The following is a 55,027-nucleotide window of genomic DNA, read 5'->3' as shown; positions in this document are numbered from 1 at the left end:
GAAAAGTCGATCCGCCGCAGCAGGTCGGAAATCTCGTGGAAGATCGGCGAGTTCGGAAACAGCAGTTCGAAACCGACCAGCACCAGCGACGCCGCCAGCGCCATGATCAACAGGCCGATTTGGTTGGGCAGGCCGAACAACACGTGGTTGAGCCAGGCGAACGCCGCCGTCAGCGCCAGCAAGACCGCGACGATTTCGAACAGAGATAGCATCGCAGCTCCAATTGCGCCTTGTGCCCCTGTGTAACGCCATCGCCAGGATTTGCGACGACAAATTCGTAGTCTGGACCGCGTTCCCGAATTCGAGGTCCCCGGATGGGAACAAGCCGTGGCCTGCGTCGTCATCCCGGCGCACCGGCGATGCCGACGGCGAGAGGGAAGGACAGCGGCATGTCGCACGCGTCGTCGAAGAAGGTGATCTACGCTGCGCTCGGCGGCAATCTGGCGATCGCGGTCACCAAGATGGCCGCGGCGGCCTGGACCGGCAGCTCCGCCATGCTCAGCGAGGGCGTGCACTCGCTGGTGGATACCGGCAACGAAGTGTTGTTGCTGTACGGATTGCGCCGGGCGGAGAAGCCGGCCGACGCCGCTCACCCGCTCGGTCACGGGCGCGAGCTGTATTTCTGGAGCTTCATCGTGGCGCTGCTGATCTTTTCGATCGGCGCCGGCGTGTCGTTCTACGAGGGCGTGATTCACGTTCTCAATCCGACGCCGATCACCGACGTTCGGATCAGCTATATCGTACTCGGTCTTGCCTTCGTTTTCGAACTCGGCTCCTGGTACGTGGCTTGGAAGGGATTCCGCGCGGTCGCTCCGGCGCTCGGTTACGTCCCGGATGCCGGCTACATCGAGGCGGCGACCCGCAGCAAGGATCCGACCTCGTTCATGGTGCTGTTCGAGGACAGCGCCGCGCTGATCGGCATCGTAATCGCGCTGGTCGGCACCGCCGCCGCCGACTGGCTGCAGATGCCGGTGCTCGACGGCGTCGCCTCGATCGCGATCGGGCTGCTGCTCGGGCTGACCGGCGCGTTTCTGGCGCGCGAGAGCAAGGGGCTGCTGATGGGCGAGGCCGCCGATCCGGCGCTGCGGGACCGCATCCTGCAGATCGCCCGCAGCCACGGCCGCATCGTCGGCGCAGAACCGCTGTTCACGGTGCATCTCGCGCCGTGGCAGGTGGTCGTGGCGCTGACGTTGGATTTCCCGGACGACAGCCGCGCGGCCGACATCGAGCGCAGCTTCGCCTCGCTGGAGGCCGAGATCAAACGCAGCTGTCCGCAAGTGGTCGGCGTATTCATCCGACCGCAATTGCAGCGCTAGCTGGAAGCGATCAGTCCACGGCGTCGTCGTCGAGGCTGCGACGGCCGGTTCTGAAATACACCACTGCCGCGATCATCACCGCGAAAGTCGCGGTCCAGACGATCCGCGAGCCGTAGCGGTCGTGCGGACCGGAGATGATGCCGCAGACCAGCGCGTTGCCGAACAGCGCCAGCGCCACGGTGCCGGCGAGCAGCGTCACGTCGTCGAGGCGGCGCTGCCACGCCGCACGGCCGAGGATCGCCAGCAGCAGCAGCATCGATCCCAGCGCCACCGGGACGTGCACCAGATTGACCGCGTCGAAATTGATATCCCAATGCTGCTGCTTGGCGGCGCGCATCGCCTTGCTCTGCTCGGGCAGGTAACGCTCGATGATGCCGTAGGTGTGCGGCAGCCAGCCGTTGGTGCCTTCACCGGTGGCGACGTGCACGAGCTGGTCCCAGGTCGCCTTGGCGGCAGCCCTGGCCTGCATCCAGGGATAGGCGGTTAACGCCTGGCGCGAGATGAACTCCATCTCGTTGCTCATGCCCTCGAAGCGGCCGAGCTTGTCGAACATATTGTTGCCGCCCCACAGGAAGTCGTCACCGGTCGGCGGCAGCTCGTCCTTGTAGGGGCACAGTTTGAGCTGTTGCCGCGGGCAGTGATCGTCGAGGTAGCGCTTGACGATGCCATCCTGAAGCATCCGGCCGAACGCCACTCCGGAGCCGCCCGGGGTCCAGGTCAGCTTGCCGGACAGCGCGTAATTGCAGGCGAATACCAGCAACGCACTGACCACCAGCGCCGCGCTGGCCTGAGCGAGGCCGGCGGCGCTGACGCGGCCGCGCAGCCAGGGCAGCAGCAGCCAGCCGGCGCCGCAGACCCCGCCGAGTACCGCGAGGGTGGCGCTGTGGGTCGAGGCCGCGAACGCCGTGAAGGCGAACAGCAGGACCTTCTCCAGCGTGGTGGTCCGGTCGCGGTGAGCGATCAGCAGGAACAGCGACAGCAGCGACAGGCCGGCGAAGATATCGGTGAGCAGCATGCTGGTGATCCACGGCAGCGCCGTGGTGGCGATCAGGCCGACGCCGATCGCCGCAAGCCGAAACGGTCCGGTAATACCGAAAACCCGCAGCGTCAGTTGCATGATCCACAGCGTGGCGATCGCCTGGAAGGCCAGGTTGAGCCAGAACTGGGTCTGCTCGCCGAAATGCAGGTAGATGCCGTAGGAGGTCGCCCGGTTGATGACCAGATAGCCCTCGTACCAGCGGGCGAGGTAGCCGCCGGTGTCGTATTGCAGCAGCGGATAGCCGTTCCAGATCGCCGGCGCCAGCAGCAGCAGCGGCAGCACGAACAGCGCCAGCCGCGCCGCATTGCTCCGGCGCGCCTGCGCCGTGAGGACCTTACCGGGAATAGACGTTTCCATCTCGACCGCTCTTGTCAGCGCTGTGGACCGTGAGGCGTGGAGGGGCCGTCAATCCGGCATCCCACAGCGTCCGCGGCGGCCCGCACCATATTGATTTCCTTAGACTACACAAGCGCTTCGGGGCTTTACGAGACCGTCGGCCGGCGCAGATGAAGTACAAATGAGGTTGCTTTATGTCGGCGGTGCACCTTGCGGCCTCCCTGGTACACCGGCTGCAACCTTAAGGAACTGATGATGAACGAAGCATGACTGACCGAGCGCTCGGAGACCCGGTGGTCGCAGCCTCGCCGGGATGGTTATAATCGGCGGCCCGGCGCGCCCCTCGGCGGCCGGCGGCCGGCAGCCGTCCGCCCGACGCCTCGAAAGGATAGGAATGAAGATCAAGACCAAGCAATTCCGGGTCGAGGAGGGCGCCAGTGTCGACCTCGGCAAATGGCCGACCGAGGTCGAGCCGTTCTACGAATCCAAGGAGCACTATCATGAAATGCTCCGCAACCAGGTCGAGCGGCTGAGCGATCTGCAGCAACTGCTCTACGCCAGCAACCGGCACGCCATCCTGCTGATCTTTCAGGCGATGGACGCCGCCGGCAAGGACGGGGTGATCCGGCACGTGATGTCCGGGGTCAATCCGCAGGGTTGCCAGGTGTTCAGCTTCAAGCACCCGAGCGCGACCGAGCTGCAGCACGACTTCCTGTGGCGCACCACCCGCGACCTGCCCGAGCGCGGTCGGATCGGCATCTTCAACCGCTCGTATTACGAGGAGGTGCTGATCGTCCGGGTCCATCCGAACATCCTGCAGAGCGAGGCAGTGCCAAACGGCGCGAGCTTCGGCAAGACGTTCTGGCACAAGCGCTATCGTTCGATCCGTAACCTCGAACAGCACCTGCACGCCAACGGCACCCGGATCGTGAAGTTCTTCCTGCACCTGTCCAAGGAGGAGCAACGCAAGCGCTTCCTGGCGCGGATCGACGAGCCGGAGAAAAACTGGAAGTTCAGTGCCGCCGACCTCGAGGAGCGCAAATACTGGGATGACTACATGGAGGCCTATGCGAAGTGCCTGAGCGAGACTTCCAGCGAGGATTCGCCGTGGTACGCCGTTCCGGCCGACGACAAGGAGAACGCCCGGCTGATCGTCTCGCAGGTGATCGTGGAAACCATGGAATCGCTCAAAATGAGCTATCCGGAAACCACGCTCGCACGGCGCAAAGAGCTGCTGCGATTGCGGCGGCAACTGCTGAAGTGAGGCGTGCGCGCCGAGCCGCGTCGGCGTTTGGTCGCATCCGCCCGTCATTGTGATGACACGGTGATGAGGGTACGGAGAGCGAATGAACCTGCAGGGTAAGAAAGGCCTGATCGTCGGCATCGCCAACGATCAGAGTATCGCGTTCGGCTGCGCGCGCGCGTTTCGCGACGCCGGCGCCGACCTCGCCGTCACCTATCTCAACGACAAAGCCGCCCCTCACGTCGCTCCGCTCGCCGAGCAGCTCGGCTGTCCGATCGTGGTGCCGTGCGACGTGCGCGAGCCTGGTCAGCTCGAGGCGGTGTTCGAGCGGATCGCCGCGCAATGGGGGCGGCTCGACTTCCTGCTGCACTCGATCGCGTTTGCGCCGAAGGAGGATCTGCATGGCCGCGTGGTCGATTGCTCGCGGGCCGGCTTCGCGATGGCGATGGATGTGTCGTGCCATTCCTTCATCCGGATGGCGAAGCTGGCCGAGCCGCTGATGCCGGACGGCGGCTGCCTGCTCACCGTGTCCTTCTACGGCTCGGAGAAAGTGGTCGAAGACTACAATCTGATGGGGCCGGTGAAGGCGGCGCTGGAAAGCTCGGTGCGCTACATGGCGGCCGAACTGGCGCCGAAACGGATCCGCGTCCACGCGCTGTCGCCGGGGCCGCTGAAGACCCGGGCCGCCTCCGGCATCGCCCGGTTCGACGAACTCCTGGAGCGCACGCGCGCCCGGCTGCCGGCGCATCAGCTCGTCAGCATCGAGGACGTGGGCGCGGTCGCCGCGTTTCTGGTCGGTGACGCCGCGCGGTCGCTCACCGGAAATATCGAATACATCGACGCCGGCTATCATGTGATCGGCTGATCGGCCGCCCCGGCTGGAGAGTGTGATGGAGCAGATTCAGAACCGTACCTTCGACGAGATCGAGGTCGGTGACAGTGCCAGCCTGGTGCGGACGCTGACCTACCGCGACATCGAGCTGTTCGCGGTGATGTCGGGCGACGTCAATCCGATGCATGTCGACGCCGCCTTCGCCAAGAGCGACCACTTCCACCAGGTGGTGGCGCACGGCATGTGGGGCGGATCGCTGATCTCGACGCTGCTCGGCACCCAGTTGCCCGGTCCCGGCACGATCTATCTCGACCAGTCGCTGCGTTTCGTCAAACCGGTGCTGCTCGGTGACACCGTCACCGTCACGGTGAAGGTCAACGAGAAGAACGCGGCGAAGAAGCGGCTGCTGCTCGATTGCCGCGCCACCAATCAGCGCGGCGAGGAGGTGATCACCGGCCTCGCCGAGGTGATCGCGCCGGTCGAGAAGATCTCGCGGCCGCGGGTGCTGCTGCCGGAAATCGACCTCAATCGCACCGCGCAGCGTTATGAACGGCTGATCGAAATGACCCGCGGGCTGGAGCCGATCCGCACCGCGGTGGTGCATCCGGTCGACACCGCCTCGCTGCTGGGTGCGGTCGAGGCGGCGCGCGAGGGGCTGATCGTTCCGGTGCTGGTCGGGCCGGAGGCCAAGATCCGCGCGGCTGCGGCACAGGCCGACATCGATCTGTCGTCGCATCGCATCGTCGCGGTCGAGCACAGCGAGGCGGCCGCGGCCGCCGCGGTGGCGATGGCGCGGTCCGGCGAGGTCGAGGCGCTGATGAAGGGCGCGTTGCACACCGACGAGCTGATGCATGCGGTGGTCGACGGCGCCCGCGGCCTGCGCACCGCGCGGCGGATCAGCCACGTCTACGCGATCGACGCGCCGGACTATCCGCGCGCGCTGCTGGTCACCGACGCCGCGATCAACATCTATCCGACGCTCGCCGACAAGCGCGACATCATCCAGAACGCGATCGATCTGGCGCATGCGCTGGGCATCGCCGAGCCGCGGGTGGCGATCCTGTCGGCGGTCGAGACCGTCACCGAGAGCATCCGCTCGACGCTCGACGCCGCCGCGCTGTGCAAGATGGCCGAGCGCGGCCAGATCAAAGGCGGCATCCTCGACGGGCCGCTGGCGTTCGACAACGCGGTGTCGGAGGAGGCGGCCAAGACCAAGGGCATCGTCTCGCTGGTCGCCGGCCGTGCCGATATTTTCGTGGTGCCGGATCTCGAGGCGGGTAACATGCTGGCCAAGCAGCTCGAATATCTGGCGCACGCCCGCGTCGCGGGGATCGTACTCGGGGCGCGGGTGCCGATCATCCTCACCAGCCGGGCCGACAAGACGCTGGCGCGGCTCGGCTCCTGCGCCATCGCGCTGCTGCTCGCCCGGCACAAGACCGCGGCGCTGCCGAGCCTGTCCGGAGGTGCCGCTTGAGCGATGTCCTGCTGGTCCTGAACGCCGGCTCTTCGAGCATCAAATTCGCGTTGTACGAAGCCCACGCCGAGCCGACCGCCGAGCACCTGATCTGCGAGGGCGGCATCGGCAGCCTCGGCCATCGGCCGCATTTCAAGGTGGTGAACAGCGACGGCCAGACGCGGCACGACGTCTATCTGGCCGAGGGCACCAGCCACGACGACGCCATGACGGCGCTGATCGACTGGGTCGAAACGGCGTTTCCCGATCAGCACCTCGCCGCGGTCGGCCATCGCGTGGTTCACGGCGGATCGCTGTTCGACGGCCCGGTGCACGTCACGCCGGAGGTGATCGCTCAGCTCCGCGGTTTCGACAGGCTGGCGCCGCTGCATCAGCCGCACAACGTCGCAGCGATCGAAGTGCTGGCGCGACTGCATCCGAACCTGGCGCAGGTCGCCTGTTTCGACACCGCCTTCCATCATCACCTGCCGGAGCTCGCCACCGCGTTCGCGCTGCCGCGCTGCCTGACCGAGCAGGGTGTTCGCCGCTACGGCTTTCACGGCCTGTCCTACGAATACATCGCCGGCCGATTGCCGGCGGTCGCCGGGCAGGCGGTTGCCGACGGCCGGGTGGTGGTCGCGCATCTCGGTGCCGGTGCCAGCATGTGCGCGATGCAGCGATGCCGGAGCGTCGCCACCACAATGGGATTCACCGCGCTCGACGGCCTGATGATGGGCAGCCGCTGCGGCGAGCTCGATCCCGGCGTGGTGCTGTATCTGCTCGAAGAGAAAGGCATGGCGGCGCGCGAGATCGAAGACCTGCTGTATCGCAGGTCCGGCCTGCTCGGCGTCTCGGGGATCAGCGACGATATGCGCACGCTACTCGCGAGCGACGATCCCAGGGCGTGCGAGGCGGTCGAACTGTTCGTGTATCGGGTCGCACGCGAGCTCGGTTCGCTGGCGGCGTCGCTCGGTGGGCTCGACGCGCTGGTGTTCACCGGCGGCATCGGCGAGCACGCCGCCGAAATCCGCCGACGGGTGTGCGAGCAGGCGGTCTGGCTCGGAGTCGCGCTCGATGACGAGGCCAACACCCGCCTGTCCGGCGCGGGGCGGATCACCCAGCCGGACAGCAAGGTCTCGGCCTGGGCGATCCCGACCGACGAGGATCTGATGATCGCCCGTCACGTCTGGCGACTCGCCGACGGCGGACGCTGATCAGGCGACGTCGGCGTTGATCGCGCGTATCGGTGCGGCGGGCCCGCCGTGTTCCGAGATCGCGGCGAGCTCCGGCGCCAGCGGCGCGTCGTCGGCGCAGGCCGAGATCTCGCGTACCCGGCTCGGCCGGTTACGCTTCACCGCATACAGCGCCTCGTCGGCCTTGCGCAGTAATTCGTCGAGCGTGACGCCGTCGGTCGGTGCCAGCGCGCTGCCGAAGCTGGCGCCGAGCATCACCGCCTCGCCGGCGATCGCATAGGGCTCCGACAGCGCCGCGACGATCCGGCGTCCGAGGTCGTCGGCTTCCGCCTCATCTGACACGTTGGCCTGCACCACGACGAATTCGTCGCCGCCGATCCGGGCCGCGAGGTCCTCGTCGTCGAGTAGTTCGGTCATGCGTCCGGCAACGATCCGCAAGATCTCGTCGCCTGCGGCATGGCCGAACCGGTCGTTGGCCTCCTTGAAGAAATCGAGATCGAGGCTGATCACGGCGAAGCCTTCGCCGTGGCGGGCCAGCCGCTTGGCGAGCTCGTTGAAATGCTCGACCAGATGCCGCCGGTTCGGCAGATTGGTCAGCGCGTCGGCTCGCGCCAGCCGCGTCGCTTCGGCGCGTAGCGTCAATTGCTCGGCGGTGGTGGCGTGGATGTAGTCGATCAGTTCGAGGCCGCCCAACGCGAAGATCACGAACAGCAGCGCCTGGGCTGTGTGCAGCAGATCGAAATTCCACAGCGCAGCCGCGATCGCCGGTGTCACCGAGACCACCAGCGAAGTCTGCACGATCCACGGCCGGATCGAGAACCGCGTGGTGGTGCCGGCGCAATAGCCGAACACCAGTCCCCCGGCGATCATGTGCGCGGCGAGGTCGGGCAGCAGGAAGCAGCGCGTCGCAAAGGCGCCGACGCAGACCCCGGTCGAGATCACTCCGGCGGCGAGCCGGCGCTCCCACTGTTTCGCTGTTCCGACATCGAGCGGACGCCGCGCCACGGCACGGTCGAACGCGAAGCACAGCGCCAGCCGGGCGAGCGTCACCGCCATGCCGGTGACGCTGATCACCACCATCACCACGTCGCGGGTCTGCCAGGCGACGGCGAGGCCGGTGATCAGCATCGCGCTGCCGACAACCACGATCGGCCAGCGTGCGGTGTACAGCAACCGAACGAATTCGATGTAGACGGCGTTCGCGATCTTGCTGTTCGCGGTCATCGGAGGGTGTCGATCTCGCAGCAGTGTGCCGCATGAGGCGACAAGCCCCGCTGCGACAGCGCGACACCTATTCCCGCAATCCTGAATCCAGGATGAAACCTGTTCCGCTAGGCGAAGCTTGGTGAATCGGCGCTTAATCGCAGAGACGGGGACGACGAATTCTCGAGACGCCGGCGGCGGTTCAGTCCGCTGTGCCGGAGCGCAGCTTGAAGTGGCCGTAGCACGATGCGATCGGCTCGGCCGGATCGCGCTGATACGCCTGCGCTTCGAACGCCACCACGCGGCGGCCCTGTTTGACGATCGAGACCTTGGCGAAGGTGTCGAGCGGCCGGCCGGAGCGCAAGTAGTTCACCGTCAGCCCGATCGGCTTCGGTGCGGTGGCGAGGTCCATCTCGCGCCGCACGCTGACGATCGCCGCGGTCTCGAGGAATGCGCCGATCACGCCGCCGTGCAGCGCGGGGAGGATCGGGTTGCCGACCAGCTTCGGATCGTACGGCATCATCGCCTGCGCGTCGTCGCCGACCCGGATGCCGAGAAAGCGCGGATACGGGCTGATCGCCAGCGGGCCGCCGGCTTCGTCCGGCACCACCAGCGGCGGCAGCGAGTCGAACGTCACCTTCGGCGTCTGTCGCAGCATGTCGGTGCGATTGGCGCCGACCATGAACATCGCGGTCGCGGTGGCGATCGGGACGTCTTCGGCGTCCTGATAGGCGGTGGCGCGCACGAACGCGATCGAGCGGGTGATGTGATAGCAATGCGCGTGCGCCCGCATCACCTGTCCGGGCGTCGCCGGCCGCAGGTAATCGATCCGCAGGTCGAGCGTGGCGATCGCGGCGGTCCCGGGCAGTGCGAGCTGCGCCGCCATGCCGCAGCTCTCGTCGAGCATCGTCGTGACGACCCCGCCGTGGATCACCCCGGTCGAGACGTCGCCGACGAACACCGGGTGATAGGGCAGGCTGCTCCACGCCTCCGCCGGCGCATAGCGGTCGAGCTGCAGGCCGATGATGGCGCCATGAATCGAGCGGCGGCTCTGGATCATCCGCGCCTTGTCGTCGAACGACAGCGCCGGATCGGGGATCGATTGATCTGACATGGGATCGGTATCTAGCAAGCGCCTGCGAAGCCGCAAAGCGCTTCGGCGTCCCGGTCGATGGGGGGCAGCCCTGCTGCGCCGGGCTATGCGGCGCGCACCTGGCGGAGGAATTTCGCCACTTCGGTCTTCAGCCGGTTGCTGTCCTCGGACAGAGAATGCGCCGACGCCAGCACCTTGCTGGAGGCGTGCTCGGTATCGGTGGCGCCGCGCTGCACCTCGTCGACATTGGCGGTGACCTGTTCGGTGCCGAGCGCCGCCTGATGGACGTTGCGGGAGATTTCCTGCGTGGCGACGCCTTGCTGCTCGACCGCGGAAGCGATGGTCGCGGAGATTTCCGACAGACGGTCGATGGTCTGGCCGATGGTGGCGATCGACCCCACCGACTCGCCGGTCGCGGCCTGGATGCTGCCGACATATTGGGCGATCTCGCCGGTGGCCTTGGCGGTCTGCTCGGCCAGCGCCTTGACCTCGGCGGCCACAACGGCGAATCCGCGGCCCGCCTCGCCGGCCCGTGCCGCCTCGATCGTGGCGTTGAGCGCCAGCAGGTTGGTCTGCGAGGCGATGCTGTTGATCAGTTCGACCACGTTTTCGATCTGCGCCGCCGCGCGCGACAATTCGCCGACATGGGCGTTGGTGGTTTCGGCCTGGCTCACCGCTTCGTGGGCGATCCGTGCGGATTCATGGACCTGACGGCCGATCTCCTGCACCGACGCGGTCATTTGTTCGGTCGCGGTCGCCACCGAATGGACGTTGGCCGAAGCCTGTTCGGAGGCGGCGGCGACCGTGGTGGCGATACCGAGCGATCGATCGGCGGTGGAGGCGAGGCCGGCGGCGGCCGCTTCGAGTTCGCCGGCCGCCGACGACACGGTCTCGACGATGCGGCCGACCGCGGCTTCGAACTCTTCGGCGAGCGCGTGCATCTCGTGGCGGCGCTGCGCCGCCTGGCGCTGTGCCTGGGCGGCCTGCTCGCCGCGCAGCCGCTCGGTCTCGATCATGCTTTCGCGGAACACGCCGACCGCCTCGGCCATCTCGCCGACTTCGTCGTTGCGCTTGCGGGTCGGCAGCGCCACCGTCAGATCGCCGCCGGCCAGCGCGCGCATCACCTTCGACAGCGCCAGGATCGGGCCGGAGACGCCGTGCGCGATGAAAAAGCCGGCGATCGCCGCCACCACCAATGCGATCACCGACACCACCGCGGCCAGCAGATAGGCGCTGGTGCTGGCGGCCGCGTAGTCGCTGTTGTCCATCGCGATCTCGATTGCGCCGACCGGTTGTCCGGAGAAATCCTTCACCGGCCCGATCATCATCGCCAGCGGCTTGCCGGTCGCGTCGCTACCCTGGCGGGTGACGATCGTGCCGGTCGCAGCCTGCTGCAGCTCGCCGGGCGAGAAGAAGCTGTTGCTCAGGCCGGTGCCGACCGGCTGTCCGACGGTGCCGTCGGGCTTGCGCGGATGCAGCGTGACGTCGACGCCGCGCTCGGCCTTGATCTCGGCGAAGAACGGCTTGCCGAAGCTGAGTCCGAATTCGACCGTGCCGGCGTGCTTGCCCTCGAACGCCACCGGCACCACGCCGCGCACGCCGAGACCGGCGACGCCGGATTCCAGTCCGACGATCGGCTGGCTTCGGCGGTTGGCGTCGACCACGGTTTTGCGGAACCCGGACAGATCGTCGCCGAACTTCTTCGGCTGATGCAGGCGAGCGAACGAGGTCGCCGGCGGGACGTGGAATTGGAACTGGTCGACGCCGTATTGCGACTGCAGGAAGGCGAAGCCGGGCTCGAACAGCTTGAACAGCGCCTCGCGGTCGCCCTTCGCCAGCGCCGCCTGGGCCACCGGCATCGACGCCACCACCGCGCTCATCGCCGCTGCCTGCTGCGATTCCTGCGCCAACCGCGAGATCACCGCGTCGTAATGGCCGCGCAATTCTCGATCGTCCGCCCGGCGGATGACGTCGTCGATGGTGTGGACCAGGCCGACCAGCAGCACTGCGGCGGTGAGGACCGAGGCGCCGATCAGAGCGAGGGTGATGCGGGTGCGCAAACGCATGGTCGAGGGTCCGGTCAATGGATCCCGGCGGCACGTGCGCCCGCTACCGGCTCCGCCGCGACGGATGCAGATGCGGGACGACGGAGGCCGGCGATCGGATCGAGGATCAGAAACGAGGGGCGGCCGTCGCCGGCCGCGCGACGCGGTGGGGTTGGATTGCCGCGACGGCGAGCGACGGAGCGCAGCTCCGGCCCGCCGCGAGTGGCCTCGGCGGGCGGGGCGCAGTCGATGCGTCTTTGCATCTCGCGGTCTCCGGCTTTCCGAAGATTTTCGCAAAGAGAATCGAATCAAGACTAGCGAAGGGTGTTCGACGACAGGTTAATTTCGGCGCCCGTACAAATACGAGTCGCGCCGGGGCGACCGGCGTGGCAACCAGAGGGTGGACGAGGATTTCCGGACATGCGTCGACTGATCGTGACAGTGCTGGGGCTGGTGATGATGGTGTCGCCGGCGCTTGCCGCCGAGGCGGTGGTGAAGGATGGCGATACCCTGCAGCTCGGCGACAAGACCTTCCGGCTGGAGGGGATCGACGCGCCGGAGCTCGATCAGCGCTGCGTCAGCCAATTCGCCGATCCTTCGGCTTGCGGGCTCGAGGCCCGTGACGCGCTGGTCAGACTGATCGGCGGCCGCAGCGTCACCTGCCGCGATCTCGGGCCCGACCCGGTGTTCAAGGGCCGCCGGCTGGGCACCTGTGCGATCGCCGGCGACACCGAGAGCCTCAGCCGCCGCCTGGTGCAGGATGGCTTCGCCCTCAACGCGGCCAGCGGCGGCAAGGACCGGTTCGCGGGCGACGAGACCAGGGCGCGGGACGAACGCAAGGGATTGTGGCAGGGCTGCTTCGTCGCCCCCATCGATTTCCGACGCTGGGACAAGGCCGCGACACTGCGCGGCGCCGCCTGCCGCGACGACAAGCATGCCGAACTGGTCGAAGTAATGTTTCCCGACACCCCGGCGATGCTGCAGGGCTGCACCATCAAGGGCAAGCTCGCCAAGCGGGCCCGCATCACCGGCAATGTCGGCGTATACCAGATCCGCGGCTGCCCGAGCTATGCCAGCCTGACTAAGCCGAACCGCTGGTTCTGCTCGGAGGACGACGCCCGCGCCGCCGGCTTCCGCAAAGCCTACAACTGCCGGATCAAGGCGGCGCCGTAACTCAGCGCGCGCCGCTGCCGCGGCTGGTTTCGATCAGCTTGACCACCACGGTCAGCGCCAGATTGGTCGGCGTCGGCACGCCGTGCGCGGCGCCGAGCCGCGCCACGGTGCCGTTGAGAAAATCGATCTCGGTCGGCTTGCCGCGCGCCAGGTCCTGTGCGGTCGACGATTTCTGGCTCGGCATCGCCCCCGGCAGCGCCAACGCCTTGGCCATCGCGTCGTCCGGAATGCCGACGCCGCAGGCGCGCGCCACCGCGATGCATTCGTCGATCACGTTGCGGACGACCTGCTCGGTGCCGTCGACCGCGAGCAGTGCGCCATAGGGCAGATCGGCGACGGCCGACAGCGCATTGTAGGCGCAGTTCAGCATCAGCTTCGACCACAGCGCCTGATCGATGTCGGCCGCGACCGTGGTCGGGATCTTCGCCGCGCTGAGCGCCGAGGCGATCGCATCGCTCTGCGCCGAGGCGCCGATCAGCAACTCGCCGCGGCCGTGATGCCGGACATGGCCAGGTCCCGCCATCTCGGTGCCGACATACACCACCGAAGCGATCACCGGATGGCCGATCGCGGCCTGCAGCCGGGACGCGTTGTCGACGCCGTTCTGCAGGCTGAGGATCACGCTGTCCGGCTTCAACCGAGGCTGCAGCGCGCGGCCCGCGCTCTCGGTGTCGGCCGATTTGACGCACAACAGCACCAGATCGGGCGGCGCGATGGCGCCGGGTTCGGTGACGGCGCGCACCGGGATGGGCTGGATGCCGTCCTTGGTGTCGAGCAGCAGGCCGTTCGCCTCGATCGCATCGACATGGGTCTGCCGCCCGATCAGCGTCACGTCGTGGCCGGCCAGCGACAGCAATCCGCCGAAATAGCACCCGACCGCGCCGGCCCCCATCACCGCCACTTGCATTCCGTTCTCCCTTCCCGTGCGCCAAGCAATGCGCAATGATTCCTTTTTAAGGTCGGCGTTCGGCCGATGAAACCGGGAGTGGCGTGCGTGCACATCGATTTGAACCCCAAGCTCGACTTTCGCGACGTGCTGATCCGGCCCAAGCGCTCGGTGCTGTCGTCGCGGTTCGAAGCCAACATCACCCGCAGCTTCCGCTTCCGCCATTCCAGCCGCGCCTGGACAGGATTTCCGCTGATCGCCTCCAACATGGACACCATCGGTACGCTGGAGATGGCGAAGGCTTTCAAGCCGTTCGGCGCGTTGGTCGCCCTGCACAAGTTCCATCATCCCGACCGGCTGGCGGAGTATCTCGCCGGCGACGAGGACCCCAACGTGTTCGTCACCGTCGGCACCGGCTCGGCCGATTGGGACCGGCTCGCAGCGGTGAAGGCCAAGGTCAAGGTGCCGATGCTGAACATCGACGTCGCCAACGGCTACACCGAGGCGTTCGTGCGCGCGGTGGCCAAGCTGCGCGAGGAAAATCCGGACGCGATCATCATGGCCGGCACCGTCGTCACCGCCGAGATGACCGAGGCGCTGGTGATCGCCGGCGCCGATATCGTCCGAGTAGGCATCGGCTCCGGCTCGGTGTGTACCACGCGCGATCTCACCGGCGTCGGCTATCCGCAGCTCTCCGCGGTGATCGAATGCGCCGACGCGGCGCACGGGCTGAAAGGCCACGTCTGCTCGGACGGCGGCTGTGTCGTCCCCGGCGATCTCGCCAAGGCGTATGGCGGCGGCGCCGACTTCGTGATGCTCGGCGGCATGCTGGCGGGCCACGACGAATGCGGCGGCGAATTGAAGTACGCCGATCAGGACGGGCAGAAAACCCCGACCAGCATGGTGTTCTACGGCATGTCGTCGGAGACCGCGATGAACAAGTATCACGGCGGCGTGGCCGATTATCGCGCGGCCGAAGGCAAGACCGTCGAGGTGCCGTATCGCGGCGACGTCCGCGCCACGGTCGAGAAGATCTCCGGTGGCCTGCGCTCGGCGATGACCTACATCGGCGCCGAAAACCTGAAGGAGATCCCGAAGCGGACGACGTTCATCCTGGTGAACGCCCAGCGCAATACGGTGTTCGACCGCTGAGCGTCGTCGCGGGCATCAGCGCGCGAGCCGGCCGAGGATGGTCTCGGCCGCGCGCAGATGCGGCCGGTCGATCATGCGGCCGTCGAGCCGCAGCACGCCGGCATCGGGATTGGCCGCGAACGCGGCGACGACTTTTCCCGCCCACGCGCGCTCCTCGGCGGTCGGCGTAAACGCGGCGTTGACGATCTCGACCTGCTTAGGGTGGATCAGCGCCTTGGCGCCGAAGCCGTCGCGCCGCGCGGCGCGTGTGTCCTGCTCCAGCCCGGCGAGATCGTCGATGTCGGTGTAGACCGCGTCGATCGCGGTGACGCCCGCCGCGGCGGCGCCCATCAGGCACAGGTCGCGCGCCAGCCGATACGGACTGTGCAGCGCGCCGCCACCGCGGTTCTCGCTGGCGCCGAGCGATGCGGCGAGATCTTCCGCGCCCCACATCAGTCCCTCGAGCCGCGGCGAGCAATCCTGATAGCTGGCGAGGCCGAAGATCGCGCCGGCGGTTTCGGTCGCTACCACCACGATCCGGGTTGTGCCCGCCGCAAGCCCGGCCGCGGCTTCGAACGCATCGAGCCACAGCCCCAATCGGCGTACATCCTCGCCGCCGCGCGACTTCGGCAGCACGACGCCGTCCGGCGCCGCCGGCATCACCGCCGCGAGATCGCCGAGGGTGCGGTCGCTGTCGAGCGCGTTGACGCGGACGTAGCGCCGCTGCGCAGTGCGCGGCGCCTGCAGCATCGTGCGCGTCAGCGCGCGAGCCTCGTCCTTCTTCTCGGGCGCGACCGAGTCTTCCAGGTCGAGGATCAGCGCGTCGGCCGCGCCCTGCGCCGCTTTGTCGAATTTGCGCGGGCTGTCGCCCGGAACGAACAACATCGAACGCATCGGGCGTGCTCCGCGATTCCGGCGCATCGCATTGCGGATGCGATTGTTGACAGTGGATTCGACCTATAGGAACGTTTTGCCGCACAAACAACAATGATGGCGCCCTTCCGGAAGGCGCCGCTCCAGGTAACGCCGTTCCGTGCGACGGAATCTGTCGTCGCGCATTCGCTGAACGGCTCTGTCGGCACTCAAGGACATCACCTCACCATGGACTTCGCCCTCACCGATCAGCAGGAAGCCATCCGCGACGCCATCGCCAAGATCTGCGCCGGCTTCGACGACGCCTATTGGCTGAAGAAAGATCGCGAGGGCGGCTTCCCCCACGACTTCCACAAGGCGCTGGCTGATGCCGGCTGGCTCGGCATCTGCGTGCCGGAAGCCTATGGCGGCTCCGGCCTCGGTATCACCGAGGCCGCGATCATGATGCGCACGATCGCCGAATCCGGCGCCGGCATGTCGGGCGCCTCGGCGGTGCATATCAACGTGTTCGGGCTCAATCCGGTGGTGGTGTTCGGCACCGAGGAGCAGCGCCGGCGCATGCTGCCGCCGATGGTCGAGGGCCGCGACAAGGCCTGCTTCGCCGTGACCGAGCCGAACACCGGCCTCAACACCACGCAACTCAAGACCCGTGCGGTGCGGAAGGGCGACCGCTACGTCGTCAACGGCCAGAAGGTGTGGATCTCGACCGCGCAGGTCGCGAACAAGATTTTGCTACTGGCGCGCACCACGCCGCTGGAGGAGGTGAAGTCACCGACCCACGGCCTCAGCCTGTTCTATGCGGATCTCGATCGCACCAGGATCAAGGTGCACGAGATCGAGAAGATGGGCCGCAAGATCGTCGACTCCAACGAATTGTTCTTCGAGGATTTCGAGATCCCGGTCGAGGACCGGATCGGCGAGGAAGGCAAGGGCTTCCACTACATCCTCGAAGGCATGAACCCGGAGCGCATCCTGATCGCCGCCGAAGCGGTCGGGCTCGGCAAGCTGGCGCTGTCGCGCGCGGCCGACTACGCCAAGACCCGGATCGTGTTCAACCGCCCGATCGGGCAGAACCAGGGGATTCAGCATCCGCTCGCCAAGAACTGGGTCGAACTGGAAGCGGCGTGGCTGATGGTGATGTCGGCGGCGTGGCAATACGATCAGGGCATGGCGTGCGGCGCCGCCGCCAACGCGGCGAAGTATCTGGCCGGCGAGGCGGGCTTTTCGGCCTGCGAGCAGGCGGTGATGACCCATGGCGGCTTCGGCTACGCCAAGGAGTATCACGTCGAGCGCTACTTGCGCGAAGTGATGATCCCGCGCATCGCGCCGGTCAGCCCGCAACTCGCGCTCAGCTTCATCGCCGAGAAAGTGCTCGGGCTGGCGAAGTCGTACTGATCCGATCAGGCCAGAGGCGGCGCCAGCCGTGCCGACTGGCTGCTGCGGAGTTCCCTGCACGATTCGCGAGAGGACGCGCAGGTTCGGTGAGGGGCGGGGGCCAATGCGCTGGTGCTGCCGGACAGGATTGAACTGTCGACCTCTCCCTTACCAAAAGTGTGCTCCGATTTCGACGGGGTCGCCGCAAATTCGCGCCAGCCGCAAGAAGCCTCGATAAATCGACGTTTTTGTGCGAAACTTGACGACACAACTACGCACCGTTTCGCACCTCCGTGCTTCCGCGGTGCTTCCGGACTGGAGCGGCGGCCATGGCCAACCGAGTGAACTTGACCGAAGAACGGATTCGGACGCTGCAGCCGCCGGCCAAGGGCGAGGTGGTGCTTTGGGACGCGGACGTTGGCGGCTTTGGCGTTCGATGCTGGCCGTCCGGCAAGAAGAATTACTTCCTGTTCTACCGAGCCGGCAGCGGCCGGGAGGCGCCGCAACGCCGCCTGTACCTTGGCGAGTGTGGTTCACTCCGCCTGGCTGACGCGCGCACCGCGGCGCGGCGCTACCTTGGCCAAATCGCGGCCGGCGGTGATCCGCAGGCAGAGCGCAAAGAGATTCGCCAACGGGAGGCGGCGCGGCTCGACGTGGCAATTGACGCCTACGAGAAGCACCTGACCGGGCGCGGCGTGGTGAACGCGAAAACGATCGTTGCCACGCTGCGGCGCGAACTGCTGAAGCCACTCGGCAAGGTCGACGCGCAAACCATCACCCGTCAAACCATCGTTGACCGCGTCGCGAAGCTTGAGACTCAGAAGAAGCCCGGCGCCGCCCAGGATCTGCGCGCCAAGGCAACCACGTTTCTCAACTGGATGGTCAACGCTGGGCTGCTGAGCTCTAACCCGCTCGCCGGCTGGCGTCGAGATCGGCGGACACGGGCACAACGCACCGCCCAAACCGGCCGGCGGCTTGAGCCTGATGAGATCAAGGCTATCTGGCGCGGCTGCAGCAACGTGGCAGCGCCGTACGGCGACTATGTTCGCGTGCTCCTGCTGCTTGGCCAGCGAAGGAAGGAAACCGCATTCATGCGGCGCGCCGACGTGGACCTCGGGGCTGGCGTCTGGACCATCCCGGAAACGAGCACAAAGAACGGCCGGGTGCATCGCGTGCCGCTGCCGCCGCTCGCTCTGGCCATCATCAAAAGGCAGCCGAAATTCGCTGGCAGCCCCTATGTGTTCGCAGGCGCTGGCGGTGCTGCCATGACGGGATGGTCGAAGCGCCACCCGAAGTTGGTGGAAGCCTGCGGCGTTGCGTTCACGCTCCACGATTGCCGGCGCACGTTTCGGTCGGGACTGACCGCGCTGCACGTTGACCGTGACTTGGCCGAACTGATGATCAACCACGTAGGCGAGGAACTGATCGAAACCTACGACCGTGAACCGCGATGGCGGGAGCGGCTGCAAGCCGCGGCGTTGTGGGAAACGTATGTTGAGACGGTAATAGCTGAAGGCGGAGCCGTGCGAGAATTAACGGCAAAGGCGATGTAACAATTCGTGAAGTAAGTATGTTTGAGGTGTCTATACCCCGCTAAGCGGGCTGGTGGCGGCGGCTTGCCTATTGTCGCTAAACTCGACAAACGCGACATGCCTTAAATTGACAAGGGGAGACACGATTTGCCGCGAGTCCTATTCTCTCGCCAGAAACTAGCTGGCGAAAGGGATCGCAGTGGACACGACGTCTTCAAATCCAGAGGCCCGGTCTGAAGCCTCGCTCTCAGATCGCTTCACGCTTGGAAAAGTGGCGCGTCTCGATCCGGAAACCCTCCTGGTAGAAGCCGAGGTTGCCGAGGTCTTGCGCGTCAGCGTGCGGACTTTGCAGCGCTGGAGATCCACTGGTGAGGGGCCGCGCGTCAGCAAGATCGGGCCTCGCCGCATCTCGTACACGGCTGCGGCTGTGCTCGCCTACGCGGGCGTGTCCCAGCCCGCCGCTGCCGCCTAAGCGCCGCCGAACTTCGCCGCACGGCACCGATCCACCGCGCGGCGTCTTCCCCGAGGGTCGTGACTACGGGGGCACACTGGAGCGGCTGTCGGGGGGCACCGCTCCGTCTAAAGACAAACCCGCCGGCGCGAGGGGAGCGTCGGCGGGTCAGTTTGAAGTAACCGAAAAATGCACGAGAACGATACCACGCCGAGCGGCACAGATCAATCGTCGGAGCCGAACGAAACCCTTCAATTCGAAAGCCTTTTCACCAACAGAGCCGCAGCGGCGTCACGGGATGCGGCACGCGCCAAAGAGCCTGTCGCCCTGCACTCCCACATCAACCCTGCGATTCACACCCTTTCGCTGTTCGTCTCCCCGGGGCTTCAACTATCCAGCGATCAACTATTGTGGGTCGACCTCCACGCGCGCTGCATCGGCGATCCGCGCTGCGCCTTCCATCTGGTCGATGTGGAGATCAGCACCTTACCCACCGGCTGTTACGCGGCGGCCGAAGGACTTCCCGAGGACTACCACGCCGCCACACTGCAAAAGCTGCTGTGCATGTCACACAGCGTCGTGATCGCCGTCACCGGTGAAGACGGCGTCGAACCGCGGCTTCCAATCCTGCCGGTGCAACTGACGATTCGTTGCCGGGAGGATCAAGTCGCGGCCTGGCTCGACTACGTCAACCGCCGCCGGCGAGCTAACCAGCCAGTCGCTGTGATCCGCGCTCCGAAGGAGGGGGCCGCGGGATGAGCGAGGCTCAACTGATCACAGCGGCCGACGGCCTCGTCGCGCTGCAAGCGGCCGACGGCGCAGTTTGGCTCAACGCGGCGTTTCGAGCCGACGGCGACAGCTCACACGAGGCCACCGCGCGCCATTTGCTCGGCAGGCCGGGCGGCATTGCCCGGCCTGACTTCATCGAACAGTGCGGTTTTGCAACTTTAGTCAGGTGGCATCTTCCCTGGTGTTCTCCGGCCGAAGCGAAAGCCGCCACCGAGGCAATCAAGCGCGAGGTGCAGCGGCTGGCCGTCATCAAGGACGACATCGCCGATGTGACCGATCTCGCCGGATATACCGCCGCCCGCCAGTGGCAGGTCGACCGGGTGCTGTACGATAGCGCCAAGGGGGTTGTGTCGCCGGCTGTAGCCGGTGCTGCGCTCCTCGGAATTTCGCCCGCCGCAAGCAAGCGGGATCAAGCCGTCGCGCTGGCGGCAAAGGGCTTCGACGTCTTCCCGGCCGCCATGAATGGCAAAGAGCCTGCTATCCGAGGCGCGAACTGGCGTAAGCTTGCGTCGTCCGACCCGCAGCGCGTCGCCGAGATGTGGACCGACCCGGCGTTCGATTCCGAGATCGACTACAACATTGGGATTGCACCACGAGCCGATCTGCTCGTCGTGGACATCGACTGCAGGCAGGGGAAGCAGGGTTTCGAGACGCTACGGCTGCTCGAAGCGCTGTATGACGAGCTCCCGCCAACATACACCGTCCGGTCGGCCAGTGGTGGCGAACACCGCTACTACCGCGTGGACGGGATCAGCGACGACTTTCCGAAGGTACTCGGCACGGACATCGACCTGAAAGGCCTGGGCGGCTACGTCGTGGCGCCAGGCTCGACGATCGACGGCGCTGCCTACACCGTGTTGAACGATGCGCCAATCGCGGATCTGCCGACGTGGGTCGTCGACCACACGGGGGCCGGGACTGGATCGCATCGGCGGCGCAACAGGGCTCGCGCCGCGGCTGACGGCAAGTTCGGATGTCTGCTGACAGAGCTTGACCATCCGGACGACACCGCCCGCGCAATTCAGTACCTGACGACCGAGGCGCCTCAGACCGGGAGCTACGTCGTCGCCACTGCAATCCACGACTTCGGCATCTCGCAGGAGAAGTGCGTCGAGCTGATGGCTGCGCATTGGCCGCACGCCGCGACGAAATCCGCCGAGGAGCTGGAGGAAAAGGTCGAGCACGCCTACACCTACGCGCAGAACCCGCTCGGCACCCGCTCGACACAGCTAGCGGGCGTCGAGTTCGACGATCAGACCGCTCATATCGTCGATCGACCACCTCCGGAGCGCCGCAAAGCCGACCCGGAAGGCTCCAACGGAGGCGCCGCCGCGCAACGCTTCCACGTGCGCAACATCACCTCTCCCGGCTGGACAACCCGCCAAAACTACATGGTGCGGGGCCTGCTGAACTACGGGATGACGGCCATGATGAGCGGCCCATCGAACGCCGGCAAATCCCCGCTGGCGTTGGATCTTGCGGCCCACGTCGCGGTTGGCAAGGAATGGCAAGGCCGAAAGGTCAAGCGGTCCTACGTGCTGCACTGCTCGACGGAGGGTTTCACCGGGTTGTCGAACCGAATGGAGGCGCTGCGCCGAGAACACTTCTCCGGCGCCGCGGAGGGCGTGCCGTTCGAGTTCGTCGCGGGAAGCCTTGACCTCCGAACATCCGCCAGAGACGCAAACGCGATCGTCGAGGCGGTAATAGCCGGTGCGGAACGGTTCGGAGTGCCGGCCGGGCTGGTCGTCATCGACACGCTTTCGCACGCGCTCGGCGGCGGTGACGAATCGAACCCGGAACACGTCCGCGCTGTGCTGAAGAATTGCGCCATGATCACGCGGAAGACCGGCGCAACGGTCCTGCTGTTGCACCATCCGACCAAGGACGCGTCATCCGACTATCGCGGCTCGTCGATCATGCTCAATGACATCGACCTTCTCATCAAAGTCGACATCGACCAGAAGACGAAGCTGCGCACCGTCACCACGCCGCGCGTCAAGGAGTATGCGGAGATCGAGCGGCTGGCATTCCGTATCAAGGTCGTCGAGCTCGGAAAGGACGCTGAGGGCGATGCGATCACCTCGGTCGTGGTCGATTGGGTCGACCGCGCGGAGGCGGAGTTCAAGGTCGAGCTCACCCCCGCACAGGAAGAAGCGCTGGCGGCGTTGGACGCGGTCCTCGCTGGAAAGAGCACGGCCGACCCGAATGTAAAAGCGACAATAGCGACATTCGGCGAGTGGGCGGGCCAGCTCCAGGCCATCCGATCCGCCCGTGGCAGCGTAAGCGGCGCGAAACAGGCTCTGGACCGCTCGTTGCAGCCATTGATCGACAGCGGCGTGGTCACAAAAACCGCGAACGGCCAATACGTTAGGTTATCACCATGAGGGCAGGTCCGCTTTGGTCCGGTGTTGGTCCGGTCCGGTCCGGTGCTCCAGGGCTGTGTTTGGTCCGGTTGGTCCGCATGACTATACATGCGGACCACCGGACCAGCCGGCGACTTGAGGTGTTTCGGGGAAACCGCACTCAAGATCAAAACCGACATCCCCACCGTGGGCGATCCACAGCTGGCGGTTTCGCCACCGCTGCCTGGACCGCGGCAGGCCAGCGCCCCGCGGGCTCGCGACCCGGGGGTGCGCTGTGAGCAACCGAAAGCATCCCGCATGGAGCTACGACATTGGCCATCGCTTCCGGATCGGCCAGCAGACCTACACCGTCACCCGTCGGGTGTTCACCGAGCGCAACGACTCGGACAATCCGCTGCTCGGCTGCACGTCGTACTGCGCGGACTGCGGCGCGCGGTTCGAAACCGTCGCCTCCCGCTGGCGGATCCACTCGCGCCAAGGGATTACTCGCCGGTGTGAGCAGCACCGCCGCCCCGGAGCCCCGGCCACATGGTTTGCGCCGACTGACAAGTCGCCTGCGGCCAAGCGGTGGCGGGCGAAGGCCGCGAAGGCGGAGGCTAAGCGCCGCGCCAAGGCCAAGGAGCGGGAGCGCGCAGCCGCCGAGGCGAAGGGCGCAAGGGCCGAGAAGCGCGCCACCGCGAAGCGCAGCCGGGAGGTGCTGAAGCCGGCCAGCCGGCCGCGCGCGTTGCGGGAGCGGCGCGAGGCCAAGGCAGCGGCCGAGCGTGCCGCGCGGGTCCAGGCGGAGCGCAGGGCGAAAGCCAGAGCAGAGCGGGAGGCCAAAGCAGCAGCGAACGCGAAGGCCGCGGGGGAGCGCCGCGCGGCGCGGGCGGCCGCGAGGGCGGAAAAGGCCGCCGCGCTGGCTGCCGCCGCTGAGGCCCGCAAGGCGAGGCGATCGCAGAAGCGGGAGCCTGAGGTCCTGTCACCGCGGGACAAGGCGTTCCGGCCTGAGTTTCGAGACCTGACACCCGAGCAGTCGCGGCAGCTGGCAGCAGCACGGCTTGAGGATGTGCCGGCATTGCTCGACGCCATGGCCAAAGACCGGCGATCGAGCTCCGCCCCCATTCTGGCCCGAACCGGCAAGGTTGGGCAGCCCCGCCAGGCCGGCAGCCGGACCGCTGGGTTCGTTTTTCGACCCCCTGCCGCGGCACGTGGACGTCCCACCCCCGAAAAACTCCTCCACGGGCCTCCTATTGGGTCGGGCTCTCACCGGCGGGTGTGCGAAGCAGCCACACCTTCGTACCTCGACTAACTGATAGCCCCGCAGCGTCGCTGCCGATCCGCCTAGAACGCCGGGCGCATCACGCGCTCGGCGCAGGGCTTGCTATCACCGCCGTTCATCGACACCATCCGACGATCTCAAGGCGCTACCCGGCCGAGCTCGGCGCCGCGCTCCTGTGATCTTCGGATGCAGGATCGCGATCGTCGGATGCTCGGGCAGAGGTCCCGGGACTAAACAGCCTGCAACGATGCCCGGGCTGAACCCGGGCATGACGAGTGCAGAGCACCGAGGGGGCAGCGCGGTTAGGGTGTTTTGTACCGATCGGTACAAACATCAAGTCGCACGCCTCAAGTTTCACTGTACCCCGCGAACGACGGACATTTTTCCCCATATTTCCCGTTCGTAACCGCGTGACATTTCGCAACACCCAAAGCCGACAAAAGCGACACAGAAATACGCCCCGTCAGAGCCGCCAAGCTTCGCCGACATCAATTCGCTACGCCTGAAAAGCCGACAAAGTACGCGCTAATCAAGATTGACGAGCGGTAACAGGTGCCCCAGTGGAGCGGCCTTGAAAGCGAGGGCCAATGACTGACGAGTGGTTGAAAGTGAGCGATTTGGCCGAGGAGTTCGGTGTCGACGGGAACACTGTCCGCCGTTGGATGCGGTCGAAGGGGCTGCGGGCCGCATTCCTCACGCTTGGCGGCCATGCGCGGTTCTCGCGAGCCGATGTCGATCGGTTCAAGCTCGCAAATGTCGCGCGCCATCTCGGTCAACTGCCCGACCGACCCCGCCGGCGCGAAACGGTCGAGCAGCGGATCGCCGCCTTCCTTGCCCGGATCCAGATCGAGCACGGCAGCCAAGCGTTCACGCCGCCGACGAACAAGCGATACGACCAAGACCACCGCTACCGCGATGCGAAGGCTCACCGAGCGCTGGACGAAGCGACCGCTAATGACGTGGCGAATGTCAGGGAAGCCGCAGTGCGGCACCTCACCGGCCGGTCGCGCCAAGAGCTGGCCGAGGAAATCCAGCTGAGCGGAGCGGAAGCGGTCGCAGCGCGCACGCCGCTGACCACTGCGACTCTACTGGCGGTCTGTCGTGATTGCGGCGTTGCCGTCGCGGCGAACTCGGCGGGCGGCTGGAAGTCATCCCGGCATTGTCCCTAAGTTGCCGACGGCGCCACTTGCACGCGGCGGTAAACTGAGTCCAAACTGCTGCCAATTGCAGGGGGCAACAGGTATGCGTCAATTCATTCCCGCGGTGCTTTGCGCCGCACTGGCTGGCTGCGTCAGCGCCGGCGAAACGGTTTCGCTGAAGGCATCAAATCCGAACCAGCAATCGCTGATGCGGGACGGTCAGCCAGCGCTGGTGTCGCGCCAGAAGAACTCCTTGGTGCTCGTGAGGCCCGCGTCACGGCAGATCCAGGCCAACGGCCGCCCCGTCTTCGTGGTCGGCATCAACAACCTGAGCCGGGCGCCGATCGATTTCCGCGTCTCCCAGGTCGAAGCCAACCAGCGCGTCGCCGGCGGCGAGTACCCGATGCAAGTCGTCACCTTCGAGATGCTGCAGCAGGAAGAGAAGAACCGGCAAGTTGCGGCGGCGATCCTTGTCGGTGTCGCTGGCGCCGCGAATGCCTACAGCGCGTCACAAGCTGGGTACGGGAGCTACACGACGCCGAGCGGTCGCACCGGCACGTTCTACAGCCCGACGGCCGCTGTCATCGCGCAGAATAACGCCGCCGTCCAGAACGAGGCGATGATCGCCGGCACCATCGAGCAAGGGCAGCGCAATATGGCCCAGCTTGAGCGGGCGGTCATCAAGGACAACACGCTGTTGCCCGGCGAGTGGTACGGCGGGCAGCTCCACCTCGCGCCGCCTGTCACGCCGGACAGCGGAGCGAAGAACTACACGATCGTCATCACCGTGGGGAGCGACCGGCACGTGGTCGACGTTTCCCAAGGTGCGGCCGGATCGATCTGAGCCGTGAGAGCGGGGCTGCCGCGAGTCGCCGGCACCTGGCTCGTCCTCGCAAGCATGGTGGCGGCGGCGCCGGCGACCGCCGACTGCGGCGATCGGGGCGGGCCCGGTTATCGTGGGCCGAGCGGCAAATGCGTCGGCTGGGCCGAATTCGGCCGCGTCTGCGGCACGCCGCCAGAGAAGCGATGCGTCGCCGAGAACGTCCAAACCGGCGGCCGCGGTTCGAAGACCGCCGATGAAGGGGCGCACAAATGATGCGGACGATCCTGGCGCTGGTAGGTGCGTTATTCGTCGGCGCGGCCGCGGCTGAGCCGATCGACGCCTCCCGCATTCGGGTGATCGACGGCGACACCATCCGCATCGATGGCACGAAGCCCGACCACCGCCTCGTCGGCTTCAACGCACCAGAGACGCGGCGGGCAAAGAGCGAGAAGGAGCGCAAGCTCGGCGGCCGCGCCGCCGCCAGGCTGCGCGAGATCATCCGCGGCGGGAAGCTCGACTACGCCATCGTGCCGTGCTCCTGCCGGCCGGGCACCGAGGGCACGATGGCGTGCAACTTCGGCCGGCGCTGTGGAGTGCTGAAGGCCGATGGCGTGGACGTGGGGAGGGTACTGATCCGGGAGCGGTTGGCGGTGCCGTTCGTGTGCGGTCCGACGAGCTGCCCGAAGATGCGGGCGCCGTGGCGTTAGCCCTGAACTCGGAACGCAAAGCCCACACTAACGTTGTTCAAGGTCGCGATAAACGGTGCTGACATTCTGCTAGTTGCATTTTTGCCACACTTGTAAAACAGATGTTAACGCGATTCGACGCACCCTTCAGTCGCACGTCCCGTGGTGATATGGCCTTAGGCCCGGGGGATTTCAGATGAATGAATTACTAATCATTTTCGGGGTGGCTGGAAGCGTTGTCGCTGCAGTCGCGGGCGGAATTTCCATCGGGTCCCGATATGTGGACGCCAAGCTGCGCTATGAGCACAAAGACGTTAGATTGGACCAGCCGATTCTCGCTCCGTCATCACTGCGTGGCAAGCTTGGAAGCGATCGCGTCGCCTAAGGGTGACGCTTGCTGAAGTTAATACGCAAAATCAAGTCAGCTGCAGGCGTTGCTCTCTCCGACGGTCTCGGCGAAGCGTGGAAGTACGTTCGCGCCTTCCTGCTCGCGGCACTTAGTGTCTACGCCCTCGCGATTGTTAGAAACGTCTACGGCCTCGATCACACCCCGGATTGGGATGAAGCAAGAAGTCTGCTTATAAAGTCGCTTGTCGACCTGCCGACGCTCGTCGACCAGTGGGTCGTTTCTCCCTCATACTCACTCATAGTCCAGCGGCCTCTTATTACAGCCGCTGTACTGATTCTCAGTGGCGCTACGGTTGTACTTGGCGTTTTGCTGGTTCGAGCTAATAACGTTCTGAATCGGCAAAGTGAGGTGCTGAAGAATGCCGATGCAAACGATGCGCTTGTGCGGCAGGCTGGCATCATTGGTCGATATCCGCATGCAAAACAAAGCGAGGACGGTGCCCCGTGGCGATCGCTTTGTGATGATATTTTGTGCCCAGAGAATAAGTATCTCTATATCTTAGGTGCAAATGGCGTCGATACGTTCGGCGGGCCGGGAGCGCCGCTGTATGATGTCTTAAAGAGCTTCCGAGGGACCGTAAATGTCATCCTATGTAAGCCGGGCACGACTCCGATGAAGAGGCGGGCGGCGGCGGTAGGGACAAACGCTGCTGATTACAAAAAAGCCATTTCTACCTCGGTGCGTCGGTTGAAGGAGCTTCGGAAAGCTGGTCATTCCATAGAGGTCCGCTATTATGACGGCAAGCCGAATTGGAAGTTGATGATCACCAACTCGACGCTTTGGGTGCAGTACTATCTACCAAGTGGACCGCACGTTGATGAAACGCCGGTTTGGCTCTTGGAGAGCACCAGTAATCACGACGGTCTCTACCATCTGTTTCACATGGAATTCGAGCGAATCTGGGAGCGGTGTGCTGCGTCCCGCGTAGATTTGGGACGATGAGCAACCTACCTAGAAGGTGCGTCGTCCTTCCGCTCCCCGCGCGCCACGATCTTCAATACGCCATCCGGTAGCGGACGCTGCAGCGCTGCCGCCTCACTCCACGGCGCGCGCATCCAGGTGTCGAATTCCTCCGGCGTAGTGACGATCACCGGCATTGCCTTCGGGTGGATCGGCGCCACGACGTCGTTCGGCTCGGTTGTCAGGAAGCCGTAGAGCAGGTGCCGGCCTTCGACCGGGTTGGCCTTCGTGCCGCGGGTGCCGGTCCATTCGGTCCAGATCCCCGCGAAGGCGAGCAGCGGCCGGCCGTCGTCGAGCGCGAACCACGTCGGCGTCTTCTTCGGCTTGGTGTCGGCGTATTCACAGAATGAGGTGAACGGCACCAGACAGCGCGCTTCCGGCTTCAGCCACCGCCGCCAGTGCGGTGACTTGGTGTTGCGAATGTTCGTCACCGGCGCGCCGCCGAACTGCGGCGGCCCGGGCATGCCCCACCGCATCATGGCGAGCTCGCGCCCGGCCCCATCGGCGCGCACCACCGGCGCCAAGCCGTCCGGAAACACTGCCGGCAGTGGCGGCAGGTTCCCGGCGGTGTCGCTCATCACCCCGAACAGCCGGCGTATTGCGTCCTGATTCTTGGTGATGCTGTAGAGGTTGCACATTGGGCGCGCGAACTCCCGTCCGAGCTACTTCTTCGGAGCAGCAGGCTTCCACGTCCCATCCCGAATGGCCAGCATCACGGTCGCGATGGGCAGCAGGATTCGGTCCGCCTTCGACACGGCCAGGGTCTCCGCCGCGTCCCAATCGATTATCACCTGACCATCCGGCCTGATCTCGTAGAGAACGCCCGAACCGTCGGGTTCCGCGTGAACCTTGACCGTCTGCACGCGCTTCGGTTCCTGTGCAGATGCCAGGCTCGGCGCCGCCAGCGCCAGCACGACGAGCAGGTGATTCCCGAGCGCCCGTCGACGCCGCCCCGATCCTGGTGACATTTGGTGTCCCTCCTACCTGTTCAACACCAAAAGCTAGTGGCATTGCGGAGCCCATCCAACCCGGCAAAATAGTGGGATGGGGACCAAATCGCGCGAGGTCATTTTTGGCGGCCGGCTCCGTTTCTGGACGGCGCGCGTCGAGAGCACGCGCGAGGAAGCTCGCGCCGCGATCAAAAAGGCGCATCGCGCTCTTGCCGAGGAGTGGTCGGTCCGCATGGAAGGGTTCGGCGGGCCGGCGCAGCCGTCGCCGACGATCGCGCAGTGCATCAGCGGCGGCCTTGGCTGGCTGGAGGTTGAGTGCATGCGCTGCAAGACGCGCGGCAGCCTGCCTCTCCAGCACATCCGGCGGCCGCAGGACACACCCGTGTGGAAGCTGGAGGCGTCACTGCGATGCAGATCCTGCGCGACCCGGCGTTACCGTCCGCCCGTACGGCTGGTGAAGCTGACGCAGGCGCGCGAGGTCAATCCGTATCCTTGGGATCGGCCAGGGAACGAGAGGTGAGAGTTCCAGCTGTCTGAAGTGCTTCGATCCGCTGATCCTGCTGCCCGATGCCGGAGAGCTAACCACGCTGCACGAGGCCGCGGCCTACATCGAAACCTTACCTAGGCCCGGTGAAGCGGCGGCGCGCCGCTGAAATCCCCGAGCGCTTACCGCCGCCGTCCTCCCGTCTCCCCGCAAGCTGCGGACGCTGCCATCCGGCAGCTCATTGCAGCGAAGGGGATTTCAGCCATGACCGATTCAGATCGACTTGCCGCCCTGCTGGAGCACATCGCCGCAGCGATCGCACTCGCTGACGAACTCGGACTGGCCCACCTTCGATTCCTGCTTGCAATGGCAGTGATCGAAGCTAACGACTGCGCCTGACACGCGACGGCCCCGCAGCTCAGAACGAGCGGCGGGGCCGGACGGCAAAGGGAGGCCTTACCTGAGCGTGGCCTCCGTTCTCGGCTACTTCATTGGAAGTGGTAGTTGATGCCGCCCTTGACCGTGTGCGTCGTAGCACCGAGGTCGACACCACCCGCGACGACGCCCGTCAGATACGTCGAAGTGCCGTAGTCGGCGTACATATACTCGCCTTTGACCGACCAGTTCGGCGCGAACATGTACTCAACACCAGCGCCGACCGTCCAGCCAGACAGCACCTTGCTCTCGGTGTAGTTCAGCCCCAAGACCGTCAGGGAAATGCGATTGTCGGCCCAGGCGTAGCCGCCCTTAGCATAGAACAGGGCCGGCCCGGTTGTGAAACCGATGCGACCCGTGACGCTGCCGAACGACCGGACCTTATCTTCAAGAGACACCGGGAAGATCCCGATAAAGCCCGTCTCGCTGTACTTGATGTCGGATCCGGCGGCGTCGACTTCGAGACCCCAAACCCATTGGCTGCCCGGAGCCTGCCAATTATAGCCGATCTGGCCGCCCCCAAAGCCCCCCTGCAGGTCGCTGCTGGAGGTCGTCAGGCCTCCGACGCTGACGCGATCGGACCAACCGTAGCCGCCCATTACACCGGCGTAGAAGCCCGACCAATTGTAGCCGACCACCGCCGGCGCGATCGGCGCTTTCGTGTAGGGACGCGCGGCCAAGTCGGCGGCTTGCGCCGATGCAACGTTCAAGGCAGCGAAGGCAACGCCTGCCATCAGGATTTTCCGCATGTCGTGTACTCCCCAGCAGAGAAAATCGAATGCGGCCAGTCAAATCCCGAGCAAGCACGAGAGCAATAGAGGTTGCGGGAAACTACAACTTTTACGGGATTGCTGTGTCTTTTCCGCACCACCTCTGATGGAATATATTACCGGAAACAACCGTCTCGACGCGATCAGCAGTCCATGGTTGAGTGGCGCGAGCAGCTTAACGTTCTAGAGGGTGCCATGAAGCGCATTGTGATCGCCATCGTAGCAGTCCTGTCTCTGACCGGCGCGGCTCAAGCCCAGTACGGGTATGGTTCTAACCCGCGCAGCCACAGTGTCGATGGCCATTTCAGAAGCGATGGAACGTACGTCCGGCCCCACAGCGCGACGAACCCGAATGACACGCAGAGGGATAACTACTCAAGCCGCGGCAACTATAACCCCAACACCGGAGCGTATGGCACCCGGACGCCACGGTATTAGTCGCCGCTCTCCCGAGCGCCCTGAGCCGCGGCTTCGAGCCGCCGCAGGTCGATGTTGTACTCCGGCACGTTCGGGTTCTTGATCGGGCGCTCCAGCAAGTAAGCCGCCACATCAGGATTGAACCACGCTAGGCGCACGATCTCGTCGGCGCCCTGCTTGTTGGTCGGCAGCAGCTCAAGGAACAGCTTGAAACGCTTCACCAAGCCACCTCCGGCGAGATCGCCTTTCACGTGGCGGATGGCAAGCTGAACCCACTGCGACACGTTCCATTTGTCGGCGGTGTCCGACCCGACTGTGGCGCGCTTCTCCGCCTCCTTGAAATACTCCAGCAGCTTGTGGCCTTGCCGCAGCGTATTCATTTCCTCGGGCGTGAACGTCTTAGCCAGCAGCGCCTCGTTGTCCTGGAACTCCCGCGCCAGCCGCGCGAACTGCACCTCGGGGGTCTCGCCGACCATCTTCGAACCGCGGACCTTGTCGGTCAGCACCTCAGCAACGGCGGCCTTCCAACCACGCTTTGCCTGCGCGTCGTTCTTCACGAGCGCACTGATCTCGTCGAGCCGCTTCTCGGACCCGTAGCGGCCGCCGAGCAGGGACTTGGCCACGTCGCGCGGATCTTCCCGCAGAAGCGTGCCGATGGCCGAGCGATCGACCTCCAATTCCGTTGCACGGCGCGCGGCGCGGGCCTCGTCGAGTGCATTGCGCGCCTCGATGCTGAGCGCCTGGCCGCGGCGCGCAGTCTGCACGTATCCGTCAAACTCGGTGCGCAGCGCCGGGAATTGATGCAGCACGTCGGCGTTATTGCGCTCCCATGCCGCGGCGCGTGCCGGGTGCAGGGTGCCGTCCGGGTTCATCGCCGACATGGCGAAATCCGAGCGCATGTAGTCGCGAACCGCCGATTGCCCAGCTTGCGCGTTCGGTGCGCCGGCCAGTACGCGCTGAAGCGTCTGCGCCTTCTCCGGAGACGACAGGAAGCGGCCAGCGGTCTCGCTCGGCGGCGTGCTGCCGCGGTTCGGCATACCGTCGGTGTTGCCGCTGCGGTCGAGCTCTTGCGTGAACCTCGCCATCTCGTCGGCTTGGTTCGGCCGCCACCGGTCGGCGAACTGGCGGTAGTTGGCGTTGGCCTCGGCGTAGCCCGGCGCCACTTCGATGGCGCGATTCACCGCGCCGCCAAGGTTCCGCAGGCTGTCGGCCAAATCGAAATTGCCCGTCACCTGCGCGCGCTGCTGCGCCGCGCCGATGTATTTGCGCAGGTCCGCCAGATCGGCACCCGTGGCAGTACCGGCGCCACCGACGTTGACCTCCTGACGAACCGGGCGGCCATCGGCGCCGAGAATGTTAGTGTCGCGCATCTCGATGCGAGGCCGCAGCGCTTCGAGGCGCTGCATCAGATCCTCCGGGACCTGATTGTCGGGCCGCAGCATGTTGTTCTGCGCGCGCACACGATCGATTGCGGTGAACACCTCGTCCGCGGGCAATTGCTCCGCGCGGCCGGGCGACGTTTCGAACTGCCGGTTCTTCTCGGCACGCGCCGGCACGTAGCCTTCGTCGACAACCGCGCGGTCCAGCCGTTGGCTGGCGCCGGCCCGCGCTCCTGCGTTGGCCACGACGCCGAACTCGGCCCCCTGGTGCTGGCGCGCCTGATCCAAGGCGCTGAGCGCACTTGCCCGTTCGTCGACCGCGGCGTTGGCGCCCTGCAGCCGCTCGTCACGCGCTTCCGCTGCGCGCCGGAAGACGCTGCCGAGATCGGCCTCGGGATCGCGCAGGCTGTTGACGCGCCCGGCGGCGGTTTCCTTCACTCGCTGGTCGCGCTCGATGAAGTCCGGGGCGTTCTTCGAGCGGGCCGCACCCTCCTGCGAAATCAAGCCAGGGTCGCGCGACAGCAACCCGGCTGTCGGAATCTGCGACGGCAGCAACGCCGCTTCGCCGGGGCGCTGCGGATTCGTGAACTCGGCGGCGTTCTCGCGGATGTCCTGCGCCACGGCGCGCGGCGCGCCGGTGGTCTGGTTCTGCAGCGTGGCTGCGGCGCGATCGATCTCCGGCTCCTTGTAAGGTGTCTTCGCGATGGGGTTGAGCGGGATTTCCGGCGTCGAGCCGAACGAACGAGCGGCGATATTTCGGAACATGCCGCCCAAGCCTTCGGCGCTGCTGAGTGCAGCGGTCGCGCCGACACCGCCGATGAGCGGAGCGGCGAGCGTGGCGACCGTATTGGCGATTTGGCCAGTGGTGGTCGCCGGCTCCTTCGGTAGATACTCCTCGGCCGCGGTCACGCCGACGCCCGCACCGGCGCCACCGACCGCGTCGCCGCCGACCGTGCGCGCAGGCGCAGCCATATAGGGCCGCGACAGCCGGTCGAGGATGCGTGCGCCGGCCGTCTCCGACGGCATCACCGCGGCCGCAACCGTCGGAGCCCGCATGGCCAGCGCGGTGCCGCCGCCAACGCCCTGCGTGCCGAAACGGTTGATGTTGTAGCCGAGCTTCTCCCCCGGCGACATCTCGCTCTCCGGTATCGAGTACGGAGCCAGCACCTTCTCGGCCATTCTCGACGCCGGGACCGCGTAGGGGATGTCGGTGCCGAACGCCTTGTTCGTCAGAGCCGTCACGCCATTCTGCGCACCCGCCGCAAGGTCGAATGGCATCAGCGCCAGGTCTCGCACACCGGCGCCGACGCCCTGCGCGCCGACGGCGATCGCGTGGCGGTTGTTCCAGAGCGACGAGATGGCGGAGGACGCAAGCGCCACCGGGTCGATCGCCTCGCGCACTTTCTGCAGCGTGGTTCGATTATCCGGCTGCGGCTGCGCGAACGGGTCGTGATCCACCGGGATCAGCTTCGGACCGCGATTGTTGGCCGGGATGAGGTCGTCGAACATGCCAGGGCGGCCGCCGGTGGGGGCCGCCTGCTGCGGCTGCGGAATCAGGTCATCGAACATGCCGGGCCGCGCGCCATTGGCCACCGGCGCATCCTCCGGATGATTCTGCAGCGGAGCCATGTTGTAGCCCGGCGGCAACGGATCGAGCGTGTAGCCCGGCGGCAGCGGCGGGATTACTTGCTGCGGCGGCGGATCGAGCGTGTACCCGGGAGGCAGCGGCGGGATAACCTGCGGCATCGCCACCGAGGCGCCCGGCATCTGAATCATATCGAGCCGCGCCGGCCGCTCGGCTTCAGCCAGTTGAAGCGGCGGCGCGTCTCGGAATCGGTCCCACGGATCGAGTGGCAGAGTTTCCAGACTGCGAGGGTCGAAGGCCACACGGGCGGGAATGGGCTGCGCATTGTAACTCGACATGTAGCCTCCTGTGATCAGACCGCCTCCGCCGACTTGATCTCGACTACGTCCCACTCGGTCACACGGTACCGGAAGTGCTCGACGACGCTGCCGTCGGGCAACAGCGCCTTAAGCTTCGACGCGTCGGCCAGCTTCTCCCACTTCTTGGGGAAGTACGCGACGACCGAGCCGTCATCGAGCCGGTGAAGCTTCCCCGCCGTCAGGTCCGTCGTTACGTCTGGCAGATAGTGCCACAGTGGTTTCATGATCAGTGAGCCTTCACGATGAAGTTGACACCGCGGACCGGCGGAACGACGTTGAGCGGGGTACTGGTGCCGCCTTGCGGAGATCCGGTGAATGTCGACGTAACGGTGCCTGAAACAGTCCACCCACCCGTGCCAAGCGAGGTGTCGCCGGGGCTCGGCGTGAAAGAACGGAAGTCCGCGCCAATTTGAGTTTGCGTCGTATATCGGGAGTAGCTGACGGAGCCCGAGAACGACGACGCCACCGAACCACTCGGCGTGTACGGCGGCAGGTTGTCTGTGATCAGCGTTTTGGTCGCGGATCCGGCCGCCGCGCCGAGGCTGACGCCGCCGGGAATGACCGAACCGCCGACGTCAACACCGACCAGCGCCTGCCCGGCCGGGTTGGCGATGGTGAACGTGGTCGAGCCATCACCGACGCCGTACCAGCTGTTGCCGCCGGCGGCGATCTCCGCCGCCGCCAGCGCCCACAGCGCCGGATAATCGGCGCGCAGATACGTGCCGCCGGCCAAAACGAAACCGGCGGGGACATTCGCGGCGGAGCCGGTGAACGAGAAGACGGTGCCGGCCGGGATGACTAGATCGCGCCACGCGGTACCTGTAGCGCGGTCAGCCGTCAGCGTCCCGGTCGCGACCTTGTTGTTCGTGACCGCGCCGGTGGCGAGCTTCGGCGTGGTGATGGCGAGATCGGCGATTTTCTGCGTGAGAACGGCGGAATCGGCCAGCTTTGCATCGGTCACGCTGCCGTCGTCGAGCGCGGCCGCGACGCTCAGATCCGCGATCATGTCCCATTTGGTCGCGTCGAAAGACGCGCCGGACGTGTGATCGACCAGCGCGACGTAGAACTTGCCGCCGTTGAACACGGTGTCGTAGTTGGCCGTGTAGACGGTGGATGGCTGCCACGTCGTCGGGCTCTTGAACCCGACCGTGAGGCTGGAATCGAGCTGCGCGCGGCCGACGCTGTTCCTCGCCAGCGAGCCGTCGTCGGCCTGAATACGCTTCAGGTTGGCCTGAGTCTCGTCGAGCGAGACCTTGATCGCGACGAACTCGGCGTCGAGGCTGCCGCCGTTCTGCTGCTTGTTCGGAAACTGCGCGCTGAACTGCGCGAAGCTCGTCTGCCGGTCGTAGGGGGTTGGTTGCGCCATCGATAGAGCAAACTTGCTAAGCTACCGAGCTGCGGATCCGAGACGCGGAGTGCAAGCTGTCGGTCGCAAGGTTGCCGGCGGCGGGACGGCTAGGCGCCAAAAACGGTGTTGATAGTATCGCGTTTTGTCGACTTGGTCTAGCGACAAAGCCGTTGTGGAGCGGCCACATTTGCGATTTCGGCTGAATGGGAGTAGTTGGAATTTCCCCTTGCAAAAGCCTAGGAGCTCAGTCCATGGCAACGTTAGTGATTTTGCTGGCTATCGCTGCGCACTTCGTTGCGACGACACTTCTGCTACTTGCTCTGCATCACGTGATCACGTGGACAACGTTGGCCGCCATCGGCGGCGGCGTCGCTGTCTCAATCTACATTGGCATCATGGTCGTAGGTTGGTCCCTTGAGCGCCAAGAGACGCGCGAACGTCAAGCGGCGGCTCGGGCCAAGTGGGCGCGGCTGCCGCAGGAGTTCGACGAATGGTTTGAAACGACGAAGGCTGATCGCTGGCGGCGCGAGCACCCCGGTGTTCCACCAGAGCCGCCACGCGGCAGCCCCAACGGACTTCGGGGAAGCGAGGCCGCTGTTCAACACGAGGCTTGGCTGGAGTGGCGATCGAAGTATGGCCACCTCGCGGCGGATAATTGAACCCGAGGCATTTTCGCCCTTCCCAATTAGTAGAAGCAGGTTGACGCCTTCGGACAACAAGCGGCCGGAGCCCCCCCGAGGGGTGGATACCCGGGTGGGGGTGGGGTCGGCCTTCCACGCTTCACCGTCGCCCCGCTTCACCGCTCGACCGCCACCCTGCTTCCCAGCGATCGAGCGCCTGCGGCTGGGCTCCTGGCGCCGAGATCCACCGTCGCTCGGCTGCACGGTTGCGGGCGCAGCGCGCCTGCGATCGATGCCGCAACGCAAAGCGGCCGCAGAGCCCGAGCCCTGCGGCCGTTGCTACCGTTGCTGCGGGTTACGCGGCGAGAAGCAGATCGGTGCCGCGGCGGATGTTGGTTTCGATCCGGACCAGCGCCAGAAGGTCGACCGTATCGCCGGCGCGGAAGTCCGCCAGCATGTTGCGGTGCTGCTCCGCCGCCCGGGCGATGCCCTCCGCGGTGGTCGGAACGGCCCGGGTCATCGCGTCGAATGCGCGGCGGAATGCGTTGTCGCTCTTGGCGGCGTCCATTCGGCCGAAGGCGGCCAGGACAGCGTCGGCGTTGCGGGAAGCGCGGCGGGTGTTAGTTTGGCTGGTCATCGGTAGAGCCCTCATTCTCTGCTGGTGGAAGGGCCGGGTTCGGGGTTGCCGCCCCGACTCGGCCCGCGTCGCTATTGACACCCTGAGTATCATAAATTTATACTTGAAGTGTCAATAGAGGATTTGCCTAAAATGAAGCTCACAAGCGAAATGATCCGAGCGGCCCGCGCACTGCTGCGCTGGGAGCAAGCCGATTTGGCCGCAGAGGCCGGCGTGTCTCTGCCAACGGTCAAGCGCATCGAGAAAGAGCCCGGCCCGATACCTGGCCGGAACGCCACGGCGCAGGCGATCGAAACCGCGTTCGCCGACGCAGGGATCGAGTTCACCTACGATCGGGGCGAAGGCGTCACGAAGCTAAGAGCGGGCGCCGTAGGGCAGGTATCAGGTTGATGGTCGAAGACCCGCATTTGTGCGGCGTGCTTCCGCGGTGCTTCCGGCTCGGAAAGCAGCGTTTCATTGATCTGGCTTAAGTGCTTGATTTTCAATGGTGCTGCCGGACAGGATTGAACTGTCGACCTCTCCCTTACCAAGGGAGTGCTCTACCACTGAGCTACGGCAGCATCGACCGGGCGGGGAATCAGCCAGTGGGGCTCCCGCGCGGCGCGGCCGTTCCTTGCCACAGGGCATCCGCGGGCGCAAGCGGATCACGACGGCCGATCGGGAAAATCCCCGGTCCGCGGCGCGAAGCGGTCGCATCCACAGGTCGGCGACGAGTGGAGGGGCGGCTGGGCGCCGGTGTCAGCCAAAGGCGTCGGTGCGCTTCAACTGCATCAGCTGCGGGCCGATGCGGCGGCCGATCTCCTCGCCGAGCGCCGACAGCGCCCGCAGCGGGCGGATCAGCACTTCGAATTCGACGATCTCGCCGTTCTGGTTGAATCGCATCAGGTCGACGCCCTTGAGGTCCCAGCCCTCGATCGCCCCGCTGAATTCCAGCGCAACCTCGAGCGGGCTGCCGAGGTAGGTCCGGCGGTACTGGAACCGGCGGAAGATCCCGGCCACCGTGGTCAGAACCAGAATCGTCGCCTCCGGGCCGTGGATGGTCGACTGCACTACCGGCGAATGCAGCGCCACGGTCTCGGCGAGCAAAGGGCGCATCCGGTCGCGATCCTGGCTGACGAACACCTCGTGCCACACCGCCAGGGTTCGCTGCGGCCCCGGGGCCAATGCCGAAGGAAACGCCGTCATCTTCGCTCCCGCTCGCGATGTCGTGCCGAAACCATTATGTCGTGCCTCGACACCGACAGTTCAGCGGTATTCGCCATGGTCGAGATCGACAATTCGTCGCCCCCGCGCCGCCCCAGCCGCGATCAACGGCTGGCCGAAGCGCTGCGCGCCAACCTGAAGCGCCGCAAGGCACAGGTCCGGGGTCGCGCCACGGCTGAGCCGGATGGAATTGACAGAAACGTGCAAGACGGCGCCGCGCCTGGCGGTCATCCTGTGCCCGGCCAAGACGGCGGCAATGGTGCGTGACGCCGGATCAACCAAACCGGAGGCGATCGATGGCGGCCGATTCAGGCACGGCGGATCAGGCCGCGAGCGCCCCGGGCGGGCGGCTCCTGCCCCGTCATGATCAGACCTTCCCGGTGTTGTCGGCAGCCGAGATCGAGCGAATCCGCCGGTTCGGCGAGGTCCGGCGCTATGCCGACGGCGCGCGGCTGTTCGAGACCGGGCAGCCGGGACCCGGGATGTTCGTGGTGCTGTCCGGCCACGTTGCGGTCAGCCAGCGCGACGGGCTCGGCCACGTCACCCCGGTGGCCGAGCAGGGGCCCGGGCAGTTTCTGGCCGAGATCGGCCAATTGTCCGGCCGGGTCGCGCTGGTCGACGGCATCGCCGAGGGCGAGGTCGAATGCCTGCTGATCCCGCCGGAGCGACTGCGCGGCCTGCTGGTCGCCGAGGCCGATCTCGGCGAGCGGATCATGCGGGCGCTGATCCTGCGCCGGGTCAATCTGATCCAGGGCGGCGTCGGCGGTCCGGTGCTGATCGGCTTGGTCACTGCCTCGGACGCGGTGCGGCTGATGGGCTTTCTCACCCGCAACGGCTGGCCTCACCATCTGCTCGACCCTGCGACCGACCACGACGCCGCCGAGCTGGTGGCGCGCTATTCGCCGGCCCCGCGCGATCTGCCGCTGGTGGTGACGCCGGATGGCACAGTGCTGCGCAACCCCAGCGAATCCGAGCTGGCGCGGGCGATGGGCATGAACGGCCACGTCGATCGCTCCAAACTGTACGATGTCGCGATCGTCGGTTGCGGCCCGGCGGGGCTGTCGACCGCGGTGTATGCGGCGTCGGAAGGCCTCGCTGTCGCGGTGTGCGATCAGCGCGCGTTCGGCGGCCAGGCCGGTGCCAGCGCGCGGATCGAGAACTATCTCGGCTTCCCGACCGGCATCTCCGGCATGGCGCTGACCGCGCGCGCCTACAATCAGGCGCAGAAGTTCGGCGCCGACATCCTGATTCCCACGGAAGTGAAGTCGCTGGTCTGCGGCTGCGACGACGGCCAATTCAAGCTGACACTCGACGACGGCGGCGAACTGCGGGCTCGGGCCATCGTGGTCGCCAGCGGCGCGCGCTATCGCCGGCCGCAGATCGAGCGGCTCGCCGAATTCGAAGGACGGGGCGTGTATTACTGGGCCTCGCCGATCGAAGCGCGGCTGTGCAGGCAGCAGGACATTATCCTGGTCGGCGGCGGCAATTCGGCCGGGCAGGCGGCGGTGTTCCTGTCGGGTCACGCGGAGCGGGTCCACATGGTGGTCCGCGGCGGCGGGCTTGCCGCCAGCATGTCGCGCTACCTGATCGAGCGGATCGAATCGACGCCGAACATCGAGCTGGTGTTCAACACCGAGGTGGTGGCGCTGGACGGTTCGGCCGATCGCGGCCTCGAGCGGGCGACGCTGCGCAGCCGGCTGTCAGGCGAGGATCGGACCATGGCGGTCAGCAATGTGTTCTTGTTCGTCGGGGCCGATCCGGCGACCGGCTGGCTCGAAGGCTGCGGCGTCGCGCTCGATCGCGCCGGCTTCGTGGTCACCGGGGCGCGGCCTGCCGATGACGGCCAGCGGCCGACGCAGGCGCTGGAGACCTCGGTGCCGGGCGTGTTCGCGGTCGGCGACGTCCGCTCCGGCTCGGTCAAGCGGGTCGGCGGCGCGATCGGCGAGGGAGCCCAGGTGGTCGCCGCGTTGCACGGCTATCTGGCCGTCTGACGCCGCAAAAAAGAGCCCCGGCCGAAACCGGGGCTCTGCTGTCGTGGGCCGACGTGCCTCAGCGGCCGACGCTGCCGCTCGGCGCACCGGTGCTGTTGCTGCCGCCGCGGGTACCCATGCCCTGGTTCGCGGACGGGGCCGGATCATTGGCGCCGTTCATACGCTTGCCGCCCATGCCGGTGGTGGTGCCGGGCGCCATCGTGCCGGTATGCGGCGCGCCGTTTCCGACGTTCTGCGATCCCATCGCATTGCCGCGGGAATCGGTTTGGCTCTGAGCCGCGGCGGCCATCGTGGTGGCGAGCAGCGCAGCAGCGGCGACACCGGTCATTCGGGTCAGTCGGGATTTCATGGGACCTCCATTGATGAAAGGGTGCTTTCGCACCAGTGAGCCTCCAACCAGCGCCCGACGCCGCCGTTCCGGTGTTGCGCGGCAAATGCGATAACTTCAGCAGTCGCCAGGTATCAATTCGTGATCTGCGGGCGCCACTCCGGCGCGCCGCGCTGCGTTCCGGACCCGCTGCGGGTCAGGAACGACATACGTCACAATGGGTTGTTTCGGCAGATCACAACAGGAGCATGCAATGCTATCGATTTTGAAGAGCGTCACGGCCCCGCGGCTTGCCGCGCTCGCGGGCGCTGCGGTCGTGGCGACGGTCGGATTGTTCGCCGGCAGCCCGGCCGAGGCGCGCACCTATGCGTACTGCCTGACCTCGCCGGGCTACGGCTACCCTGGCGATTGCAGCTATGCGTCGTACCGGCAGTGCCGCACCGCGGCGTCCGGCCGGCTCGCCGATTGCATCGTCAATCCGCGTGCCGCGTTCCGCGAGCCGCGGCACCGCGACTACCGCACCTACGGCCAAGGCTGGTAAGCCGGTTTTTGGCCGATTCGGCGCGCCGGCGGACGTCACGATCGCCCGCCGGCGTCGTCGCCCATGAAATCGCCTCAAATTCCACGCTTTTGCCACGGGCGGCGCTCCTGCCGTATAATTCCACGGCAAATCAGCGGGAATCGGCATGGATCGCATCAGGATCATCGGCGGCAACGAGCTGCGGGGCACCATCCCGATTTCGGGAGCCAAAAACGCGGCCCTGCCCCTGATGATTGCGGCGCTGCTGACCGACGAGACTCTGATCCTCGACAACGTGCCGCGGCTCGCCGATGTTGCGCTTCTGCAGCGGATCCTCGGCAATCACGGCGTCGACATCATGTCGGCCGGCAAGCGTCCGGGCGACCACGAATATCAGGGCCAGACCCTGCACATCTCCGCAAAGACCATCGTCGATACCACCGCTCCCTACGAGCTTGTGTCGAAGATGCGCGCCAGCTTCTGGGTGATTGCGCCCCTGATCGCGCGGATGCACGAAGCCAAGGTGTCGCTGCCCGGCGGCTGCGCCATCGGCACCCGGCCGGTCGACCTGTTGATCATGGCGCTGGAAAGGCTCGGTGCCGAGATCACGATCGACGGCGGCTATGTTATCGCCAAGGCGCCTGGTGGGCTGAAGGGCGCCACCATCGCGTTTCCCAAGGTCACGGTCAGCGGCACCCACGTCGCGCTGATGGCGGCGACGCTGGCCAGGGGCACCACCATCATCGACAACGCCGCCTGCGAGCCGGAGATCGTCGACGTCGCCGATTGCCTCAACAAGATGGGCGCCAAGATCACGGGCGCCGGTACCCCGCGCATCACCATCGAGGGCGTCGCCAAGCTGCACGGCGCCCGCCACACCGTGCTACCGGACCGGATCGAGACCGGCACCTATGCGATGGCTGTGGCGATGGCCGGCGGCGAGGTTCAGCTCTCGGGCGCCCGCCCCGAACTGCTGCAAGCCGCGCTCGACGTGCTGACCGCAGCCGGCGCCACCATCACGGTCAACAACGACGGCATCAAGATCGCGCGCAACGGCGCCGGCATCAGCCCGGTGACCGTCACCACCGCACCGTTCCCCGGCTTTCCGACCGATCTGCAGGCGCAGCTGATGGCGCTGATGACCCGCGCCAAGGGCGCCTCGCACATCACCGAGACGATTTTCGAAAACCGCTTCATGCACGTCCAGGAACTGGCACGGTTCGGCGCCAAGATTTCGCTCGACGGCGAGACCGCGACCATCGACGGCGTGTCCAAGCTGCGCGGCGCGCCGGTGATGGCGACCGATCTGCGCGCCTCGGTGTCGCTGGTGATCGCGGCGCTCGCCGCCGAAGGCGAAACCATGGTCAACCGCATCTACCATCTCGACCGCGGCTTCGAGCGGCTCGAGGAGAAGCTGTCGGCCTGCGGCGCCAATATCGAGCGCATCAGCGGCTGATGCCGCGAAGGGGCCGGCCGTGGGTGATCTGAAACTGCTCGCCTTCGATCCCGACGATCTCGCGGTGATCTCCGCGCACGTCCAGGACGCCCGGGTCGAGATCGGCGATATCGTCTGGCGCCAGGCCGAGAAGCGCCTGGTGGTCGGGTTGCACCGGCTCGATTGGGAGCAGACCCTGTCGGGCGAGCCGGTGCCCGGCCGGCTGATCGCGGCGCTGCGGTTCGAGCGGGTACTGGCCTGCAAATCGCGCGCGATCGACATGGCTGCCCGGAGCGAGGCGCTGGAGCTGATCGGGCTCGAATTCAATCCCGCCCCGGAGCCGCCGGGTGGCAGCGTCGTGCTGATGTTTTCCCGCGGCGGCATGTTGCGGCTCGATGTCGAATGTCTCGAATGCGCGCTGACCGATCTCGGTCCCGACCCGATCGGTGACGATGCCGGTGCGCCGCCGGACGCTCTGGGAGGGCTCGGCTGAACCGGCGGACGCGCCGCGGCGGCTGCCGAAACTGCGCGGCTTATGAGGGTTGACGGCGGTAAGTCGCCGCGCCATTGAGCAGAGGCCGCCCTGCCGCAGATGTCTGCCGGATCAAATCGACATGCCCATTCGCCTGGATAACGCCACCACCGATTTCGCGTCCAAGTTCAAAGCCTTCCTGGCGATGAAGCGGGAGGTGGCGGCGGATATCGAGACCGCTACGCGGGCGATCGTCGATGACGTCGCGCAACGTGGCGACGCTGCGCTGCTCGAAGCCACCGAGAAGTTCGACCGGCTGACGCTGGATGCCGCCGGGATGCGGATCGGCGAGGCCGAGGTCGAGGACGCCGTCAAGGCGTGCGATCCGGCGACCATCGAGGCGCTGAAGCTGGCGCGTGACCGCATCGAGTTCTTCCACCGGCGGCAATTGCCGAAGGACGATCGCTTCACCGATCCGCTCGGCGTCGAGCTCGGCTGGCGCTGGAGCGCGATCGAGGCAGTCGGCCTGTACGTGCCTGGCGGTACCGCGGCCTATCCATCGTCGGTGCTGATGAATGCGATTCCGGCCAAGGTCGCCGGCGTCGAGCGCGTGGTGATGGTGGTGCCGTCGCCGGGCGGCACCCTCAATCCGCTGGTGCTGGCGGCAGCGCAGCTCGGCGGCGCCACCGAGATCTACCGCATCGGCGGCGCCCAGGCGGTGGCGGCGCTGGCCTACGGGACTGCGACGATCCAGCCGGTCGCCAAGATCGTCGGCCCCGGCAACGCCTACGTCGCCGCCGCCAAACGGCTGGTGTTCGGCCGTGTCGGCATCGACATGATCGCCGGCCCGTCGGAAGTCGTGGTGGTCGCCGACAAGACCGCCAATCCGGACTGGATCGCCGCCGATCTGCTGGCCCAGGCCGAGCACGACGCCAACGCGCAGTCGATTCTGATCACCGACAGCGCGGTGCTCGCCGCCGATGTCGAACGCGCGGTGGCGTCGCAGCTCATCACGCTGTCGCGCGCCAAGATCGCGCGCGCCTCGTGGGACGAGTTCGGTGCCATCATCAAGGTCGCCAGGCTCGACGATGCGGTGGCGCTCGCCAATGCAATCGCGGCCGAGCATCTCGAGATCATGACCGCCGATCCGGAAGCGTTCGCCGCCAAGGTCCGCAATGCCGGCGCGATCTTCCTCGGCGGCCACACCCCGGAAGCGATCGGCGACTATGTCGGCGGCTCCAACCACGTATTGCCGACCGCGCGGTCGGCGCGGTTCTCGTCCGGGCTCGGCGTGCTCGACTTCATGAAGCGCACCTCGATCCTGAAATGCGGCCCCGAGCAGCTCGCCGCGCTCGGCCCGGCCGCGATGGCGCTCGGCAACGCCGAAGGATTGGACGCGCATGCGCGATCGGTGGGACTGCGTCTGAACCAGCGATGAGCAATCCGGAACCAGACGATTCCAACAATCGCATCGTCGCGGTGACGCTCGACGAGGAATCGATCGGGCGTTCGGGACCGGACATCGAGCACGAGCGCGCGATCGCGATCTACGATCTGGTCGAGAAGAATCTGTTCGCGCCGGAGGGCGCGGGCGAGGGGCCGTTCACGCTGCACATCGGCATCACCGGCAACCGGCTGATGTTCGACATCCGCCGCGAAGACGGCGCGCCGGTGATCACGCATCTGCTGTCGCTGACGCCGTTCCGCCGCATCGTGAAGGACTACTTCATGATCTGCGACAGCTACTATCAGGCGATCCGGACCGCCACGCCCGACAAGATCGAAGCCATCGACATGGGCCGCCGCGGCATCCACGACGAAGGCTCGCGCACGCTGCAGGAGCGGCTGGCCGGCAAGGTGCGGATCGATTTCGAGACCGCGCGCCGGCTGTTCACCCTGATCTCCGTGCTGCACTGGAAGGGCTGACGATGCGCGGCGCGCGCAGGGCAACCTGGCGTGGGCCGAGCGGCGGCGGACGATGGTGATGACGCCGCCGTCGCGGACCGGCCTGCCGCACGCGGTGCTGTTCGCCTGCGGCATGAACAGCGTGCGCTCGCCGATGGCGGAGGCGATGCTGCGCGGCATCGCGCCGCGCACGATGTATGTGCGCTCCGCCGGCGTGAAGACTCACGAACTCGATCCATTCACCGTGGCGGTGATGGCCGAGCGCGGCCTCGACATCTCCAAGCACAAGCCGACCACCTTCGAACAGCTCGACGATTACGAAGGCCTGAATTTCGACCTGATCGTCACGCTGTCGCCGGAAGCGCATCACAAGGCGTTGGAACTGACCCGCACCCACGCGATCGATGTCGAATACTGGCCGACCTACGACCCCACCGGGACCGAAGGCAACCGCGAGCAGAAACTCGCCGCCTACCGCGAAGTCGCCGACTCCCTGATGCAACGCATCTACAAACGCTTCGGCCGCCACAGCGGGGGGAACGAGTAGTTGTGAGCCGGTGATCTGTTCCGGTCAAACGTTCCTCGCCTTGCGCTGTTTCGCACTGAGCATGGATTAACCACGCCTTTTCACGTCTGTCATTCCGGGGCGCGCCGCCAGGCGCGAACCCGGAATCCCGAGCTTGTGGATCACGGCCTCCTGCACATCGAGCTTCCGGGTTCGCTCGCTGCGCGAGCGCCCCGGAAAGACGTTCCGCGGCGGAGGGGCGCAAGCATGCAAGGAGAAGATCGCCCATGTCGCAGGCCGCGGCTCCATGCTTTGGCCGCTCGCTCGGCATCTGCTATCCATCAAGCGTGAGTACACGTTCGGAAATCGCAATGATCACGCGACTTGCTGTTTCGGGCTACCGATCGCTGCGCGACGTGCGGCTGTCGCTCGGGCCGCTCAATGTCGTCACCGGGGCGAACGGAACCGGCAAGTCGAGCCTGTATCGCGCGTTGCGGCTGCTCGCCGAGATCGCGCAGGGGCGGGTCATTCAATCGCTGGCCGGCGAGGGTGGCTTGCCGTCGACGCTGTGGGCCGGGCCCGAGACGCTGTCGCGCACGATGAAGCGCGGCGTTCATCCGGTGCAGGGCACGACGCGCAGCAACCGCATCGCGCTCAAGCTCGGTTTCGCCGGTCCGGATTACGGCTACGCGATAGATCTCGGCCTGCCGCCGCCGCCGGATGGGCCGCGCGCGTCGAGGTTCACGCGTGATCCGGAGATCAAGGTCGAGAGCGTGTGGGCCGGCGAACTGCTCGGCCGCGCCAACGCGTTTGCCGAACGGCGCGGACCGTTCGTGCGGGTGCGCGATGACGGCGGCCAGTGGCGCGAGGTGTATCGGTCGCTGAGCCCCGCCGACAGCATAATGACCCACGGCGCGGATCCGCGCGAAGCGCTCGAACTGTTGCTGCTGCGCGACCGGATGCGGGACTGGCGGTTCTATGATCAGCTCCGCACCGATCGCGACGCCCCGGCGCGGCGGCCGCAGATCGGCACCCGCACGCCGGTGCTCGGTGGCGACGGTGCCGATCTGGCCGCGGCGATTCAGACCATTCTGGAGATCGGCGATCACGAGGCGCTCGCGGCCACCATCGACGATGCCTTTCCGCGCGCGCGCCTGGAGGTGTCCGAGGCCGACGGTTATTTTGAACTGGCGATGGAGCAGCACGGCCTGCTACGGCCGCTAAAAGCCGCAGAGTTGTCCGACGGCACGCTGCGCTATCTGCTGCTGGTCGCCGCGTTACTGTCGCCGCGGCCGCCTGAGCTGATGATCCTCAACGAGCCCGAATCCAGCCTGCACCCCGATCTGCTTGCGCCGCTTGCCCGGCTGATCGCAGCAGCCGCGACACGCTCGCAGATCGTCGTGGTGTCGCATGCCGACGGACTGGTATCTGCGCTGCGCCGCGAGGCCGACAGTCGCGAGATTGTCCTCGAGAAAGAGCTGAGCGAGACGCTGGTCCGCGACGGCGAGCGCCCGTCCTGGAACTGGCCGGCGCGTTGACTGTCCTGCTCTGTGCCCGGGCCTGTTGTCCCGGCACGCGCCTTCCGATAGGTTCCGCGCGCTCTCCCGCCACCCGCCCGAATCAAAGTTCCGCATGCTCGGCCGTCCCAAACTCGTTCTCGCCTCCGGCTCGCCGCGACGGCTCGCGCTGCTCAACCAGGCCGGGATCGAGCCTGACGCGCTGCGGCCGGCGGATGTCGACGAGACGCCGAAGCGCGGCGAGCTGCCGCGCGCCTGCGCCAACCGGCTGGCGCGCGCCAAGGCCGAGGCGGCGCTGCAATCGATCCAGCTCGACGACGACCTGCGCGGCTCGTATCTGCTCGCCGCCGACACCGTGGTGGCGGTCGGCCGCCGTATCCTGCCGAAGGCCGAGCTGATCGACGAAGCCTCGCAGTGCCTGCGGCTGCTGTCGGGCCGCAATCACCGCGTCTATACCGCCGTCTGCCTGGTCACGCCGAAGGAGGCGTTCCGCCAGCGCCTGGTCGAAACCCGGGTCCGGTTCAAGCGGCTGTCGGAGGAGGACATCTCCGGCTACGTCGGTTCCGGCGAATGGCGCGGCAAGGCCGGCGGCTACGCGGTGCAGGGCATCGCCGGCTCGTTCGTGGTCAAGCTGGTCGGCTCCTACACCAATGTGGTCGGGCTGCCGCTGTACGAGACGATTTCGCTGCTCGGCGGCGAGGGCTTCCCGATCCGCCATGGCTGGCTCAATGCCGGCTGATACGGCGCAGCCGAAGCGGAATGGCGCCAAACCCTGCCCGGTGTGCGGCAAGCCGGCGACCGCCGCATCGCACCCGTTCTGCAGCGAGCGCTGCCGCGACGTCGACCTCAATCGCTGGCTGTCCGGCGCCTATGCCATTCCCGGCCGGCCCGCCGACGACGAAGACGATTGAGCCGCGATTCCGGCCGGAGCCTGGGACGATCCGGTGAAATTTTCCCCGGCAAAACCCCGTCCCGACGGGTGGACAGCGCCGCCGTGTCTGACTATAACCCGGCGCTCCCCCGGCTTCGCGCCGGTCGGACGACGCCCAGGTAGCTCAGTTGGTAGAGCATGCGACTGAAAATCGCAGTGTCGGTGGTTCGATCCCGCCCCTGGGCACCATCTCTCCTGTAAGCCTCGACTCGCCCGCACAGACCTCCGCCGGTCCGTTTGCTTGCATTGGCCTTGCGCCGGATGATACCGCTGAGACGAGCGCGCGGAGCGTGAATTTATGTGGCTTCGCGCGGGTCGCTGTGTGCCGTCGGTGGACGGCGGTTCCGTTGTGCATCCTTGATGTCATCGAGCGAACGATCCGACAGCCGTGCAGCGCCGCTCCCCGTCGTGACCGCGGCGGTGCCGCGCCGTCAGTGGCTCCACGATCTGTTGAAGGCCGCCGGCCTGCGGTTCGACGATCCGGCGGAAGAGCGCCGCTTCGTCGACAGCTACGTCCGGTCCCAGATCGGCTGGACCCAGGCGGCGATGCTGCTCGGCGCGCTGACCTATGCGGGCTACACTTTCTGGGACTGGATGCTGTACCCGGAGGTCGTGCCGATCACGCTGGCGATCCGCGGCGGCACGGCGGTGTTGGTGCTGTTGCCGCTGACGCTGCTGCTCGGGGCGGTGCGGCGCTGGGCCGAGACCATCCTGCTGCTGTACTGCGTGATCCCGGGCTGCGTGCTGCCGTCGGTGTATCTGGTGCTGCCGTCCGGCTTCACCTACGCCTCCGCCGGGATGATCATCGTCATCCTGTTCGTCTCGACCATGCTGCCGCTGCGGATCGGCTCGCTGCTGGTGTTCTGCGTGACGACCTGGCTGGCCTTCGCCTTCGCGGAGCGGTTGGCGCCGGAAATGTCGCCCGGGCTCGGCTTCATCAATCACTTCCTGATCGGCAATTCCTATCTGCTGTCGCTGTACGCGATCGGCGCCCGCGAACATCGGGCGCGCCGGCAGTTCGCTACCACCGAGGCGCTGCAGCGCGAGACCGCGCGGTCGGAAGCATCGCTGCGTGAGCTCCGTGCCACCCAGGCGCATCTGGTGCAGGCCGAGAAGCTGGCGGCGCTGGGGCAACTCGTCGCCGGCATCGGCCACGAGGTCAGCACGCCGATCGGGCTGGCGCTGACGACCTCGACCGCGATGCAGGCCGATGTCCGTGGCCTCACCCGCGCCCTCGACGGCGGCGCGGTGCGGCGCTCCGATCTGACCCGCGGCATCGGCCGGCTCGACGAAGGACTGCAAATGACGCAGCAGAACCTGCTGCGCGCCTCCGAGATGATCCACGCCTTCAAGCAGGTCGCGGTCGATCAGGCCAACGAGCAGCGTGAGGGGTTCGAGCTGCGCGGCTGGCTGTCCGCCAGCTTCGACAAACTGAGGCCGCTGCTGTCGCGCCGCGGCCTCACGGTCGAGCTGAACGTGCCGGAAGGGATCACCTTGATCAGCCGCCCCGGCGCGCTCGGTCAGGTGCTCGGCATCCTCGCCTTCAACGCGGCGATCCACGCTTACCCGGGCGATGCCGAGGGCGTGCTGCACGTCGAGGCCGCGCGGATCGCGCCGGACCGGGTCCGGATCACGCTGGCCGACGACGGCGTCGGCATCCCGGCCGATCTCGCCGAACGGATCTTCGAGCCGTTCTTCACGACCAAACGCGACGGCGGCAGCATCGGCCTCGGTCTGCACATCGCCTTCAACCTCGTGGCCTCGACGCTCGGCGGCACGATCGAACTGATCGGCCGCGAGCGCGGCGCCGCGTTTCAGATTGATCTGCCGACCACGTCGCCCTCATGATGAGCCACTTCGCACGCACCGCATAGCAGGACTCGTTCCGAAAGACGGCGCGTGGCGACGAGTTGAAGCGCGCCGATGGATTGCGCGATGAGCGTGTACGGCCGGGATGCAGGACCTCAGGACGCGCTACAACGGCCCGCTCGTGGTTGCGCGCGACCTGATGGAGATCACGCTGCAATCAGCGCGTCTCAGTCGGCCGGCGGCGGGCGACAACGTCCGCCCTCAGCTCCGGAGTGGATGACGTTTCGCTCCGTGCAGACGGCTGCCTTCGCTCGTAGCGTTACCAGTTGCGCTGGTTTCGCGAACTGCAGCAATCTGACACCGTCACAGCCGATCCTTGTTCCGCGTCGCGGCGCTCACGGTCCTAACGCCAGCCGAGAGGTGGTGATGGAGGTGCTGGTCGTCGACGACGAGCCGGCGGTGCGCACGGTGCTGACCCTGGTGCTGGGCAAGGCCGGGCATCAGGTGACGGTATGCGACAGCGGGGCTGCGGCGCTCGATTGGCTGTCTCGCAGCGATCCGGCGCTGGCGCTGATCGATCTCAGCCTGCCCAAGGTTCAGGACATGAGCGTGCTGGCGGCGGTGCGGGCGGCGCGGCCGGCGCTGCCGATCATCGTGATCAGCGGCAGCCTGCCGGAATTCGATGCGACGATGCTGGAGCGCGAGGGCATGACGGTTCAGAACGGCGTGTATTGCCTGGCCAAGCCGTTCACCGCCAAACAATTGCAAACGCTGATGGAGGCCGCGCTGGCGCGGGGCGGCCCGGCTTCCGAATGAGCGGCTGTCTATTCCTGCACGACGTCGTCGCAGGCGGAGCAGCGAAACACGGTGCGTGCGGGATGCTGCGGCCGGCGCGGCAAGCGGCCGATCAGCTTCATTTCGCCGCCGCACTTCGAGCAGCGACGCTGGGCAGAATGGTCGTATTCGATCTCTGACATTGGGGTGCTTGATGATGATTGTAAAGTTTGCTTTACACCTTGCCCAAGTCATTGTCAGGCCCGTTTTGTGTTCATTTTTTGGACGCTGCGAACAGTCCGAGAGTGGATAGGTTTTATGATACCATCTGCGCTGATATTCGACGTCGACGGTACCCTGGCTGAAACCGAAGAGCTCCACCGTCAGGCCTTCAACGCCACCTTCGCGGCCGAGCAACTGCCGTGGCATTGGGACGAGCCGCTATATCGCAGGCTGCTCGACGTCACCGGCGGCAAGGAGCGGATCGCGCACTTTCTGAAGTCTGGTCCGGACGGCGCGGAGCGCGTGGCCGACCGGATACCCGACCTGCACCGGGCCAAGACCGACCGCTACACCGCGCTGGTCGCCGCCGGCACGGCGCTGCGCCCGGGCGTGGCGCGGCTGATCCGTGAGGCGAAAGCGGCGGGCGTGAAGCTCGGCATCGCCACCACCACCAGCCTGCCGAATGTCGAGGCGTTGCTGCAGTCTTCGCTTGGGCCGGACGCGATGGCGCTGTTCGATGCGGTCGGCGCCGGCGACGTGGTCCCCGCCAAGAAGCCTGCGCCCGACATCTACCTCTACGTGCTCGACGCGCTGAAGCTGCCGGCCGCCGCGTGCGTCGCGTTCGAGGATTCCACCAACGGCGTGCGCGCCGCGCGCGCCGCCGGGCTGCCCACCATCGTCACGCCGGGACTCTATACCGAGGGCGACGATTTCCCCGGTGCGCTGGCGGTGCTCAGCGATCTCGGCGAGCCGGACGCGCCGTATCGGCATCTTGCCGGCGCCGGCGCGGGCGATGCCCTGGTGACGCTGGCCGCGCTGGCGCGGTGGTGCCGCGCGGCCTGAGACGCGGAGCTGCCGTCAGCGTGGCCGCACGATCTTGAACACGCCGTGGGCGAGGATGATGCAGCGGCGGTCGACGCTGACTTCGGTCGAGGTGAAGATCAGGCTGCGCGTCGATCGCACCACCCGCGGCCGCGAGATCAGCACCTCGCCGATCTCGGCGGCGTCGACGAAATGCGTGTCCATCTGCACCGTGGCGAGATGCGGCGCGCCGGACTGATCGCGCGCCGCGATGCCTGAGGTGCGGTCCGCCAGCGTCATCATCAGCCCGCCCTGCACCATGCCGCGCTTGTTGCGGTGCTTGGCCGCGGTCGCGATCGCGTATTCGTGGGTGCCGTCGACGCAGCGGTGCCACAGCGGCCCGACCAGATCGATGAAGCCGTCGTCGTGGATCACGCTCCAGCCGTCGGCCTTCATGCTGCGGGCGGTGGTGGTCTCGGTCATCGATCGGCTCTCCGTCGCCGCATGGCCCATCTTTTTGCGGCGCGGCGACGGTTTCCTCGGTCAGGCGCGCAGTGTAGTCAAGACGGATGAGCCACGCGCACGACGCCGCCACCCGAGCCCTGATCGCCGCGCGCTGCGCGGATTTTCCGCGTCACGACCATGGGCTGACGCCGTCCGGATTGAAGCGCGCCGCGGTGGCGATCGCGGTGGTCGCGGCGGACGACGGCCGCGCCGCTTTCCTGCTGACACGGCGCTCGCCGCGGCTGCGCTCCCATGCCTATCAATGGGCGCTGCCCGGCGGCCGCTGCGACGACGGCGAGACCGCGCCCGAAACCGCGCTGCGGGAATTGCACGAGGAGCTCGGCCTCGCGCTGCGCGCCGGCGACGTGCTCGGTATCCTCGACGACTATCCGACCCGCTCCGGCTATCTGGTGACGCCGGTGGTGGCGTGGGCCGCCTCAGCGGGGCCGCTGGCGCCGAATCCGGACGAAGTCGCCTCGGTGCATCATGTCGGGCTCGGCGAGATTGCGCCGCCGGATGCGTTCGACTTCACCTCGATTCCGGAGAGCGACCGCCGCGTGGTTCGGTTCCGCTACGACGGCGACTTCATCCACGCTCCGACCGCGGCGCTGATCTATCAGTTTCGCGAAGTGCTGGCCGGCCGCGTCACCCGCGTCGCCGAGCTGGAGCAGCCGGTGTTCGCCTGGAAGTAAGCCGCGCGGCTTCTCGAAGAGGCCTCGTGCGAACAAATAATCGCCGGGTTCACAGCTTGTGCTGGCGCGGTGCAAACAATGGGGAAACGGTTCATTCACCCTATCGGGCGAGGATGCGGCATGGCTCATTCGATCATCCATCTCGCCCGGCTCGCGCCGGTCGCGCTGCTCGCTTTCGGATCCCACGCGCTCGCCCAGACCGCGGCGCCGCTGCCGTCGTCGGTGGCGAACGCGATGGCTCAGGCCGCCTCGCCGCAGGCGATCGCCGAATATCGCTACCGGCTGCAGCAGTATCAGGCCGCCCGCGCCGAATTCGAGCGCGACGCCGGCGCCTATTGGGACGCCATCGCCGAGCGGCGCCGCATCCGCAACGCCAAGCGCCGCACCGGCGAGCAGATCACGATGGACGACTACGTGCTGGTGCAGCCGCCAGTCTATACCGGACCGAAGCGGCCGATCGATCCGGAGCCGTCGACCGAACCGCCGCGCGAGCGCAAGTCGCTTCCCGTGGTCGCCGACTTCGTGCGCGCCGCCGCCCAGTACTATCAGTTCACGCCGCAGCGTCCGTCGAGCGAGGCCGAATTCAAGCGCGCCTACGCGCGTGCCGCGCGCGAGGCGGGGCTGACCCGCGATCAGGCGGTGCGGGTCTATGCGTTCGAGACCGGCGGTAACGGCGAGCACGACCTGCAGTCGGGGCTCAGCAAAACGCGGCCAGGTTCGCGCGCGATCTCGACCGCGATCGGCTACAATCAGCTGCTCACCACCAACACCTTGGTGTTGCTGGCCGAGCAGGGCAACCAGATCCTCAAATCGCTGAACGACAAGGCCGCGACGCTGTCGGGCCCGCGGCGTCATGCGCTCGACCGCAAGATCGCAGTGGTGAAGCGGATGGTGGCGTTCGCGCGCTCGATCCCGGGCACCTGGAGCGAGCACGAAAAGCTCGGCCGCACGCCGCAAGGCTGGGGCGTGCATGCGCTGGTGCTGGACGTCGACGTCGGTCCGCTGCTGCAGACGCACAAACTCTTGACCTCGGTGGTGTTCGCGCAGCGCAAGGGCTATCGCGAGCGGCTCACCGCCGCCGAACTGGAGATGATGAATCTCACCGGCGACAGCACCGGACTCGACATGGTGACGATGCCGCAGGCGATGCGCGAAGTGGTGCCGACCGCGAACTTTTTCCAGCGCTCCGGCTACGAGCGCAATCCGGTGGCGATCCGCCACAATACGGTGGCGAAGCTGCTCGCCGTCACCGATGCGCGGATGGACGCCAACAGCAACAATCCGGGCGCGCGCGAACTGTTCGCCGCGTTCGAGACCAGCGCGCAGCGCTGACGCGGTCGGCGTGCGGCGCTACTGATCGGCGCCGAACTTGAAGTGACCGTCGCCTTCGAGGAACGGGCCGGGACGCATGTAGAGTTGGCCGTTGGCCCCGAGGAAGAACAGCGTCTCGCGCGGCACTTTCTTGGCGCCCTTGAACAGCTCCTTGGCGTTGTTGGTCCCCATCCGGTACGTCATCGTCTTGCCGTCGCGGGTATAGCCGTAGCCGATGTCGGTCGACAGCATCCACGGCTCGCCGGTGTCGGCGCGGGCGGCCGCTGTCAGCGCCGCGAACGTCGCGGCCGTGATCAACAAAGTGAGTCGAGAAGCGAACATCGTGGGGTCTCCGACACGAGGCGCGACGGCCGTGAATCCCGGGATATTCATCGCCGTACCACACGACATGCCGACTTGAACAAATCACGAACGCTGTTCCTGCGTCAAGATTGCCTGATCCGGATGTCGGTGGCATGTCACCGCCGCGTCGAACGACTTTGTGATTTTATGCAAACTAGTGCGTCGCTATGGTCCGCTCGCGCCGAGTCGCCGGGCACGGCGCAACACCGCAGCGGGAGGACAGTGATGCACGGACGGGCGAGGCAGGGCCGCTGGATCGGCGCAGGGCTGATCGCCACAATGGCGCTTGCGGCCGCGGTGCCGGCTGCGGCCGACGAGTACCGGCTGAGCAACAACCGGCACATCGCATGCAGCCGCGGGCTGAGCCCCGGCAAGCTCGTCACCGCGACCTGCCGCTCCTATGCGTATCTGTTCAACGCCAAGACCTCCGAACACTATCGATGCGTCGTCAGCCTGGCGATGACGCGCGACAACAAGGAAGTGATCAACGTTCAGACCGACGGCGGCTGTTTCCGTCGCCCGCGGATCTTCGATGCCGACGGCGATTATCAGTTCGACGGCGCCGAGACCGAGCCGGCCAACACCAATGCGTTCTTCGGCGCCGGCGGCTACGTGGTGTGGGCCGCCGACACCAAGCAACGCAGGGTGCGCGGCTGCGTCACCATCGCGTCCGGCCTCGGCGACGACGTCTCCAAATGCGTCGAGATGACGTTCGACTAGGGCAATGCTGTCCTGATGGAGTCTGGGCGGGCGCTCCGGCGTTCACACCAGGCCCAATAATCGAGCACCAAATATGAATGCTGGCGGGGGAAAGGTGAGGCGGCTGATCGGGTAGAGCAGCCGTTCGATGGCCGGTTCACCCAGTTGCTTGCTCAGGTCCCAATTTGAAGTGGTGCTTCCATTTTGCGCAGCAATGCAATGGCCGATAGCGCGGTGATCATTCCAGTCTTTGGATTTTCCGAGGGCACGTTCTCGATGGTCATCGAGAAACGTGCCGAGTCAGCGTCTACTTCGATCCGGTGGGTATTGCGGGTGACGCTTGGATCGGCCCAGATTTCCACCATCGTGCGATCAGGACCGATCCCGGCCAGCGACAGCGCCACCGCGACGTTCAGGTTCGCCGGAAATCCTTTGCCGGCCTGACGGGCTGTGCCTTCGAA

The 55,027-nt window shown here is 66.4% G+C and carries 58 protein-coding genes and 2 tRNA genes (2 of these 60 only partly in view); 39 read left to right on the top strand and 21 right to left on the bottom strand.

The genetic code is table 11. The annotated features are described in order from the left end of the window. Window positions 1-212, bottom strand: partial view of a cation:proton antiporter gene (locus tag DWA33_RS09605; RefSeq protein ID WP_114357854.1) — the 5' end (the start) only. Its footprint begins 1,057 nt before the window's first position; only the first 212 of its 1,269 coding nucleotides appear in the window; the start codon lies at window positions 210-212; the stop codon falls past the left edge of the window. A 177-nt stretch (window positions 213-389) separates the two neighbouring features. On the opposite strand from DWA33_RS09605, the gene DWA33_RS09600 reads away from it, so the two are divergent. Next, on the top strand, window positions 390-1,316 hold the full coding sequence (locus DWA33_RS09600; RefSeq protein WP_114357853.1) for a cation diffusion facilitator family transporter: 927 nt from the start codon (window positions 390-392) through the stop codon (window positions 1,314-1,316). A 10-nt stretch (window positions 1,317-1,326) separates the two neighbouring features. Here the strand turns inward: DWA33_RS09600 and DWA33_RS09595 are convergent, their stop codons facing one another. Continuing rightward, window positions 1,327-2,712, bottom strand: a complete 1,386-nt coding sequence (locus tag DWA33_RS09595) for a hypothetical protein (RefSeq protein ID WP_114357852.1) — start codon at window positions 2,710-2,712, stop codon at window positions 1,327-1,329. Window positions 2,713-3,085: 373 nt separating this feature from the next. Between DWA33_RS09595 and DWA33_RS09590 the strand changes: the two genes are divergently transcribed. The 4 genes from DWA33_RS09590 (at window position 3,086) to DWA33_RS09575 (ending at window position 7,433) form a co-directional block, all read left to right on the top strand. Beyond that, window positions 3,086-3,955, top strand: a complete 870-nt coding sequence (locus DWA33_RS09590; protein ID WP_114357851.1) for an ADP-polyphosphate phosphotransferase — start codon at window positions 3,086-3,088, stop codon at window positions 3,953-3,955. A gap of 82 nt (window positions 3,956-4,037) precedes the next feature. Next, window positions 4,038-4,799, top strand: coding sequence for an enoyl-ACP reductase FabI (gene fabI, locus DWA33_RS09585; RefSeq protein ID WP_114357850.1), 762 nt, complete (start codon window positions 4,038-4,040; stop codon window positions 4,797-4,799). Window positions 4,800-4,824: 25 nt separating this feature from the next. Beyond that, a complete protein-coding gene (locus DWA33_RS09580) occupies window positions 4,825-6,240 on the top strand; it encodes a bifunctional enoyl-CoA hydratase/phosphate acetyltransferase (RefSeq protein WP_114357849.1) in 1,416 nt (471 codons plus the stop codon). Beyond that, on the top strand, window positions 6,237-7,433 hold the full coding sequence (locus DWA33_RS09575) for an acetate/propionate family kinase (protein ID WP_114357848.1): 1,197 nt from the start codon (window positions 6,237-6,239) through the stop codon (window positions 7,431-7,433). Before DWA33_RS09580 ends, DWA33_RS09575 begins: the two co-directional genes overlap by 4 nt. Here DWA33_RS09575 and DWA33_RS09570 read toward each other — a convergent pair whose 3' ends face one another. From DWA33_RS09570 to DWA33_RS09560, 3 genes are all read right to left on the bottom strand, one after another. Next, complete coding sequence (locus DWA33_RS09570; protein WP_114357847.1) at window positions 7,434-8,636, bottom strand: GGDEF domain-containing protein; 1,203 nt, start codon at window positions 8,634-8,636, stop codon at window positions 7,434-7,436. A gap of 181 nt (window positions 8,637-8,817) precedes the next feature. Continuing rightward, a complete protein-coding gene (locus tag DWA33_RS09565; RefSeq protein WP_114357846.1) occupies window positions 8,818-9,729 on the bottom strand; it encodes a hotdog domain-containing protein in 912 nt (303 codons plus the stop codon). Window positions 9,730-9,812: 83 nt separating this feature from the next. Further along, window positions 9,813-11,774, bottom strand: a complete 1,962-nt coding sequence (locus tag DWA33_RS09560) for a methyl-accepting chemotaxis protein (protein WP_114357845.1) — start codon at window positions 11,772-11,774, stop codon at window positions 9,813-9,815. A gap of 399 nt (window positions 11,775-12,173) precedes the next feature. Here DWA33_RS09560 and DWA33_RS09555 point away from each other — a divergent pair, with 399 nt between their 5' ends. Continuing rightward, window positions 12,174-12,926 (top strand): thermonuclease family protein, encoded by a 753-nt coding sequence (locus DWA33_RS09555; protein WP_114357844.1) that lies wholly within the window; start codon window positions 12,174-12,176, stop codon window positions 12,924-12,926. 1 nt (window position 12,927) lies between these two features. On the opposite strand, the gene DWA33_RS09550 is transcribed toward DWA33_RS09555, so the two are convergent. Further along, window positions 12,928-13,833: a ketopantoate reductase family protein gene (locus DWA33_RS09550; RefSeq protein WP_114357843.1), complete on the bottom strand. Its 906-nt coding sequence runs from the start codon at window positions 13,831-13,833 to the stop codon at window positions 12,928-12,930. Between the two features lie 87 nt (window positions 13,834-13,920). On the opposite strand from DWA33_RS09550, the gene DWA33_RS09545 reads away from it, so the two are divergent. Next, the gene (locus DWA33_RS09545; RefSeq protein WP_114357842.1) at window positions 13,921-14,964 is read left to right on the top strand and encodes a GMP reductase; all 1,044 of its coding nucleotides are present in this window, start codon (window positions 13,921-13,923) and stop codon (window positions 14,962-14,964) included. Between the two features lie 15 nt (window positions 14,965-14,979). Here DWA33_RS09545 and DWA33_RS09540 read toward each other — a convergent pair whose 3' ends face one another. Continuing rightward, on the bottom strand, window positions 14,980-15,837 hold the full coding sequence (locus DWA33_RS09540; protein ID WP_114357841.1) for an HpcH/HpaI aldolase/citrate lyase family protein: 858 nt from the start codon (window positions 15,835-15,837) through the stop codon (window positions 14,980-14,982). A gap of 207 nt (window positions 15,838-16,044) precedes the next feature. Here DWA33_RS09540 and DWA33_RS09535 point away from each other — a divergent pair, with 207 nt between their 5' ends. The 10 genes from DWA33_RS09535 to DWA33_RS24900 all read left to right on the top strand — a co-directional run bounded on the left by DWA33_RS09535 (window position 16,045) and on the right by DWA33_RS24900 (window position 27,582). Next, window positions 16,045-17,211 (top strand): acyl-CoA dehydrogenase family protein, encoded by a 1,167-nt coding sequence (locus tag DWA33_RS09535; protein WP_114357921.1) that lies wholly within the window; start codon window positions 16,045-16,047, stop codon window positions 17,209-17,211. A gap of 308 nt (window positions 17,212-17,519) precedes the next feature. Beyond that, complete coding sequence (locus tag DWA33_RS09530; protein WP_114357840.1) at window positions 17,520-18,743, top strand: tyrosine-type recombinase/integrase; 1,224 nt, start codon at window positions 17,520-17,522, stop codon at window positions 18,741-18,743. Window positions 18,744-18,921: 178 nt separating this feature from the next. Then, window positions 18,922-19,194 (top strand): helix-turn-helix transcriptional regulator, encoded by a 273-nt coding sequence (locus tag DWA33_RS25330; RefSeq protein WP_208639116.1) that lies wholly within the window; start codon window positions 18,922-18,924, stop codon window positions 19,192-19,194. A 168-nt stretch (window positions 19,195-19,362) separates the two neighbouring features. Then, window positions 19,363-19,932, top strand: a complete 570-nt coding sequence (locus tag DWA33_RS09520) for a hypothetical protein (RefSeq protein WP_114357839.1) — start codon at window positions 19,363-19,365, stop codon at window positions 19,930-19,932. Then, the gene (locus DWA33_RS09515) at window positions 19,929-22,346 is read left to right on the top strand and encodes a bifunctional DNA primase/polymerase (RefSeq protein WP_114357838.1); all 2,418 of its coding nucleotides are present in this window, start codon (window positions 19,929-19,931) and stop codon (window positions 22,344-22,346) included. Before DWA33_RS09520 ends, DWA33_RS09515 begins: the two co-directional genes overlap by 4 nt. A 253-nt stretch (window positions 22,347-22,599) precedes the next feature. After that, on the top strand, window positions 22,600-23,613 hold the full coding sequence (locus tag DWA33_RS09510) for a hypothetical protein (RefSeq protein WP_147270232.1): 1,014 nt from the start codon (window positions 22,600-22,602) through the stop codon (window positions 23,611-23,613). A 557-nt stretch (window positions 23,614-24,170) separates the two neighbouring features. After that, a complete protein-coding gene (locus tag DWA33_RS09505) occupies window positions 24,171-24,752 on the top strand; it encodes a helix-turn-helix domain-containing protein (RefSeq protein WP_114357836.1) in 582 nt (193 codons plus the stop codon). Window positions 24,753-24,825: 73 nt separating this feature from the next. After that, complete coding sequence (locus DWA33_RS09500; RefSeq protein WP_114357835.1) at window positions 24,826-25,566, top strand: hypothetical protein; 741 nt, start codon at window positions 24,826-24,828, stop codon at window positions 25,564-25,566. Window positions 25,567-25,814: 248 nt separating this feature from the next. Then, entirely contained in the window at window positions 25,815-26,252 is a 438-nt protein-coding gene (locus DWA33_RS09490; protein WP_114357833.1) for a thermonuclease family protein, read from the top strand. 373 nt (window positions 26,253-26,625) lie between these two features. Next, window positions 26,626-27,582, top strand: a complete 957-nt coding sequence (locus DWA33_RS24900; protein WP_147270231.1) for a hypothetical protein — start codon at window positions 26,626-26,628, stop codon at window positions 27,580-27,582. Window positions 27,583-27,587: 5 nt separating this feature from the next. Here the strand turns inward: DWA33_RS24900 and DWA33_RS09480 are convergent, their stop codons facing one another. Beyond that, window positions 27,588-28,238: an SOS response-associated peptidase gene (locus DWA33_RS09480; RefSeq protein WP_114357831.1), complete on the bottom strand. Its 651-nt coding sequence runs from the start codon at window positions 28,236-28,238 to the stop codon at window positions 27,588-27,590. Window positions 28,239-28,262: 24 nt separating this feature from the next. Continuing rightward, window positions 28,263-28,568 (bottom strand): hypothetical protein, encoded by a 306-nt coding sequence (locus DWA33_RS09475; RefSeq protein ID WP_244601236.1) that lies wholly within the window; start codon window positions 28,566-28,568, stop codon window positions 28,263-28,265. Between the two features lie 76 nt (window positions 28,569-28,644). Here DWA33_RS09475 and DWA33_RS09470 point away from each other — a divergent pair, with 76 nt between their 5' ends. Both DWA33_RS09470 and DWA33_RS25595 read left to right on the top strand, forming a co-directional pair. Next, the gene (locus DWA33_RS09470; protein WP_114357830.1) at window positions 28,645-29,070 is read left to right on the top strand and encodes a hypothetical protein; all 426 of its coding nucleotides are present in this window, start codon (window positions 28,645-28,647) and stop codon (window positions 29,068-29,070) included. A gap of 228 nt (window positions 29,071-29,298) precedes the next feature. Continuing rightward, complete coding sequence (locus DWA33_RS25595) at window positions 29,299-29,433, top strand: hypothetical protein (RefSeq protein WP_283808605.1); 135 nt, start codon at window positions 29,299-29,301, stop codon at window positions 29,431-29,433. Between the two features lie 89 nt (window positions 29,434-29,522). Here DWA33_RS25595 and DWA33_RS09465 read toward each other — a convergent pair whose 3' ends face one another. The 4 genes from DWA33_RS09465 to DWA33_RS09445 form a co-directional block, all read right to left on the bottom strand. Continuing rightward, window positions 29,523-30,218 (bottom strand): outer membrane protein, encoded by a 696-nt coding sequence (locus DWA33_RS09465; protein ID WP_114357829.1) that lies wholly within the window; start codon window positions 30,216-30,218, stop codon window positions 29,523-29,525. A 455-nt stretch (window positions 30,219-30,673) separates the two neighbouring features. Continuing rightward, a complete protein-coding gene (locus tag DWA33_RS09455) occupies window positions 30,674-33,958 on the bottom strand; it encodes a hypothetical protein (RefSeq protein ID WP_114357828.1) in 3,285 nt (1,094 codons plus the stop codon). Between the two features lie 14 nt (window positions 33,959-33,972). After that, complete coding sequence (locus tag DWA33_RS09450) at window positions 33,973-34,203, bottom strand: hypothetical protein (protein WP_114357827.1); 231 nt, start codon at window positions 34,201-34,203, stop codon at window positions 33,973-33,975. Window positions 34,204-34,205: 2 nt separating this feature from the next. Continuing rightward, on the bottom strand, window positions 34,206-35,345 hold the full coding sequence (locus tag DWA33_RS09445) for a hypothetical protein (RefSeq protein WP_114357826.1): 1,140 nt from the start codon (window positions 35,343-35,345) through the stop codon (window positions 34,206-34,208). A 233-nt stretch (window positions 35,346-35,578) separates the two neighbouring features. Between DWA33_RS09445 and DWA33_RS09440 the strand changes: the two genes are divergently transcribed. Continuing rightward, window positions 35,579-35,986: a hypothetical protein gene (locus DWA33_RS09440; RefSeq protein WP_114357825.1), complete on the top strand. Its 408-nt coding sequence runs from the start codon at window positions 35,579-35,581 to the stop codon at window positions 35,984-35,986. A 316-nt stretch (window positions 35,987-36,302) separates the two neighbouring features. On the opposite strand, the gene DWA33_RS09435 is transcribed toward DWA33_RS09440, so the two are convergent. After that, window positions 36,303-36,584, bottom strand: a complete 282-nt coding sequence (locus DWA33_RS09435; RefSeq protein WP_147270230.1) for a hypothetical protein — start codon at window positions 36,582-36,584, stop codon at window positions 36,303-36,305. A gap of 132 nt (window positions 36,585-36,716) precedes the next feature. Here DWA33_RS09435 and DWA33_RS09430 point away from each other — a divergent pair, with 132 nt between their 5' ends. After that, complete coding sequence (locus tag DWA33_RS09430; protein ID WP_114357823.1) at window positions 36,717-36,974, top strand: helix-turn-helix domain-containing protein; 258 nt, start codon at window positions 36,717-36,719, stop codon at window positions 36,972-36,974. A gap of 95 nt (window positions 36,975-37,069) precedes the next feature. Here DWA33_RS09430 and DWA33_RS09425 read toward each other — a convergent pair. Next, window positions 37,070-37,144 (bottom strand) — tRNA-Thr (locus DWA33_RS09425). A 178-nt stretch (window positions 37,145-37,322) separates the two neighbouring features. Then, window positions 37,323-37,769, bottom strand: a complete 447-nt coding sequence (locus DWA33_RS09420) for a nuclear transport factor 2-like protein (RefSeq protein ID WP_114357822.1) — start codon at window positions 37,767-37,769, stop codon at window positions 37,323-37,325. Between the two features lie 75 nt (window positions 37,770-37,844). On the opposite strand from DWA33_RS09420, the gene DWA33_RS09415 reads away from it, so the two are divergent. Both DWA33_RS09415 and DWA33_RS09410 read left to right on the top strand, forming a co-directional pair. After that, window positions 37,845-38,054 (top strand): hypothetical protein, encoded by a 210-nt coding sequence (locus DWA33_RS09415; RefSeq protein ID WP_114357917.1) that lies wholly within the window; start codon window positions 37,845-37,847, stop codon window positions 38,052-38,054. A 29-nt stretch (window positions 38,055-38,083) separates the two neighbouring features. Continuing rightward, window positions 38,084-39,778 (top strand): FAD-dependent oxidoreductase, encoded by a 1,695-nt coding sequence (locus DWA33_RS09410; protein WP_167443165.1) that lies wholly within the window; start codon window positions 38,084-38,086, stop codon window positions 39,776-39,778. A gap of 58 nt (window positions 39,779-39,836) precedes the next feature. Here the strand turns inward: DWA33_RS09410 and DWA33_RS09405 are convergent, their stop codons facing one another. Continuing rightward, window positions 39,837-40,127 carry a hypothetical protein gene (locus tag DWA33_RS09405; RefSeq protein ID WP_114357821.1) on the bottom strand — a complete coding sequence of 97 codons (291 nt, stop codon included), beginning with the start codon at window positions 40,125-40,127 and terminating at the stop codon, window positions 39,837-39,839. A 232-nt stretch (window positions 40,128-40,359) separates the two neighbouring features. Here DWA33_RS09405 and DWA33_RS09400 point away from each other — a divergent pair, with 232 nt between their 5' ends. The 12 genes from DWA33_RS09400 (at window position 40,360) to DWA33_RS09345 (ending at window position 50,016) form a co-directional block, all read left to right on the top strand. Beyond that, window positions 40,360-40,647, top strand: a complete 288-nt coding sequence (locus DWA33_RS09400) for a DUF3551 domain-containing protein (protein WP_114357820.1) — start codon at window positions 40,360-40,362, stop codon at window positions 40,645-40,647. Between the two features lie 145 nt (window positions 40,648-40,792). After that, entirely contained in the window at window positions 40,793-42,082 is a 1,290-nt protein-coding gene (gene murA, locus DWA33_RS09395; RefSeq protein WP_114357819.1) for a UDP-N-acetylglucosamine 1-carboxyvinyltransferase, read from the top strand. A 19-nt stretch (window positions 42,083-42,101) separates the two neighbouring features. Further along, window positions 42,102-42,554 carry a DUF2948 family protein gene (locus DWA33_RS09390; RefSeq protein ID WP_114357818.1) on the top strand — a complete coding sequence of 151 codons (453 nt, stop codon included), beginning with the start codon at window positions 42,102-42,104 and terminating at the stop codon, window positions 42,552-42,554. Window positions 42,555-42,675: 121 nt separating this feature from the next. After that, on the top strand, window positions 42,676-43,971 hold the full coding sequence (gene hisD / locus DWA33_RS09385; protein ID WP_114357817.1) for a histidinol dehydrogenase: 1,296 nt from the start codon (window positions 42,676-42,678) through the stop codon (window positions 43,969-43,971). Beyond that, complete coding sequence (locus DWA33_RS09380) at window positions 43,968-44,459, top strand: UPF0262 family protein (protein WP_011160062.1); 492 nt, start codon at window positions 43,968-43,970, stop codon at window positions 44,457-44,459. Before hisD ends, DWA33_RS09380 begins: the two co-directional genes overlap by 4 nt. A 58-nt stretch (window positions 44,460-44,517) precedes the next feature. Beyond that, window positions 44,518-44,985: an arsenate-mycothiol transferase ArsC gene (locus DWA33_RS09375; protein WP_114357915.1), complete on the top strand. Its 468-nt coding sequence runs from the start codon at window positions 44,518-44,520 to the stop codon at window positions 44,983-44,985. 329 nt (window positions 44,986-45,314) lie between these two features. Beyond that, complete coding sequence (locus tag DWA33_RS09370; protein ID WP_114357816.1) at window positions 45,315-46,481, top strand: AAA family ATPase; 1,167 nt, start codon at window positions 45,315-45,317, stop codon at window positions 46,479-46,481. Window positions 46,482-46,575: 94 nt separating this feature from the next. Beyond that, complete coding sequence (locus DWA33_RS09365; protein ID WP_114357815.1) at window positions 46,576-47,199, top strand: Maf-like protein; 624 nt, start codon at window positions 46,576-46,578, stop codon at window positions 47,197-47,199. Continuing rightward, window positions 47,189-47,371, top strand: coding sequence for a DNA gyrase inhibitor YacG (gene yacG / locus DWA33_RS09360; protein WP_114357814.1), 183 nt, complete (start codon window positions 47,189-47,191; stop codon window positions 47,369-47,371). Before DWA33_RS09365 ends, yacG begins: the two co-directional genes overlap by 11 nt. Window positions 47,372-47,504: 133 nt before the next feature. Beyond that, window positions 47,505-47,580 (top strand) — tRNA-Phe (locus DWA33_RS09355). Between the two features lie 171 nt (window positions 47,581-47,751). After that, window positions 47,752-49,239, top strand: coding sequence for a sensor histidine kinase (locus tag DWA33_RS09350; RefSeq protein WP_114357813.1), 1,488 nt, complete (start codon window positions 47,752-47,754; stop codon window positions 49,237-49,239). A 387-nt stretch (window positions 49,240-49,626) separates the two neighbouring features. Further along, window positions 49,627-50,016, top strand: a complete 390-nt coding sequence (locus tag DWA33_RS09345) for a response regulator (RefSeq protein ID WP_114357812.1) — start codon at window positions 49,627-49,629, stop codon at window positions 50,014-50,016. An 8-nt stretch (window positions 50,017-50,024) separates the two neighbouring features. Here the strand turns inward: DWA33_RS09345 and DWA33_RS25150 are convergent, their stop codons facing one another. After that, window positions 50,025-50,177 carry a hypothetical protein gene (locus tag DWA33_RS25150; RefSeq protein ID WP_167443164.1) on the bottom strand — a complete coding sequence of 51 codons (153 nt, stop codon included), beginning with the start codon at window positions 50,175-50,177 and terminating at the stop codon, window positions 50,025-50,027. 115 nt (window positions 50,178-50,292) lie between these two features. Between DWA33_RS25150 and DWA33_RS09340 the strand changes: the two genes are divergently transcribed. Further along, entirely contained in the window at window positions 50,293-51,039 is a 747-nt protein-coding gene (locus DWA33_RS09340) for an HAD family hydrolase (RefSeq protein ID WP_114357811.1), read from the top strand. A gap of 15 nt (window positions 51,040-51,054) precedes the next feature. On the opposite strand, the gene DWA33_RS09335 is transcribed toward DWA33_RS09340, so the two are convergent. Further along, the gene (locus tag DWA33_RS09335; RefSeq protein WP_114357810.1) at window positions 51,055-51,480 is read right to left on the bottom strand and encodes a PaaI family thioesterase; all 426 of its coding nucleotides are present in this window, start codon (window positions 51,478-51,480) and stop codon (window positions 51,055-51,057) included. 86 nt (window positions 51,481-51,566) lie between these two features. On the opposite strand from DWA33_RS09335, the gene DWA33_RS09330 reads away from it, so the two are divergent. Next, window positions 51,567-52,193 (top strand): NUDIX hydrolase, encoded by a 627-nt coding sequence (locus tag DWA33_RS09330; protein WP_114357809.1) that lies wholly within the window; start codon window positions 51,567-51,569, stop codon window positions 52,191-52,193. Between the two features lie 120 nt (window positions 52,194-52,313). Next, window positions 52,314-53,525: a hypothetical protein gene (locus DWA33_RS09325; protein WP_114357808.1), complete on the top strand. Its 1,212-nt coding sequence runs from the start codon at window positions 52,314-52,316 to the stop codon at window positions 53,523-53,525. Between the two features lie 18 nt (window positions 53,526-53,543). Here the strand turns inward: DWA33_RS09325 and DWA33_RS09320 are convergent, their stop codons facing one another. Next, entirely contained in the window at window positions 53,544-53,846 is a 303-nt protein-coding gene (locus tag DWA33_RS09320; RefSeq protein WP_114357807.1) for a hypothetical protein, read from the bottom strand. Window positions 53,847-54,092: 246 nt separating this feature from the next. Here DWA33_RS09320 and DWA33_RS09315 point away from each other — a divergent pair, with 246 nt between their 5' ends. Continuing rightward, the gene (locus DWA33_RS09315; RefSeq protein ID WP_114357806.1) at window positions 54,093-54,587 is read left to right on the top strand and encodes a hypothetical protein; all 495 of its coding nucleotides are present in this window, start codon (window positions 54,093-54,095) and stop codon (window positions 54,585-54,587) included. A gap of 152 nt (window positions 54,588-54,739) precedes the next feature. On the opposite strand, the gene DWA33_RS09310 is transcribed toward DWA33_RS09315, so the two are convergent. Next, window positions 54,740-55,027, bottom strand: the end of a protein-coding gene (locus DWA33_RS09310) for an aspartate dehydrogenase (protein WP_114357805.1). Its footprint extends 537 nt past the window's final position; 288 of the gene's 825 nt are visible here — the last part of the coding sequence; the start codon falls outside the window, past its right edge; the stop codon is at window positions 54,740-54,742.

Source organism: Rhodopseudomonas pentothenatexigens, from assembly GCF_900218015.1.
In the GTDB taxonomy this organism is placed as follows: Bacteria; Pseudomonadota; Alphaproteobacteria; order Rhizobiales; family Xanthobacteraceae; genus Rhodopseudomonas; species Rhodopseudomonas pentothenatexigens.
This window is presented reverse-complemented; position numbering and strand designations above follow the sequence as displayed.

Coding starts and splice junctions, on each gene's coding strand:
- DWA33_RS09600 (WP_114357853.1), top strand. CDS start 390: ATGTCGCACGCGTCGTCGAAGAAGGTGATCTACGCTGCGCTCGGCGGC.
- DWA33_RS09595 (WP_114357852.1), bottom strand. CDS start 2,712: ATGGAAACGTCTATTCCCGGTAAGGTCCTCACGGCGCAGGCGCGCCGG.
- DWA33_RS09590 (WP_114357851.1), top strand. CDS start 3,086: ATGAAGATCAAGACCAAGCAATTCCGGGTCGAGGAGGGCGCCAGTGTC.
- fabI (WP_114357850.1), top strand. CDS start 4,038: ATGAACCTGCAGGGTAAGAAAGGCCTGATCGTCGGCATCGCCAACGAT.
- DWA33_RS09580 (WP_114357849.1), top strand. CDS start 4,825: ATGGAGCAGATTCAGAACCGTACCTTCGACGAGATCGAGGTCGGTGAC.
- DWA33_RS09570 (WP_114357847.1), bottom strand. CDS start 8,636: ATGACCGCGAACAGCAAGATCGCGAACGCCGTCTACATCGAATTCGTT.
- DWA33_RS09565 (WP_114357846.1), bottom strand. CDS start 9,729: ATGTCAGATCAATCGATCCCCGATCCGGCGCTGTCGTTCGACGACAAG.
- DWA33_RS09560 (WP_114357845.1), bottom strand. CDS start 11,774: ATGCGTTTGCGCACCCGCATCACCCTCGCTCTGATCGGCGCCTCGGTC.
- DWA33_RS09555 (WP_114357844.1), top strand. CDS start 12,174: ATGCGTCGACTGATCGTGACAGTGCTGGGGCTGGTGATGATGGTGTCG.
- DWA33_RS09550 (WP_114357843.1), bottom strand. CDS start 13,833: ATGCAAGTGGCGGTGATGGGGGCCGGCGCGGTCGGGTGCTATTTCGGC.
- DWA33_RS09540 (WP_114357841.1), bottom strand. CDS start 15,837: ATGCGTTCGATGTTGTTCGTTCCGGGCGACAGCCCGCGCAAATTCGAC.
- DWA33_RS09535 (WP_114357921.1), top strand. CDS start 16,045: ATGGACTTCGCCCTCACCGATCAGCAGGAAGCCATCCGCGACGCCATC.
- DWA33_RS09530 (WP_114357840.1), top strand. CDS start 17,520: ATGGCCAACCGAGTGAACTTGACCGAAGAACGGATTCGGACGCTGCAG.
- DWA33_RS09520 (WP_114357839.1), top strand. CDS start 19,363: ATGCACGAGAACGATACCACGCCGAGCGGCACAGATCAATCGTCGGAG.
- DWA33_RS09515 (WP_114357838.1), top strand. CDS start 19,929: ATGAGCGAGGCTCAACTGATCACAGCGGCCGACGGCCTCGTCGCGCTG.
- DWA33_RS09505 (WP_114357836.1), top strand. CDS start 24,171: ATGACTGACGAGTGGTTGAAAGTGAGCGATTTGGCCGAGGAGTTCGGT.
- DWA33_RS09500 (WP_114357835.1), top strand. CDS start 24,826: ATGCGTCAATTCATTCCCGCGGTGCTTTGCGCCGCACTGGCTGGCTGC.
- DWA33_RS09490 (WP_114357833.1), top strand. CDS start 25,815: ATGATGCGGACGATCCTGGCGCTGGTAGGTGCGTTATTCGTCGGCGCG.
- DWA33_RS09480 (WP_114357831.1), bottom strand. CDS start 28,238: ATGTGCAACCTCTACAGCATCACCAAGAATCAGGACGCAATACGCCGG.
- DWA33_RS09475 (WP_244601236.1), bottom strand. CDS start 28,568: ATGTCACCAGGATCGGGGCGGCGTCGACGGGCGCTCGGGAATCACCTG.
- DWA33_RS09470 (WP_114357830.1), top strand. CDS start 28,645: ATGGGGACCAAATCGCGCGAGGTCATTTTTGGCGGCCGGCTCCGTTTC.
- DWA33_RS25595 (WP_283808605.1), top strand. CDS start 29,299: ATGACCGATTCAGATCGACTTGCCGCCCTGCTGGAGCACATCGCCGCA.
- DWA33_RS09465 (WP_114357829.1), bottom strand. CDS start 30,218: ATGCGGAAAATCCTGATGGCAGGCGTTGCCTTCGCTGCCTTGAACGTT.
- DWA33_RS09455 (WP_114357828.1), bottom strand. CDS start 33,958: ATGTCGAGTTACAATGCGCAGCCCATTCCCGCCCGTGTGGCCTTCGAC.
- DWA33_RS09450 (WP_114357827.1), bottom strand. CDS start 34,203: ATGAAACCACTGTGGCACTATCTGCCAGACGTAACGACGGACCTGACG.
- DWA33_RS09445 (WP_114357826.1), bottom strand. CDS start 35,345: ATGGCGCAACCAACCCCCTACGACCGGCAGACGAGCTTCGCGCAGTTC.
- DWA33_RS09440 (WP_114357825.1), top strand. CDS start 35,579: ATGGCAACGTTAGTGATTTTGCTGGCTATCGCTGCGCACTTCGTTGCG.
- DWA33_RS09435 (WP_147270230.1), bottom strand. CDS start 36,584: ATGACCAGCCAAACTAACACCCGCCGCGCTTCCCGCAACGCCGACGCT.
- DWA33_RS09430 (WP_114357823.1), top strand. CDS start 36,717: ATGAAGCTCACAAGCGAAATGATCCGAGCGGCCCGCGCACTGCTGCGC.
- DWA33_RS09420 (WP_114357822.1), bottom strand. CDS start 37,769: ATGACGGCGTTTCCTTCGGCATTGGCCCCGGGGCCGCAGCGAACCCTG.
- DWA33_RS09415 (WP_114357917.1), top strand. CDS start 37,845: ATGGTCGAGATCGACAATTCGTCGCCCCCGCGCCGCCCCAGCCGCGAT.
- DWA33_RS09410 (WP_167443165.1), top strand. CDS start 38,084: ATGGCGGCCGATTCAGGCACGGCGGATCAGGCCGCGAGCGCCCCGGGC.
- DWA33_RS09405 (WP_114357821.1), bottom strand. CDS start 40,127: ATGAAATCCCGACTGACCCGAATGACCGGTGTCGCCGCTGCTGCGCTG.
- DWA33_RS09400 (WP_114357820.1), top strand. CDS start 40,360: ATGCTATCGATTTTGAAGAGCGTCACGGCCCCGCGGCTTGCCGCGCTC.
- murA (WP_114357819.1), top strand. CDS start 40,793: ATGGATCGCATCAGGATCATCGGCGGCAACGAGCTGCGGGGCACCATC.
- hisD (WP_114357817.1), top strand. CDS start 42,676: ATGCCCATTCGCCTGGATAACGCCACCACCGATTTCGCGTCCAAGTTC.
- DWA33_RS09380 (WP_011160062.1), top strand. CDS start 43,968: ATGAGCAATCCGGAACCAGACGATTCCAACAATCGCATCGTCGCGGTG.
- DWA33_RS09375 (WP_114357915.1), top strand. CDS start 44,518: ATGACGCCGCCGTCGCGGACCGGCCTGCCGCACGCGGTGCTGTTCGCC.
- DWA33_RS09370 (WP_114357816.1), top strand. CDS start 45,315: ATGATCACGCGACTTGCTGTTTCGGGCTACCGATCGCTGCGCGACGTG.
- DWA33_RS09365 (WP_114357815.1), top strand. CDS start 46,576: ATGCTCGGCCGTCCCAAACTCGTTCTCGCCTCCGGCTCGCCGCGACGG.
- yacG (WP_114357814.1), top strand. CDS start 47,189: ATGCCGGCTGATACGGCGCAGCCGAAGCGGAATGGCGCCAAACCCTGC.
- DWA33_RS09350 (WP_114357813.1), top strand. CDS start 47,752: ATGTCATCGAGCGAACGATCCGACAGCCGTGCAGCGCCGCTCCCCGTC.
- DWA33_RS09345 (WP_114357812.1), top strand. CDS start 49,627: ATGGAGGTGCTGGTCGTCGACGACGAGCCGGCGGTGCGCACGGTGCTG.
- DWA33_RS25150 (WP_167443164.1), bottom strand. CDS start 50,177: ATGTCAGAGATCGAATACGACCATTCTGCCCAGCGTCGCTGCTCGAAG.
- DWA33_RS09340 (WP_114357811.1), top strand. CDS start 50,293: ATGATACCATCTGCGCTGATATTCGACGTCGACGGTACCCTGGCTGAA.
- DWA33_RS09335 (WP_114357810.1), bottom strand. CDS start 51,480: ATGACCGAGACCACCACCGCCCGCAGCATGAAGGCCGACGGCTGGAGC.
- DWA33_RS09330 (WP_114357809.1), top strand. CDS start 51,567: ATGAGCCACGCGCACGACGCCGCCACCCGAGCCCTGATCGCCGCGCGC.
- DWA33_RS09325 (WP_114357808.1), top strand. CDS start 52,314: ATGGCTCATTCGATCATCCATCTCGCCCGGCTCGCGCCGGTCGCGCTG.
- DWA33_RS09320 (WP_114357807.1), bottom strand. CDS start 53,846: ATGTTCGCTTCTCGACTCACTTTGTTGATCACGGCCGCGACGTTCGCG.
- DWA33_RS09315 (WP_114357806.1), top strand. CDS start 54,093: ATGCACGGACGGGCGAGGCAGGGCCGCTGGATCGGCGCAGGGCTGATC.